Source organism: Arthrobacter psychrolactophilus, assembly GCF_003219795.1.
Lineage (GTDB): Bacteria > Actinomycetota > Actinomycetes > Actinomycetales > Micrococcaceae > Specibacter > Specibacter psychrolactophilus.
Map to the genome: position 1 here is coordinate 1 of NZ_QJVC01000026.1, position 47520 is coordinate 47520.

General features: G+C 56.0%; 44 protein-coding genes and 3 tRNA genes. 22 read left to right on the forward strand and 25 right to left on the reverse strand.

What is annotated here, in order from left to right; genetic code table 11:
• Nucleotides 1-339: 339 nt before the first annotated feature.
• Nucleotides 340-714: a phage holin family protein gene (locus CVS30_RS16420; protein WP_110486637.1), complete on the reverse strand. Its 375-nt coding sequence runs from the start codon at nucleotides 712-714 to the stop codon at nucleotides 340-342.
• 287 nt (nucleotides 715-1001) lie between these two features.
• A tRNA-Leu gene (locus CVS30_RS16425) sits at nucleotides 1002-1084 on the reverse strand.
• A 378-nt stretch (nucleotides 1085-1462) separates the two neighbouring features.
• On the opposite strand from CVS30_RS16425, the gene CVS30_RS16430 reads away from it, so the two are divergent.
• The 7 genes from CVS30_RS16430 (at nucleotide 1463) to pknB (ending at nucleotide 10973) form a co-directional block, all read left to right on the forward strand.
• Complete coding sequence (locus CVS30_RS16430; RefSeq protein ID WP_110486638.1) at nucleotides 1463-2257, forward strand: FHA domain-containing protein; 795 nt, start codon at nucleotides 1463-1465, stop codon at nucleotides 2255-2257.
• Nucleotides 2254-2739, forward strand: coding sequence for an FHA domain-containing protein FhaB/FipA (locus tag CVS30_RS16435; RefSeq protein ID WP_110486639.1), 486 nt, complete (start codon nucleotides 2254-2256; stop codon nucleotides 2737-2739). Before CVS30_RS16430 ends, CVS30_RS16435 begins: the two co-directional genes overlap by 4 nt.
• A gap of 2 nt (nucleotides 2740-2741) precedes the next feature.
• Nucleotides 2742-4373: a PP2C family protein-serine/threonine phosphatase gene (locus CVS30_RS16440; RefSeq protein ID WP_110486640.1), complete on the forward strand. Its 1632-nt coding sequence runs from the start codon at nucleotides 2742-2744 to the stop codon at nucleotides 4371-4373.
• Nucleotides 4370-5755, forward strand: coding sequence for an FtsW/RodA/SpoVE family cell cycle protein (locus CVS30_RS16445; protein WP_110486641.1), 1386 nt, complete (start codon nucleotides 4370-4372; stop codon nucleotides 5753-5755). The genes CVS30_RS16440 and CVS30_RS16445 overlap by 4 nt, the downstream gene beginning before the upstream one ends.
• Nucleotides 5752-7221, forward strand: a complete 1470-nt coding sequence (locus CVS30_RS16450; RefSeq protein ID WP_110486642.1) for a peptidoglycan D,D-transpeptidase FtsI family protein — start codon at nucleotides 5752-5754, stop codon at nucleotides 7219-7221. Before CVS30_RS16445 ends, CVS30_RS16450 begins: the two co-directional genes overlap by 4 nt.
• Nucleotides 7218-9005 (forward strand): protein kinase domain-containing protein, encoded by a 1788-nt coding sequence (locus tag CVS30_RS16455; protein WP_110486643.1) that lies wholly within the window; start codon nucleotides 7218-7220, stop codon nucleotides 9003-9005. Before CVS30_RS16450 ends, CVS30_RS16455 begins: the two co-directional genes overlap by 4 nt.
• Nucleotides 9006-9068: 63 nt before the next feature.
• Complete coding sequence (pknB, locus tag CVS30_RS16460; protein WP_110486644.1) at nucleotides 9069-10973, forward strand: Stk1 family PASTA domain-containing Ser/Thr kinase; 1905 nt, start codon at nucleotides 9069-9071, stop codon at nucleotides 10971-10973.
• A gap of 24 nt (nucleotides 10974-10997) precedes the next feature.
• On the opposite strand, the gene CVS30_RS16465 is transcribed toward pknB, so the two are convergent.
• A complete protein-coding gene (locus tag CVS30_RS16465) occupies nucleotides 10998-11636 on the reverse strand; it encodes an anthranilate synthase component II (protein ID WP_110486645.1) in 639 nt (212 codons plus the stop codon).
• Between the two features lie 168 nt (nucleotides 11637-11804).
• The gene (locus CVS30_RS16470; protein ID WP_110486646.1) at nucleotides 11805-12689 is read right to left on the reverse strand and encodes a class E sortase; all 885 of its coding nucleotides are present in this window, start codon (nucleotides 12687-12689) and stop codon (nucleotides 11805-11807) included.
• A gap of 156 nt (nucleotides 12690-12845) precedes the next feature.
• Between CVS30_RS16470 and CVS30_RS16475 the strand changes: the two genes are divergently transcribed.
• Nucleotides 12846-13100, forward strand: coding sequence for a cell division protein CrgA (locus CVS30_RS16475; protein WP_110486647.1), 255 nt, complete (start codon nucleotides 12846-12848; stop codon nucleotides 13098-13100).
• Between the two features lie 72 nt (nucleotides 13101-13172).
• Here the strand turns inward: CVS30_RS16475 and CVS30_RS16480 are convergent, their stop codons facing one another.
• Nucleotides 13173-15830: a LuxR C-terminal-related transcriptional regulator gene (locus tag CVS30_RS16480; RefSeq protein ID WP_110486648.1), complete on the reverse strand. Its 2658-nt coding sequence runs from the start codon at nucleotides 15828-15830 to the stop codon at nucleotides 13173-13175.
• Nucleotides 15831-16479: 649 nt separating this feature from the next.
• Between CVS30_RS16480 and CVS30_RS16485 the strand changes: the two genes are divergently transcribed.
• Nucleotides 16480-17031: a flavin reductase family protein gene (locus CVS30_RS16485; protein ID WP_110486649.1), complete on the forward strand. Its 552-nt coding sequence runs from the start codon at nucleotides 16480-16482 to the stop codon at nucleotides 17029-17031.
• A 9-nt stretch (nucleotides 17032-17040) separates the two neighbouring features.
• Here CVS30_RS16485 and CVS30_RS16490 read toward each other — a convergent pair whose 3' ends face one another.
• Both CVS30_RS16490 and CVS30_RS16495 read right to left on the reverse strand, forming a co-directional pair.
• Complete coding sequence (locus CVS30_RS16490; protein WP_306418795.1) at nucleotides 17041-17751, reverse strand: rhomboid family intramembrane serine protease; 711 nt, start codon at nucleotides 17749-17751, stop codon at nucleotides 17041-17043.
• Nucleotides 17752-18009: 258 nt separating this feature from the next.
• Nucleotides 18010-18552 carry a peptidylprolyl isomerase gene (locus CVS30_RS16495; RefSeq protein WP_110486651.1) on the reverse strand — a complete coding sequence of 181 codons (543 nt, stop codon included), beginning with the start codon at nucleotides 18550-18552 and terminating at the stop codon, nucleotides 18010-18012.
• Between the two features lie 110 nt (nucleotides 18553-18662).
• Between CVS30_RS16495 and CVS30_RS16500 the strand changes: the two genes are divergently transcribed.
• Entirely contained in the window at nucleotides 18663-19415 is a 753-nt protein-coding gene (locus CVS30_RS16500) for a hypothetical protein (protein ID WP_181419840.1), read from the forward strand.
• 62 nt (nucleotides 19416-19477) lie between these two features.
• On the opposite strand, the gene CVS30_RS16505 is transcribed toward CVS30_RS16500, so the two are convergent.
• The 12 genes from CVS30_RS16505 to dnaA form a co-directional block, all read right to left on the reverse strand.
• The gene (locus tag CVS30_RS16505; RefSeq protein ID WP_110486653.1) at nucleotides 19478-20359 is read right to left on the reverse strand and encodes a DMT family transporter; all 882 of its coding nucleotides are present in this window, start codon (nucleotides 20357-20359) and stop codon (nucleotides 19478-19480) included.
• A gap of 96 nt (nucleotides 20360-20455) precedes the next feature.
• A tRNA-Ala gene (locus CVS30_RS16510) sits at nucleotides 20456-20531 on the reverse strand.
• Nucleotides 20532-20570: 39 nt separating this feature from the next.
• The gene (locus CVS30_RS18435; protein WP_306418797.1) at nucleotides 20571-20708 is read right to left on the reverse strand and encodes a DLW-39 family protein; all 138 of its coding nucleotides are present in this window, start codon (nucleotides 20706-20708) and stop codon (nucleotides 20571-20573) included.
• Nucleotides 20709-20726: 18 nt separating this feature from the next.
• Nucleotides 20727-20800 (reverse strand) — tRNA-Ile (locus CVS30_RS16515).
• A gap of 143 nt (nucleotides 20801-20943) precedes the next feature.
• Nucleotides 20944-21492, reverse strand: coding sequence for a DUF3566 domain-containing protein (locus CVS30_RS16520; protein ID WP_110486654.1), 549 nt, complete (start codon nucleotides 21490-21492; stop codon nucleotides 20944-20946).
• A complete protein-coding gene (gyrA, locus tag CVS30_RS16525) occupies nucleotides 21489-24134 on the reverse strand; it encodes a DNA gyrase subunit A (protein WP_110486655.1) in 2646 nt (881 codons plus the stop codon). The genes CVS30_RS16520 and gyrA overlap by 4 nt, the downstream gene beginning before the upstream one ends.
• Nucleotides 24135-24204: 70 nt before the next feature.
• On the reverse strand, nucleotides 24205-26301 hold the full coding sequence (gene gyrB, locus CVS30_RS16530; RefSeq protein WP_110486656.1) for a DNA topoisomerase (ATP-hydrolyzing) subunit B: 2097 nt from the start codon (nucleotides 26299-26301) through the stop codon (nucleotides 24205-24207).
• Between the two features lie 329 nt (nucleotides 26302-26630).
• Nucleotides 26631-27221 carry a DciA family protein gene (locus CVS30_RS16535; RefSeq protein ID WP_110486657.1) on the reverse strand — a complete coding sequence of 197 codons (591 nt, stop codon included), beginning with the start codon at nucleotides 27219-27221 and terminating at the stop codon, nucleotides 26631-26633.
• Nucleotides 27214-28461 carry a DNA replication/repair protein RecF gene (gene recF / locus CVS30_RS16540; RefSeq protein WP_110486658.1) on the reverse strand — a complete coding sequence of 416 codons (1248 nt, stop codon included), beginning with the start codon at nucleotides 28459-28461 and terminating at the stop codon, nucleotides 27214-27216. The genes CVS30_RS16535 and recF overlap by 8 nt, the downstream gene beginning before the upstream one ends.
• Before the next feature lie 22 nt (nucleotides 28462-28483).
• Nucleotides 28484-29371, reverse strand: coding sequence for a phosphogluconate dehydrogenase (NAD(+)-dependent, decarboxylating) (gnd, locus tag CVS30_RS16545; RefSeq protein WP_110486659.1), 888 nt, complete (start codon nucleotides 29369-29371; stop codon nucleotides 28484-28486).
• A gap of 62 nt (nucleotides 29372-29433) precedes the next feature.
• Nucleotides 29434-30558: a DNA polymerase III subunit beta gene (gene dnaN / locus CVS30_RS16550; RefSeq protein ID WP_110486660.1), complete on the reverse strand. Its 1125-nt coding sequence runs from the start codon at nucleotides 30556-30558 to the stop codon at nucleotides 29434-29436.
• A 463-nt stretch (nucleotides 30559-31021) separates the two neighbouring features.
• Nucleotides 31022-32476 carry a chromosomal replication initiator protein DnaA gene (gene dnaA, locus CVS30_RS16555; RefSeq protein ID WP_110486661.1) on the reverse strand — a complete coding sequence of 485 codons (1455 nt, stop codon included), beginning with the start codon at nucleotides 32474-32476 and terminating at the stop codon, nucleotides 31022-31024.
• Nucleotides 32477-33038: 562 nt separating this feature from the next.
• Here dnaA and rpmH point away from each other — a divergent pair.
• From rpmH to CVS30_RS16595, 8 genes are all read left to right on the forward strand, one after another.
• Complete coding sequence (gene rpmH / locus CVS30_RS16560) at nucleotides 33039-33176, forward strand: 50S ribosomal protein L34 (protein WP_044569795.1); 138 nt, start codon at nucleotides 33039-33041, stop codon at nucleotides 33174-33176.
• Between the two features lie 55 nt (nucleotides 33177-33231).
• Complete coding sequence (gene rnpA, locus CVS30_RS16565; RefSeq protein WP_110486662.1) at nucleotides 33232-33624, forward strand: ribonuclease P protein component; 393 nt, start codon at nucleotides 33232-33234, stop codon at nucleotides 33622-33624.
• Nucleotides 33625-33654: 30 nt separating this feature from the next.
• Nucleotides 33655-34050 (forward strand): membrane protein insertion efficiency factor YidD, encoded by a 396-nt coding sequence (yidD, locus tag CVS30_RS16570; protein ID WP_370801189.1) that lies wholly within the window; start codon nucleotides 33655-33657, stop codon nucleotides 34048-34050.
• A gap of 18 nt (nucleotides 34051-34068) precedes the next feature.
• The gene (gene yidC / locus CVS30_RS16575) at nucleotides 34069-35031 is read left to right on the forward strand and encodes a membrane protein insertase YidC (protein ID WP_110486663.1); all 963 of its coding nucleotides are present in this window, start codon (nucleotides 34069-34071) and stop codon (nucleotides 35029-35031) included.
• Nucleotides 35031-35558, forward strand: a complete 528-nt coding sequence (locus CVS30_RS16580; protein ID WP_110486664.1) for a Jag family protein — start codon at nucleotides 35031-35033, stop codon at nucleotides 35556-35558. The genes yidC and CVS30_RS16580 overlap by 1 nt, the downstream gene beginning before the upstream one ends.
• Nucleotides 35559-35641: 83 nt before the next feature.
• Entirely contained in the window at nucleotides 35642-36280 is a 639-nt protein-coding gene (gene rsmG, locus CVS30_RS16585; RefSeq protein WP_110486665.1) for a 16S rRNA (guanine(527)-N(7))-methyltransferase RsmG, read from the forward strand.
• A gap of 116 nt (nucleotides 36281-36396) precedes the next feature.
• Nucleotides 36397-37410 carry a ParA family protein gene (locus tag CVS30_RS16590; protein ID WP_110486675.1) on the forward strand — a complete coding sequence of 338 codons (1014 nt, stop codon included), beginning with the start codon at nucleotides 36397-36399 and terminating at the stop codon, nucleotides 37408-37410.
• Between the two features lie 85 nt (nucleotides 37411-37495).
• The gene (locus CVS30_RS16595) at nucleotides 37496-38527 is read left to right on the forward strand and encodes a ParB/RepB/Spo0J family partition protein (RefSeq protein WP_110486666.1); all 1032 of its coding nucleotides are present in this window, start codon (nucleotides 37496-37498) and stop codon (nucleotides 38525-38527) included.
• Between the two features lie 1103 nt (nucleotides 38528-39630).
• Here the strand turns inward: CVS30_RS16595 and CVS30_RS18040 are convergent.
• A complete protein-coding gene (locus tag CVS30_RS18040) occupies nucleotides 39631-39798 on the reverse strand; it encodes a hypothetical protein (RefSeq protein WP_181419841.1) in 168 nt (55 codons plus the stop codon).
• A 698-nt stretch (nucleotides 39799-40496) separates the two neighbouring features.
• Here CVS30_RS18040 and CVS30_RS17860 point away from each other — a divergent pair.
• The 4 genes from CVS30_RS17860 (at nucleotide 40497) to CVS30_RS16615 (ending at nucleotide 42839) form a co-directional block, all read left to right on the forward strand.
• Nucleotides 40497-40718 carry a hypothetical protein gene (locus tag CVS30_RS17860; protein WP_146233431.1) on the forward strand — a complete coding sequence of 74 codons (222 nt, stop codon included), beginning with the start codon at nucleotides 40497-40499 and terminating at the stop codon, nucleotides 40716-40718.
• A gap of 38 nt (nucleotides 40719-40756) precedes the next feature.
• Nucleotides 40757-41002 carry an ATP-binding protein gene (locus CVS30_RS16600; RefSeq protein WP_146233432.1) on the forward strand — a complete coding sequence of 82 codons (246 nt, stop codon included), beginning with the start codon at nucleotides 40757-40759 and terminating at the stop codon, nucleotides 41000-41002.
• A gap of 207 nt (nucleotides 41003-41209) precedes the next feature.
• Nucleotides 41210-41581: a hypothetical protein gene (locus CVS30_RS16605; protein ID WP_146233433.1), complete on the forward strand. Its 372-nt coding sequence runs from the start codon at nucleotides 41210-41212 to the stop codon at nucleotides 41579-41581.
• Nucleotides 41582-42380: 799 nt separating this feature from the next.
• Nucleotides 42381-42839: a hypothetical protein gene (locus tag CVS30_RS16615; protein WP_146233434.1), complete on the forward strand. Its 459-nt coding sequence runs from the start codon at nucleotides 42381-42383 to the stop codon at nucleotides 42837-42839.
• Between the two features lie 1645 nt (nucleotides 42840-44484).
• Here the strand turns inward: CVS30_RS16615 and CVS30_RS18355 are convergent.
• The 5 genes from CVS30_RS18355 to CVS30_RS16630 all read right to left on the reverse strand — a co-directional run bounded on the left by CVS30_RS18355 (nucleotide 44485) and on the right by CVS30_RS16630 (nucleotide 46362).
• Complete coding sequence (locus CVS30_RS18355; RefSeq protein WP_281268090.1) at nucleotides 44485-44772, reverse strand: ATP-binding protein; 288 nt, start codon at nucleotides 44770-44772, stop codon at nucleotides 44485-44487.
• On the reverse strand, nucleotides 44696-44908 hold the full coding sequence (locus CVS30_RS18440; RefSeq protein ID WP_306418796.1) for an ATP-binding protein: 213 nt from the start codon (nucleotides 44906-44908) through the stop codon (nucleotides 44696-44698). The genes CVS30_RS18355 and CVS30_RS18440 overlap by 77 nt, the downstream gene beginning before the upstream one ends.
• Before the next feature lie 292 nt (nucleotides 44909-45200).
• On the reverse strand, nucleotides 45201-45614 hold the full coding sequence (locus tag CVS30_RS18045; RefSeq protein ID WP_181419842.1) for a Mu transposase domain-containing protein: 414 nt from the start codon (nucleotides 45612-45614) through the stop codon (nucleotides 45201-45203).
• Nucleotides 45615-45705: 91 nt separating this feature from the next.
• A complete protein-coding gene (locus CVS30_RS16625) occupies nucleotides 45706-45936 on the reverse strand; it encodes a hypothetical protein (RefSeq protein WP_110486671.1) in 231 nt (76 codons plus the stop codon).
• A 147-nt stretch (nucleotides 45937-46083) separates the two neighbouring features.
• Complete coding sequence (locus tag CVS30_RS16630; protein ID WP_110486672.1) at nucleotides 46084-46362, reverse strand: winged helix-turn-helix domain-containing protein; 279 nt, start codon at nucleotides 46360-46362, stop codon at nucleotides 46084-46086.
• Nucleotides 46363-47520: the final 1158 nt, after the last annotated feature.

The window sequence follows — 47520 nt, forward strand, 5'->3', positions numbered from 1 at the left end:
CAACAACCACACCCAGCCATACACCAAGAAACAAACCTTGACGATCAGTGCCGGGGCAACTTTACAAGCTTACCCGATCTACTTTATAAAAGCAAATCCATAAACCCTTCATCATTCATTCCCAAAAGAAACAAACAACCACCCCAGAACATGCAAAACGACCGGAACAAACCGGCCACACAAACCAAGGATTTTCACACCCGCATCAAGCGGGGCAACTCGAAAAACAATACACGGTTTTACGCGCCTCCGCAAATCCTCAGTGGCCCCTAACCCCAGTCAGCTCTAGGGTGTCGGCACCTTGGAAGGGCTGTGCCACCCAGCAGTATTCGTCAGCAATTACTTATCGGAGCCCTTCAACAAGTACTTGGGGACCACGACCGCACAGAGACCAGTAATGACCCAGACGATGAGAGCCGCAAATACCCAGGTAAGAAACCCATGGATCCTGATACCGCCGAACGGCAGATTAGCAATGATCAAGGCAAGCAATGTCGAAACCAATGACGATAGGCCAGAAAGCGCTGGCACATGGGTAGTCGCCAACCTCGCTACGAAACCATTCAGAAGCGACTGGACCACAGTGAAAATGATGACCGCAGTTAGAAAACCACTTAGACCAAGATGGAATCGCGGCAGGAGTAAAGCGGCGGCGATTATTGCCACCGCTGAGCTGCCAAGCTGGACGCCGATGCCAATCATTAGTTTCTTCATGGCTTGATCCTATGCTGCTGTACCCCAGAGGGCCCAGATAGGGTCTACCCGGAATCCACGGGCCTGTAGTCGCGCAAGGAGTCGGTGGGCTTCGAGAGATCACCGCATTGCCCATAGCTGGAAGGCTGGCAAGGCAACCAGAGTGTCATCCCTATATATAGGACTAAATTCAACGATGAGGTCCCGACAACAGCCAGGGGCTCGCGATGTGAGAGTCAGGGATGGGCTGATCCTTAAACGAAAGATCCCCGGCAAACCATTGGTTTACCGGGGATCTTTCAAAAACGTGCGCGAGGGGGGATTTGAACCCCCACGCCCTTTCGGACACTGGCACCTGAAGCCAGCGCGTCTGCCGTTCCGCCACTCGCGCGTTTTTTGCAATCCACTTCGTAGTTGAGTTGTTTTCAACTTTCAGTGGAACAGCGAGATCAAGCATATAGGACATTGTGCCAATTAACCAAAACGAGGTGGTCAAGGTCGTGAATCTCGGTTCAAATGGGCTCAGAAACCGCTAGATTTCGCGGTTTCCCTCTTACACAAGTCGACGATCACAATCCCCACCCGTGGTAGGAAATGTGCCACATCCACGCCAGCTGATAGGTATATTCAAAGGCACCGGCAGTAGTATCGACCTTGAACAGGGTTGCCCGCTGCGCGGACAACCAACATCTCGCGCCCCGGAACTGGGCCGTTGAGAACCGTTACTCACGGAACTTGACCGTTGAGTTACTGAAGGAGAGGAGAGCACATGGGTTTGTTTGACAACGTTGAGAAAAGCATTGAGAAGGCAGTCCGTGGAGCCTTCTCGCTGGGTTCCAAGACTCTGCAGCCTGTAGAAATGGCCAGTGCCCTCCGGCGAGAGCTCGATGACAAGGCCATGACCCTAGATGCCGGTCGCACTCTTGCCCCAAATGTTTTCAACATTGAATTAGGCGATGCTGATTTTCAACGAGCACGTTCCTGGGGCGTCACTCTTGCTGAAGAACTTTGTGACGTTGTCATAAACCACGCCCGCAGCCAGGTCTATGTTTTGCAGGGACCCGTTCGCGTTACTTTCAATCACCATCCGGATCTCCGTCCCGGACAATTCGAGGTCAACTCCACCACCGAGCGTGAAGATGGAGCGTCAGCACCGGTGCAGCACGCACAGGCTCCGGCATCACCACCCGCTCGACCGAGCCAAAGCCCGAGCGCCAACCAAGCTCCTGCGCCTGTCTACAAGCGTCCCGCTCAAGTAAAAGGGCAAGCGGTGCTTGATATCGACGGGCAGCGATACTCACTCAACGCATCGTCCATCGTGTTGGGCCGCTCCACAGAGGCGGATATTCTCATCGACGACACTGGCGTTTCACGTAAACATTTAGAAATTCGCACTGCCGACGGAACAAGTACTGCCGTTGACCTTGGTTCTACTAACGGCAGTTACGTCGATGGACACCGCGTTCAAGGAACTGCAGTTCTACGCGACGGCTCGACGATCACGATGGGACGCACGCAGATCACTTTCCGCGTCGTGCCGGCACGCAATGGAGGCTCCCGATGAACGATCTCAGCCTTGTTGTCACAATTTTGCGTTTCGGATTCCTGGTCCTCATGTGGATCATGGTGTTCAGTGTCGTCGCTGCCATGCGACGAGACCTTGTCATCGGTCGCAAAGCCAAGGTGGGGCAGCCAACCGCCCGACAGGCTCGGAAGCACCCAGAGTTGATCGAAGAAGCTCCTCCTGCAAAGGTCCAAGCCCGGCAGTTGGTGGTCACCGAGGGTCCACTAGCCGGCACCACACTGGAACTGTCCGGGACCCCCATTTTGCTGGGCCGGGCACAAGACGCCACCTTGGTGCTCGAGGATGACTATGCTTCAGGTCGGCATGCTCGGCTATTCCCTCAAGGAACTCGCTGGTTCGTTGAGGATCTGGGCTCCACGAATGGAACTTTCCTTGGTGGGAGTGCATTGACGCGCGCCTTGCCTGTGGAACTCGGGGTCCCTGTGCGGATCGGTAAAACGGTCATCGAATTGAGGCCGTAACCATGGCCGAATACCCGCTTGTTCTGCGCTACGCTGCCCGGTCCCACGTCGGCCTGGTCAGGGCTAAGAACGACGATTCAGCCTATGCCGGTCGGTATTTAGCCGTTGTTGCTGACGGTATGGGCGGTCACGCGGGCGGTGATGTTGCCAGCGCTTCGACAGTTCTAGATCTCATCCATCTCGATCACAACCATCATGACGACGAAGCCGGAACTCATCTTGCCGATGAGATTCAGAGTGCGAACTCGCTGTTGTCGGAACTTGTTCACGTCAATCCCAAGCTGGCTGGCATGGGGACGACTGTTACTGCCCTGTTGCTCTCCGATGAACGGCTTGCTTACGCCCATATCGGTGATTCCCGTGCGTATCGGCTCCGTGATGGTGTCTTTGAGCAGTTGAGTACGGACCACACATTTGTCCAGCGCATGATCGACGAGGGTCGCATGACCGAAGCCGAGGCCGAGGTTCATCCCCATAAGAACGTCCTCATGCGAGTTCTTGGCGACGTCGACGCCTCGCCTGAGCTTGATCTGAAGTACTTTGACGCCATCCCCGGTGATCGTTGGTTGCTCTGCTCGGATGGCTTGAACTTTGTTCGCCACGAAATGGTCGAAGAAGTTATCCGCAATACCAAGTCTCTGGCCAGCACGGCTGAAACTCTCATCGATCTGACTTTGGCTGCTGGCTCGCCTGACAACGTCACGGTAGTGGTCTTTGATATTGCCGAAGACGTTCCTGATCAGACCGCAACACTTGAAACGGTATCAAGCGCTGACTTGGCTGTTCTGGGCGAGTCGGTTGACGCTTCGAATGAAGCGGACGACGCCGGAAGCTCGTCTGAGTCGACCCCGGAGACTACCGATACTCCCGACTCGGGAGACGATACGGTCGCTGTTGTCGAGCCAGAAGCTGAATCCTTGGATTCCTATGTCCGGGCCGACGCGGTCCGCCTGGAGCTTGCCGCTCGCGAACATGAACTAGTGGGCGCAGCGGTGACGGCAAATGCCGAGGGGAAGATTCCTCACCTAGCACGTCAACCGGCGATCCCCAGGGCAGTCACCGTCCTGACACACAAGCCGAAGAATGAATCCGACACGATCGTGGAGGACACCGAGGTTTCCTTACCGCGTCTGCGCCGTCGTCCATGGCTCATGGTGGTCATCGGAGTGCTCACGGCACTCGTTCTCGTTGCAGGATCTTGGGCTGCATATGCCTGGACACAGACACAGTATTTTGTGGGCGCGGCCAACGGAAATGTGGCGATCTATCAAGGCGTCTCGCAATCCCTGGGCCCGATTTCTCTGTCTCACCTGCACAGTGAGACAACTGTCAGAATTGAATCCTTGCCAACATACTCGCAACAGCTCGTAGCTAATACAGTGCCCGCCTCCACCTTGGGTGATGCTGAGCAAATCATTAGTGACCTGCAGCTGGGCACCGGCACTAGCCTCCCGCCGTGTAACTTGCTCGAGACGCCGAAAGCCACTGCACCGGCCACCACCGGGTCCGCCACGGCCAGCCCTTCAGCATCAGCCAAGCCGACCGCAACGACCACCGGAACAGCGGCTCCTTCAGCGAGTAGCACCGCATCCCCAACAGCGCATGCTAGTTGCATACCCGGAGATGGAAAATGAGCCAACTACTGACGGTGGCCAAGCCCCGCCGAAACACAGAGCTACTGCTGATCATTGTGGCTCTAGGTATGTCTGCCATGGCCAATGCTTTGGTGAATCTAAATCTTGGCCGTAACTTTGACAACGATTTTTATACGCAAATCGCCATATTGGGCGGTCTCGCCCTTGTCTTTCATATTGTGCTGCGCCTCAAGGCAAAATATGCCGATCCGGTAATATTACCGTTGGTTATCGCCTTGAACGGGGTTGGTCTTGCGGTGATCCACCGGCTCGACATCACCTCGGGGGATTCCGCGGCTACGCGTCAATGGATGTGGACGAGCTTGGCGGTTGTTGCCGCAATTACCGTGATTTGGTTCCTTCGAGATCACCGGATTTTGCGTCGCTATACCTACATATCGCTGCTTATCTCCGTCGTTTTGCTGATTCTGCCCCTCGTTCCGGGGCTCTCTGCAGGTAGCGTCAACGGCGCCACGGTATGGATCTCTATTGGCCCCTTTACCTTCCAACCCGGAGAAATCGCCAAAATCACTTTGGCAGTATTCTTCGCAGGGTATCTTTCTTCTAATCGCGATCTCATCCTGCTGGCGGGAAAGAAAATCGGCCCCTTGCAGCTTCCGCGCACCCGAGATCTCGCCCCCATGATCGTGGCTTGGCTTGCCAGTGTTGGCGTCCTGGTCTTCCAGCGCGATCTAGGTTCATCCATCCTGTTCTTCGGCTTGTTCATGGTCATGATTTATGTGGCGACAAGTCGAGTGAGCTGGATTCTGATCGGTGTTGGTCTGATCGTCGTTGGCGGGACCGCCGCCTACCAAATCTTCCCTCACGTGGCCCGTCGTATCGATGTGTGGGTCAACGCCTTCGACCCTGAGTACATTGGTGCGGCCTTCGGCAGCTTCCAGGTGGTCGAGGGCTTGTTCGGCCTTGCCAATGGTGGACTATTTGGCACGGGCCTTGGCCAAGGAACCTCTGATAAATTGCCGGTTGCCAACAGCGACATGATCATCGCTGTCATCGGCGAGGAACTTGGCTTGATCGGCCTCTTCGCCATCTTGTGCCTGTACGCGCTCTTGGTGGCCAGAGGATTCCGGGCAGCATTGGGTACACGCGATGCTTTCGGCAAGCTTCTGGCGGTTGGTTTGTCGTTTGCCGTTGCCCTCCAGTGCTTCATCATCATTGGTGGTGTCACGCGCCTCATACCGTTGACAGGACTCACCACCCCGTTCCTTGCAGCCGGCGGTTCCTCTTTGCTGGCCAACTGGATAATTGTTGCCCTGATCCTCAAGATTTCCGATGCGGCACGCCGTCCGATCGATGTGTCGACCGCCGATAATTCCAAGCCCACTAATGACCAGCCATTGAAGGAGGTGCCCTCACCATGAACCAAGCAATCAGAAATTCTTGGATAGTGGCCGTTGCCTTGTTTGCGCTGCTCTTCGGGGCCGTTTCCTATGTGCAGTTCTTTGCTGTCGATTCCCTGAACACCAACCCGCAGAATAATCGACAGCTGTTGGCGAACTTCTGCAGCAACCGAGGCCCGATCTTGGTGGATGGCAAGGCCATCGCGGAGTCTGTCGCCAGCGGCACAGACTGCAAGTTCCAGCGCAGCTACAACGAACCAGAGCTGTACGCCGGACTGACTGGCTTCTTTAGTAAATTCTCCGGACAGTACGGACTCGAAGCAGCCATGCGAGACGAGCTGACCGGAAATACAGACGCTGCCCTCTTTGACCGCATCTCGCAGGTCTTCACGGGGGCTCAGCAACAGGGTCGTTCCGTGGAACTAACGATTGACTCCACGATCCAAAAGATGGCTTACGACATGATTCCCGACAATGTCGGCGGTTCCATCGTGGTCATGAACCCCAAGACCGGTGCCATCATTGCCATGGTCTCAAAGCCTTCCTACGATACGAACCTCTTCGCTACCCATGATGCGGCGGCTTTTAACGCCTCGATGAAGGAATTGGTTGATAGGGACGAAATCAGCTTGGCTGGCTCGTCGGCCTACACGGGCCTCTATGCCCCCGGCTCCGTTTTTAAGATCATAGACACGGCTGCCGCCCTCGAATCCGGGAAATATAACAAAGACAGCATACTTCCCAACCCTGCCGAGCTGACGTTCTCTGGCATGAGCTATGCCTTGCCGAACTACGCGAATGGGCAGTGTTATACGAAGGACAAGGCTACGTTTGCCTTCGCTCTAGAGAATTCCTGCAACACCCCGTTCGCCAGCATTGCCTTGGACCTGGGACAAGATGCCATGACCGCCGAAGCTGAAAAGTTCGGTTTCAATGACACCTCTCTGAAGTTCCCAGACAGGGTTGCCACAAGCCGTTTCCCAGGAAGTGAAGGCACTCTTGATGACGCGGCACTAGCCCAGAGTGCTATCGGACAGCGAGATGTGCTCGCAACCCCGTTGCAGATAGCCATGATGACGGCCGCAATTGCCAATGGGGGACAGCAAATGGCCCCAAATCTGGTGCAAACAATCCGCACCCCGGATCTAAAGACAGTTTCAAGTCTCACTCCCGAGGTCCTACGCCAATCGACATCACCTGAGGTGGCGGCTCAGATCACCGATTGGATGGTCAGCGTGGTTGACAATGGCATTGCCTCGGCTGCCGCTGTTCCTGGAGTTAAGGTGGCCGGCAAAACTGGCACAGCCGAACTCGGCCTAGACGAAAGCGGCGTAATGCTGAATAACGCATGGTTCACCGGTTTCGCACCGGCAGACGACCCTCAAGTAGTAGTCTCGATCGTCATGCCCAAGGTTGACGTGGCTACCGGAGCACAATTAACAAGTCCCAACGCAAGTAATCTCATCAAGGCGGTGTTGAACAAGTGAGGCCTATTTCTGGTATCACCTTAGGCGGCAGGTTCCAACTCACATCACGCATTGCCATTGGCGGCATGGGTGAGGTGTGGCGAGCTCAGGATCTAGTTCTAGGTCGCATAGTGGCCGTGAAAATCCTCAAGGATGAATACACGGGAGACCCCGGTTTCCGGGCACGATTCCGCGCTGAAGCGAAGCACACTGCTTTGCTGAGTCACGAAGGAATCGCCAACGTCTTCGACTACGGTGAAGAGGACGGTTCGGCATACCTCGTCATGGAATTGGTTCCTGGCGAGCCGCTTTCCACCTTGATCGAACGGGAACGTGTTCTCTCGGCAGACTGGACGTTGTCCATGATCGCCCAGACCGCCCGTGCTCTCGCGGCGGCTCACGCCCAAGGACTCGTGCACCGGGACGTAAAGCCCGGGAATTTGCTGATCATGCCCAATAACAAGGTCAAGATCACTGACTTCGGTATCGCACGGTTGGCCGATCAGGTTCCGCTGACTCAAACCGGACAGGTCATGGGCACCGCCCAGTACCTGGCGCCCGAGCAGGCCACCGGACAGGTAGCCACGGGTTCCAGCGACATCTATTCCCTTGGGGTTATCGGTTACGAATGCATCACCGGTCACCGCCCGTTCTCGGGCGAATCGCAGATCGCCATTGCCCTGGCCCAGGTCAATGACGCCCCGCCGCCACTGCCTGACACCTTGCCGACGCCCGTCCGCGCACTCTTGATGTCCATGTTGTCGAAGGAACCGGTCAACCGTCCGGAGAACGCTTTGAAGCTGGCGGAGGCCGCCGAGGCCATCCGTGAGGGCGATATCAAGGCAGCTCATGCTGCGGTTCCTGGCATGTTGCTTTTTGAGTCCACAACCGGTCCCATCACGGCACCTGTGGATGTCAATGCAACGGCTCCGACATCAGTTGTTAGCAACATTGCCGAACCCACGACCACGGCCCTGCCGACCGTCGTCAGCGATGTCCAGCCGGCCAGTCCTACTCGCTCAGAGATTCTCGGCGCAGAGCGGGCCTGGCAAGCTGAGCAGGAACAGCCTTACAGCCCGGAAGAAGAAGACGAGCCCGCTCCAGTTCCGGCTAAGAAGGGTCGCAGCCCCTGGACCTGGCCATTCATTGGGCTCCTGATTCTCTTGGTCTTCGCCGTTGGTGCGCTCGTGCTGCAAGGGACGGGACTTCTAGGAAACAACGACGCACCGGTGCCGACCACGACATCCTCAACGAAGGCCAGCGTACGCCCGTCAACGGCCCCGCCGACGACCACCGAGGCGCCGACTCCTACCGAAACCGTTGAACCCACAACTGAGGCGCCCAAGCAGTTCGAAGTCATCAGCAATATGCTCGTTGGCAAGTCCTTTGAAGAAGTCGACGGCGTTCTCACTGGTGCGGAACTTGTCGTCAATCGGGTCGACGATTTCAGTGAATCCGTCGCTGCCGGGTTCGTTATCTCTGTATCCCCGACCGGGCTGCAGACAGTTGGCACCACCATCGACGTGACCGTCTCCAAGGGCCCCGCGACAGCAGCCGTTCCTTCCTCTGTCGGCCAAGAGGGCAATAGCTATGATCAGGCTCTTGTGGCTGCGGGATTCATTCCCAATCGCGTCGAAGAAGCCTCTTCAACGGTGGCAGTGGGGCTCGTCATTCGCACGAACCCAACAGCTGGGACCCAAATCCCGACTGGTTCGACGGTGGCGTACTACGTCTCCACCGGCGCCACGGAAGAGCCTTCCCCCACTGAGGCGGCACCAAAAGAAACCGCTCCGGGAGACAAATAATTTCATCGCCTTCACGCAGCAGCTCCCCATTCACTCCACACCGAAAGGACAAGCAGGTACCTCATGAATATTCCGCGCGTCCTCAATAATCGGTATGAGATCGGGGAGCTGCTGGGTCGAGGCGGCATGGCAGACGTCTACAAGGCTCAGGACCTCCGCCTGGGTCGGACAGTCGCCATCAAGCTCCTGCGGGCTGATGTCGCCAGAGACTCACAGCTCCAGGCCCGCTTCCGCCGTGAAGCCCAGGCTGTAGCCGGACTGAATCACCCCTCGATTGTCGCCGTATACGACACCGGGGAGCACATCATGGATGAACAAGTCCGTGACAGTGCCCATTTGCCATACATCGTCATGGAATGTGTCCACGGTAAGACCCTGCGAGAGCTGATCCGAAATAAAGACATCACCACGGATCAGGCCATCGACTACACCTCCGGCATCCTTTCGGCCCTTGATTACAGTCACCGCGCCGGCATTGTGCACCGTGATATCAAGCCCGCCAATGTCATGATCACCCAAGACGAACATGGTCTTCTGGGTCAGGTAAAGGTCATGGACTTTGGCATCGCCAGAACCATTTCTGATGCGGCAGCCACCATGACTCAGACGCAGACCGTCATGGGAACGGCCCAGTATTTGTCGCCCGAGCAGGCCCTCGGTGAGAGCGTTGATGCGCGTAGCGATCTGTACTCGGCTGCCTGCCTGCTCTTTGAGATGTTGGCTGGACGGCCACCATTCACCGGCGACTCTCCGGTTTCTGTGGCCTACCAGCACGTTCGTGAACAGCCGCCGGTGCCGAGCAATTTCAACCACGAGATTTCGCCCGCCCTCGACGCGCTCTTGATGCAGGCTCTCGAAAAGGACCGCGGACGTCGTTTCCAAAACGCCTCGTCCTTCCGGAACGCGCTTCGTGCTGCCCGGACAGGCATTGTGCCAATCCCCGTGTCACCGGCAGCTACGCAGCTGGCCGCGGCAGTTCCACTCATGGCCCTGCCCGATGCCGCCACGCCTTCTCCTGCTGAGACGGACGACGGCGGCCCCTCCACTCGCGCGATGGCGAAGGTTTTGGCTGGGGGACCCCTCACAACGGACGAGGCTGAACCTGAGAACTTAGGTGAAGTTGCCCCCTCCCAGAAGCGGCGCCGGACGGCATGGATGGTCTCCATGTTTGTTGTCTTGGCACTTGTTTTGGGCGCAGGAGGCTTCTTTGGCTACAACTGGATCAATAACAAGCCGCCTGCCGTGCAGCAGGTCTCAGTTCCGACGCTCACCGGGGTGGCACTCGATACCGCCATGTTGCAATTGGAAGATCTTGGCATGGTCCCGAAGAGCACAGAAGAATTCTCTACTGAGCCCGCAGGCGTGGTCATCCGGACATTCCCTCAGGCCAATGCCCGGGTAAATCTAGGTGCCGACATTGAGGTATTTGTGTCCAAGGGCCCCTCGGAAGTGATGATCCCCAAGGAAATTGCCGGTCGAACGGAACCCGAAATTCGAGCCAATCTGATCGCCTTAGGCCTCACGGTCAAGGACAACGATATGGTTCAGAGCGGCGAAATTGCTGCTGCTTTGGTCGTGACAAGTGATCCAGCACCTGGAGAGACCGTTCCTGTCGGTACAGCCGTCACTCTCAAGATCTCCACGGGTCAGATCGCTATGCCCTCATTGTTTGACTTGAGCGATGACCCTGCAGGCGTCGCTGCTGCCGTGACAGCCGCCCTACACAAAGTCTCACCGTTCTTATCGGTGACATTTGACGAAGCCGAAAATTCGGTTGTCACCCCCGGCCTCGTCACAGGTCAATCCATTCCCGCAGGAACGGTCGTGGCGCAAAACAGCACCGTCGTGGTCACTCTAGCCAAAGCTCCGGCGACACCCGAGCCCCCGCCCACCACAGAAGCCGTAGAAACACCCACGGCAAAGCCGCGCACGCCAGACAAGCCCACCCAACCTCCGGGACAAGAATAAAGCCAGGCAGCGCGGCCCGACGGGTCAGCTATGAATCAGGGGGCTCAGCGTCGCTGCCTTGGCGACAGCTCCTGTCAAGCCCAGAGATTCAAGCCAGTTCCCCAACATGGTGTAACCGCCCTCGGTGAGGACAGATTCTGGATGGAACTGGACACCGCACAGAGGTGCGCTCCTGTGCGCCAAACCCATGATCACGCCGTCGACCGTTTCTGCCGTCACCTCCAGCACCTCAGGGATACTTGCCGGAACAGCGGACAGTGAGTGGTAGCGGGTGGCTGTGACGGGGCTAGGCAGGCCCGCAAACACGCTTGCACCGTGATGATGGACCTCGCTAGTCTTTCCGTGCATGAGCTGCTCAGCGTGTGTCACCACGCCGCCATAGGCCTCTGCCAGAGCCTGATGACCGAGGCACACACCCAACATGGGCTTGGCGTTCTCTCCGCACCATTTGATGAGCTCGATACACACGCCAGCCTCGGCGGGAGTGCCGGGACCGGGGGAGACGAGTACGCCGTCGCGCGCGTTGGCCAGTTCGATAGCCTCCGCAAGGGTGACATCGTCGTTGCGGACAACCGTCGTCTCAGCACCTAGCTGCTGCAGGTAGCCCACCAAGGTGTAAACAAAGCTGTCGTAGTTATCAATGACCAGAATCCGAACTGACATGTCAGACTCCACCGCCAATCGTCGAATCGGTAAGGGGGTTGAATTGGCTCAACCACGGGAAAACAAATTGCATAAGTGCCAGCACCGCGACTGCCACGAAGACGATGGCGGTGATGATGCGCAACCACAAGGGCCCTGGCAGATGTCTAAAAATCCAGCCGTACATGATCAGCCTCTCGAATTCGCTGCGACTTGTTCTGCAATGGCGGCAGGAGGGCCGGCGCTGGCGGGTTGCCACGACTCCATGAGCGAGTACGCAATGAGCCGTTCCTCGGCGCCAAAACGGGGGTTACAGCTTGTCATGGTCATGAAACGCTCAGTGGGTGTCGCGTCGGCTTGCGTGGGGACCGGCAAGAGGACGTCGCCTCGGTTTGGCATCACAATCTGATTGTTGCGGAACACGTAGGTGTAGTAGCCGTCTTTGGTCTGAACATAAATCTTGTCGCCCGGAACCAGGGTATGGATGGCATCCAAGACTGCTCCGTGCGTCTGGCGATGACCGGCAACAGCAAAGTTTCCGATACCGCCGGGCATGGTGGAGCTGTCATAGCGACCCAACCCCAAAGTATCGAGCTGCGCCTGCTGTACACCTTCAACAAGAGGGCGACTGTAGCTGGCACCGAAGCGTGGGATGTAGACAACACCAAAAACCGTGCTGGGATCCGTGGGCTCGGCCATGACGATGGGCTGACCGTAATCCGAAGGTGTGTCCGCGGCCGGAGGTGTCACGGGTCCCTGAAAGTCTTTCGCGAATTGCGATACGGCTGCCTGCTGTGCGGTGTTGGCTTCGATGTTGGTCCACCACAGTTCCCACACGACAAAAAGTAAGAGGATGACACCGCAGGTGATGAGGAGCTCACCAAAGACCTGAACCAGTGTGCGAAAGAACCCTTGTTTAGGCCGCTGTGCGCTTGTTTTCCGCCTAGAGCTCCTGCGGCGGGCCCGAACTCGCTCATTTCCCGCAATCAGTTCATCGACACCCACGGCTTTTTCGACATGGCCGGGCGAATGAACCACGCGGGTCTCCTGACTGCCGATGGGCGGTAAAGTCATGCAAACTGAGGCTGCGCTAAATACAGCTAGAATTACGTCAACAATACCGGCAGTTCAACGGCATGGAACAATTCTTGCAATAAAGCCACGGCTGATGAACCGCCTGCCAACCCACTGAGTGGATCGTTGTGACGGTCCCAATGTCAAGGAGCTCCTGTGCCCGAGTCAAAACCGCGTCGCCGTCCCGCAAAGGCCCCGGTTCAAACCCCGTCCTCTAAAACACAGCAGCCCAACGCCGTTTGGTTCCTTCCCCTCATGGTCACCCTCATGCTGCTGGGCCTGGTTTGGATTATTACTTACTACATTTCGGATGGAAAGTTCCCCATTCCCGATATCCACAACTGGAACATCGGCATCGGTTTCGCCATTGCACTGGCTGGTTTCATGATGACGACTCGCTGGCGCAGCTAGTCCCAGCAGGGAAACGAGTGAAGGGCCTCGCCTCATGGCGGGGCCCTTCTGTCTTGCTAGCTGTAGCGGTTGTCATGACTGGCTAACCCTGAGCTTGCCGTCCTCATTGTCTTGGTTCAGCAGCGCCGTCAACTGCTCACGAGACTGAATATCCAGCTTGATAAACGTCCTGTATAGATGCCCTTCGATGGTCCGCAATGAGACATTCAATCTGGCAGCAATGGCATTATTTGATTCTCCTTGAGCAACGAGAAGGGCAATCTGATGCTCACGCCGGGTCATCTTCGGTTGATCCATGGTGTGAAATACGGGAGAGACCAGCCCAGGCATCTGCTCCCGCATCGCGACAACTTTACTGGCGGTCTTCCTGCTCTTGTGGACTTTTCCGCTGTCGTGGAACTTATTCAAGGCATGGGTTGCCAGTTCTACGGCTAGCAGTTCAAAGCCAAAGTCCATTGCGGTGGCACTGGCCCGATCAAGAGTGGCAGGGTCCTGAGAGCGCATCGCTTGTGACCAATTCACAAAGAACTCTTTGCTGCCCGACTCCAACAAATTGGCCACGTCAGTCAATCGAGGAATCGCACCCGAGTCTCCCACTCGCACCATGAGGGAAAGCACCGTCAGCTCGATACCAAGAAGTCCCAGACGCTGGCATTCTGTGCGCAGGCCACGTAGGCGAGATAAGCCAAGGTCTTTCTGCCCGGTCATAACCTGAGCTGCGGCTGCGTAAGCCGAACTCTCAAGGGCATAGAACTTCCCACTGCGCCGCTCGAGACTCGCCAGCTCCACGAGGCATTCTTGCGAGCCCAAGAGGTCCCCACGCATAACACGGCAGTATGCCATCAAGGCCAGAGCCGTCGACAGCACAGACCAAGGGTCATAGTCCTTGAGAGCGCCAGCAGCCGTTTCCAAGGACATGAGGGCTTCTTCAATATAGCCACGGCGGCATTGCATCACGGCCGTGGCCAAATCCCGCAGACCGCCGGAGTACAGCATCATGTCCGGGTTAGTGAATGTCGCGGGGTCGAGAGCAACGCGCACGTGGTCCCATGCGCCGTCGTAAACGAAAGAAGCAACGGCGCGGGTATATGCCAAAATGGCAATATCTGGGCGTGGGAACCCTTCCGCCCGTTCGAGGCCCCCAATAACTTCCATCGCGACAGACACGGCCGTACTCATACGACCCACGGCACAATAGATCTCGCATTGCAACGATTTCAACAAAACCTGATCACTGATGTTCGTTGTCAAGGAGTGTTGCAGCAATCCGTCGATAAGCTCTGCGGCAGGGGAGACGTTACCCAAGGAAACATCCTTGATGGCCCGAATAATCAGGACATCGATCTCCGCACGCGTGGCATCTTCGTTGAGCCGAACCGCACCGAATCGCTGTTCATAGAGGGTGTAGGCGTCGTCAAACTGAGCCTGATAATCGAGGGTAGAACTATGGCTGAGATTCACCGCTCGGAGCGCCCTAGCTGCCGCTTCAGGTGAAGTCGCCATCTCGAGTGCCTGCCGGGCGAGAATCCGCGCTTCCGCAGGGCTCTTTTGATTCAAAAATGCAATCGCGCGTTCAGCCAATAAAGCAGCGGAATGTTCCGTACCGACTCGACCACCGCTAAATTGCAAGGCTTCCGTTGGACGCATGAGCTGATTGGCCCAGATCGCAGCGTCGAGGAGGCGGCGATCTTCAACAGGTAGACCACAATCAAGGGACCACCTCGTGAAGTTGATCAGCACCTCGGGGGTTGATTCGTCGGTTACCGAAATGAATCTCGAGACTTCAGCAAAGTACCTCCGACTACGCGCCACGGGGATCATTCCCCTGATCGCGGGAGCTGTGGCCTGACGGGTCAACCTCATTGTCAGCAGGGAGCCCGGGATAATCTCAACAAGTTCCCGTTGTTGCATCTCATCTACGTCTTCAGCGCTGGCCAATTCAAGTAGGACGTTGAGCGGCAAGGGTCCAGTTAACGCCAAAATTTCGAGAATGCGTCGACTTTCCTCAGAGAGTCGATCCAGATCCATCTGTAGAAATTCCCAGGTCTCCACCCCCAAACGATCTCCCGGATGGTCAAGGATCCAAACGTTGTTAACTTTCCGAAGTGATCCTTCTTCCTGGGCGCCAGCAACTAAGCCGTGCAGGACCAAAAGGTTTCCCGCGGAACGGCTGGCTAGATAATTTGCGGTGCCCTCGGCAACTTTTCCGTCTAGGAGACCCTCAAGGAACACTTGCACGTCAATGGACTGCAAGGGTGCCAATTCAAAACGCGTCAGGTGCCCGTCTCGCCAGAGTTCTCGAAGATGGCTGCCTTGGCTGCCTGGCTGATCTACGAGGATCAATTTTGCATCGGAAGACATTACGACCTGCAGAATGATGGCCGCACTTTGATTGTCCAGATCTTGGGCGTTATCCACCATGAGAATTACTCGCTGGGCGCTTTGGGCTGCCGAGGCTATCTGTTCCAACAGGCCGTTAAGTACCTCGTAGTAGTCGCTGCTTCGGATCAGTTTTGATCCGACTCTGGCGTTGACGGCCCCAAAAGGAATGGCCGCAAGAGCTTTGCTGGCGCTCAGCCTGATCGTTGCCGCTTCAGATCCTAGCGCCGCAATAATCTGACTCAACATCCATGTTTTGCCCGCTCCTCGTGAGCCGACAATAAGCACACCTTTAGAGGTGCTGGACGTCAGCTGATCAACAATGTCCCCAACATTGGCGCGACGGGCCACTCATCCTCATTTCATGTCACGAAACTGGGCTATCTAGCCCGTCACTCTTCACGATCCCACCAAGGAAGGTGTGCACATTTGAAATAACAGAAGCTACCTTCAGTGTAAAGATACAGCACCGCTTCTGTCCGAGAATAGACCTCCTCCAAGGCAGTATCGCCCTACTTTTCATCCTCTAGCCATTGCTCGGTGCCCACGACTTCACAGAGGGACGAGTTCTGGATGACAGAGAACTACTTGCGAACCCTCAAACGGCCTCTTGACACGCAATATTAATCACTATCCCCAAGGTTCTCCACAGTGTGGATAACTTTTTCCCACAACCCACAGCCTTATCCACCGCAGTTGATAACTTGTTCGAACTATCCACAAGCAGTCTTCGAAGCTCTGGTTATCCCTAGTTGTTCACAAAGTTATCCACAGGTGTGGGTAACTTTGGAGCAAGAACCGTATAAACTCCGCAAAATTGCCGCCAGAAAGTAATCCACAGCTGTGGAATTACATGTGTGTAACTTATACCCAGTGTGCATAAGCTTGGGGATAAGTACGTGTTCGACGAATCTAAAACTACTAGAACTACATCCCTGTAAGTTATGCCCACGTGTGGATAGCTCTGTGGATAAGTGTGGAAACGTGCGAACATGGACTCATGGAACTTGCTGGCAACCTTGATATCCACAGAGTTTTCCCACAGCAAACAACACAGGAGCAAATTGACGAATACCGTCGTCTCAGTGCAGAACAGGCCAGTGGCGTTGCCATCGTGAGCACCCGGCTTCGTGACCGCGACTACGCAGCCACCGTGAGCTCCTACTTGTCAGTGTCCTATGACCCACCGACATTGCTCGTTAGTCTCTACGCCGAATCCCGGATCGCCCAGGCCGTTGTGGACTCCGGTTCATGGGCGTTGTCCCTGCTCACCGCAGAGCAAAAGGGTCAGGCCAATTGGCTGGCAAGCCCAGGAAATCCTGTGGAGGGTCTCCTCAATCAGATTGATTTTAGGCGCGGCCCTGCCACCGACAATGCTGTGATTGCTGGGGCGCTGGCATATTTTGAGGTGGAGACGACGGCCGTCCATGAGGCGGCAACGCATTTCCTCGTGGTGGGGAATGTTGTCTCCATGGGGGAAGACGCCCCATGGAGCAAGGATCAGTCACCGCTGCTGCACTATGCCGGGGACTACCGTCGAGTGAAGCCGTAAAAGATCTGGCTAGCCAATCAGGAAGGTGGGGAACGTCGAGACCTTGTAAATGCTCAGGGCTAGGAGCACGACGACGACGGCAGCCACCGATCCCCACTGAATCACATTGCGATTCTTGGCTGGGGCATAGGCTATGGCCCAGGTGCATAGAGCCCCTGCAATCAGGCCACCAAGATGGGCCTGCCAAGCAATATTGGGGATAATGAACCCAATCGCCGCATTGATGGCTAGAAGCACTAGGATCTGGCGCAGATCGCCTCCACGCTTCTTTTGAACCACGAATAGAGCACCGAAGAGGCCAAAGACAGCTCCCGAAGCGCCCACCACGACGGTATCAACCGGCGATAGCATGAGGACTCCAACGGATCCGGCCAGCGCGCTGACGAGGTATACGGCCAAGAATCGAATTCGCCCAAAGGCAGGCTCCAGGGCGTTACCTAGTATCCACAGCGCATACATGTTGAAGGCAATATGCATGATGCTGGAGGAATGCAAGAAGGCCGAGGTGAGCATACGCCACGGTTCAGATTCCGTCAGGAACGGTGCATACGCAAAATTTTGAAAGATAAAGCCGTTGGGAATTGCTAGGTCCAGAGCATAAGCGGCAACACAGATGGCCATCATGATGATCGTGATCAACGGGCGACCTGCCCGGGGGACACCGCCGAAGATGGTGCGTCGCCCAGGGATCGATTTAGCAGCTTGTTGAACACAATCCACACACTGAATTCCCACAGCCGCACTGCGCTGACAGTCCGGGCATGTTGGCCGGCCGCACCGCTGGCAACTCACATAGGAGACGCGATCAGGGTGGCGGGGGCAAACAGGGGCGCTGGCAGCTGGCCCCGGAGCCGGATAGGCAGAACTCATGAAGTGGGTCCTCAGTTAAGAAATTTTGTCAGAAGAAAACAAGGATGGCTTTGGCCGTCGAGCTCATAAGAACTCGACGGCCAAAGCCATGGAAACGAGGAACAGTGATTAGAGCTGTTCGACAGTTACGGAGTTGATGACAACATCTTCACGCGGCTTGTCGCCGGCGCCGGTTGCAACACCTTCGATGGCGTCGACAACGGCGCGGGAAGCCTCATCGGTGACATCACCGAAGATGGTGTGCTTGCCCTGCAGCCAGCTCGTGTTCACCGTGGTGATGAAGAACTGTGAACCGTTGGTTCCGCGGCCACCCTGAATGCCGGCGTTAGCCATTGCAAACTTGTAGGGGTCGTTGAAGTTCAGGTCGGGGTTGATCTCATCGTCGAACTGGTAGCCGGGGCCACCGATTCCACGGCCCAAGGGATCTCCACCCTGGATCATGAAGTCCTTGATGATGCGGTGGAAGATGGTTCCGTTGTACAACGGAGCCGTGGTCTTTTCGCCGGTTGCCGGGTGGGTCCACTCGGTCGTGCCGGTTGCCAGGCCTACGAAGTTGGCAACAGTCTTGGGTGCGTGGTTACCAAAAAGGTTCACCACGATATCGCCGAGGCTGGTGCTGATAGTTGCTTTTGCGGTTGGGATAGCAGTCATGGCGATATTCTGTCATGCCAAGATGAGAAAATCCTGCCTGTGTTCTTCATTCCGCGCCCGGCGAACTGGCAAGAGATAGAAACGGTGAGGATCTCGACGTAGGCTGAAAGATGAAACTGCCAACATCTGGAGGAAACGTGAAGAAGGTTGACCGCTTTACCCAAGGCTTGGAAGACTCCCTCAGCTCGGGCGTACACAATGCCACCGAATGGGCAACTCCCCATGTAGAACATGCACGGGAATGGACCACACCGCGCGTAGAAGCTGCTCTTGGATGGGCCGTACCCCGGATTGAACGTGGGATTGAGCAGGCTTCTCCCATTGTTCAAGACAGCTTGCGGAAGGCTGCCCAGTACACGGCCGACGGCGTGGCCGCCGTGACTCCCATGCTTCAAGATGGCCTCGAGAAGCTCGCCCCGCGTATTTCCGATGCCGTTGATGAGGCCACACCGCATATTCAGGGTGCTTTGGACAAGGCGAGTCCCGCGCTGGCCTCGGCCAAGGAACGTGTGGTTCATGATTTCATCCCGCTCGTCTCGGACAAGCTGGGCGACGCCGCACACGCCGTCGAAACTGCCTTGGAAAAGACGCAGCTTTCCCACCAGGTGGAAGTTGTCGCGGAATCTGTCAAGAAAAAGAAAGGCTCTGGCAAGGGCTGGATCGTGGTCGGCATCATTGCTGCCGCATCAGCTGCTGCAGTAGCAGCCTGGAAGGCTTCCAAGCCGGTTGCCGACCCTTGGAAGACGCCCGCCACTGTTGTCCCAGCCCAGGCTGTTGTGCCTGCCCCGGTGCCAGCGGACGACGGCGCCCTCGAGGATGCTGCAAAGGTTGCGGACACCGAAGTCGAGGAAGAAACTAAATAGTTCTTCAGATCTTCCAAAGATGGTCGGGTTCAACATGAACCCGACCATCTTGTCTTTAAGACCTATTTGATTCTTTTGGACTTTCTCAAGCCGCTGCGTCCCTGATAAAGAATCACGATGGCCAAGCCCACCAGGATGAGCGCTAATCCGGCATAGGTTCCGGCCGGCAAGGCCTGATGCAGGAAGAACCCTGCCAAGAGTGCCGCCCCCGGGATTTCCAACAAGATCATCATGGAAACCACAAGTGGCGACATAGTGGCCAAAAGGTGGTTGAAGATGGTGTGCCCAAAAATCTGAGCAGCAATCGTGACGCCGATAATTCCCCACCAAGCTTCCGCAGGGATGTTGACGAACGGCTGCTGGAAGGCCAAACAAAGAACAAGCAAGATGATGGAGCAAAATCCATAGCAAAGGCTTGTGTAGACACCGGTCGACATTGTTTTGCGGGCTTTTGAGCCAGCCAAGGTATAAACCGCGGCCAAGGCGCCGCCCACGACCGCCAGCAGGTCTCCGAGGAGCGCTTCCTTGGAAACACTCATATCGAAGCCGGTGATGACGACAACGCCTATCAGGGCCGTTCCCAGGCCCAGCAGGATGGGTCTGGCGGGCTTGGATCCCCGGATCCACTGAAATAGGGCAATCCACGCGGCTTGCAGACACACAAGTGCAGTTGCAGCTGCCACGCTGGTCAATTTGACCGAGGTGACGAAACAAGCGAAATGGAAGGCGAGTGCTGTTGCTGCAATGAGGATGTATTTCAGCTCAAGCCGAGTCAAGGAGCTGAAACGGCGCGGTTCCTTGATCAGAGTGGGGGTACCAAGGACGACCGCCCCAAAAACATTGCGCCAAAGTGCAATAGTCAAAGCAGGAGCCGCGGTTGCCGCCATGATCGGGCCAGATGCGGAAACGCCCAGAATACCCACGAGGGCCAAGAAGAGAATCACTGTACAACCCGTAGATTATTTTCCAATGCCCAGCAGCTGCCAGGACTTTCACTAAAAACAAAACAACCCCGGTCCGAAGACCAGGGTTGTTTTTTATGGTGGAGGCACGGGGACTCGAACCCCGAACCCCCTGCTTGCAAAGCAGGTGCGCTACCAATTGCGCCATGCCCCCATAATGCTCATTCAGTATATATGAAACTAATCAATAAATTCAAATTACAGAATCTGTTGCTTTGTTCCAAGTTGTCTTCACAACTTTGGATTCCTGCCACTTCTTATTTAGGAAAACCGCAGCACCTAAAGTCACGATCAAGATCAATAACTTCTTCACTACACATCTTCCTTCCACAAGAACCAATAGGTTCCGTGGGCGTACCTGGACTTGAACCAGGGACCTCTTCGTTATCAGCGAAGCGCTCTAACCGCCTGAGCTATACGCCCTCAGTGACCCTCACCGGGCCGAGACAAAACTTTACCCCAAACAATCCCAAAGTTCAAAATCGGCGGGTCCCGGAAGATCCGAGACCCGCCAATTCAAGGATTTTTTAGTGTTTTCACACCGTTAATCCGCGGATTTTGAACTTTTAGTCATCAGTCAGGGTGACACCAATTCCACCAACAAGGGTGGCGGAAATGTTGTACAACCATGCAGAAAGCACCGAAAGTGTGGTCAACAACACAACATTGACCACAGCGACAATAGTCGCGAAGGAAGCAACCTGCCCCAAGGAGACAATACTGAGCAGATCGAAAGGCGTTCCGCCTTCCTTGCCCTGAATGTCGTTGATGAAGGAATTAACCGTGTCGAACAAGCCGATCGTGTCCAAAACCGTCCACAGCACGATGGAGGCAACGACGGTGATAATGCCGAGCGCAACAGATAGCAGGAATGCCATCTTCAATACCGACCACGGGTCAACCTTGCTGACCAGAAGACGGGCGCGGCGCGCCTTGGCCTTCGGGGCAGGCTTGACCAAAGTGGGCGGGGTTTTGGGGGCCGGCCTCTTGACTACGGGCTTCGCCGCAGCTGCTTTAGTTGTTGTCGGGCTCTGCGCAGGACGCTGGGCAGGGCGGGCCGGAGTACCTCCCCTTGGTGCGGAGCCAGGCCGCGGGATGGGGTTATTGGTGCTCAATCGGTACCTCCAGTTATTCCGTCATTATCATTCAACGGTACTTCATCTACCTGAGGGTTTCCCTCGACTACACCGGATTGCGGTGTCTGGGGGGCCTCGGGGTCCGTTGAATCTTCGTCTTCTTCAAGGCCTCGCTCCGTATTTCGGGCGATGCCGATGATCCGATCGTTCTTGTCGGGCTTGGCGAAGATGACGCCCATCGTGTCGCGGCCCTTTGCCGGAACCTCGGACACGTCGGAGCGAACAACCTTGCCGCCACTCATGACCACGAGCACCTCATCGTCTTCCTGAACGATCAGGGCGCCGATCAAATCACCACGGTCTTCAACGAGCTTAGCTACCTTGATACCCAAGCCGCCTCGTCCCTGCAAACGGTATTCCTCGACAGCCGTCCGCTTGGCGTAGCCGCCCTCGGTGACGATGAAGACGAATGAATCATCCGTCACTACCGCTGCTGACAAGAGTTCGTCGTAGTCACGGAATTTCATGCCGGTCACACCAGAGGTGGCTCGGCCCATGGGGCGCAATGCGTCATTGGTGGCCGTGAACCTGATCGACTGTCCCTTACGTGAGACGAGGAGCAGATCATCCGTGTCCGAGACGAGCTGAGCCGAAACCAGTTCGTCACCGTCTCGCAGATTGATGGCGATGACGCCGGCGGAACGGTTGGTGTCGTAGTCCTCGAGTGAGGTCTTCTTGACCAAGCCATTCTTGGTTGCCAGAACCAAATAAGGCGACTGCTGGTAGTCCTTGAGCTCCATGACCTGGGCGATCTTCTCGTCCGGCTGGAAGGCCAAGAGGTTCGCTACGTGCTGTCCCTTGGCGTCGCGGCCAGCTTCGGCAAGCTCGTAGGCCTTAGCTCGGTAGACGCGGCCAAGATTTGTAAAGAATAACAACCAGTGGTGGGTCGTGGTCACAAAGAAGTGCTCGACGACGTCATCGCCACGCAGCTGCGCGCCCTTGACGCCCTTGCCGCCACGGTGCTGGGTGCGGTAGTTGTCGCTTCGAGTGCGCTTGACGTATCCGCCGCGCGTAATGGTGACGACCATTTCCTCTTCCGGAATGAGGTCTTCCATACTCATGTTGGGGTCGTAACCCATCATGATCTCGGTGCGACGGTCATCGCCGTATCGAGCCGCGATATCTGCCAATTCGTCGCTGACGATGCCGCGCTGAATTTCCGGGTCAGCCAGGATTCGGTTGAATTCGGTGATCATGGTTTCCAACACATTGTGCCGGTCCGTGATCTTCTGGTGCTCCAAGGCAGCCAAACGACGCAGCTGCATATCCAAAATGGCCTTGGCCTGGATCTCGTCGATGTCTAGCAGCTGGATCAAACCATCGCGGGCTTCCTCGGTAGTCGAGGAACGTCGAATGAGTGCGATGACCTCATCGAGGGCATCGAGAGCCTTCAAGAGACCGCGCAAGATATGAGCTTCTTCTTCTGCCTTGCGAAGGCGGAAGCGCGTACGGCGGACGATGACGTCCATCTGGTGCGTGACCCAGTGACGGATGAAGGCATCCAGGGGCAGGGTGCGGGGAACACCGTCAACAATGGCCAGCATGTTGGCGCTGAAGTTTTCCTGCAGCTGGGTGTGCTTGTACAGGTTGTTCAAAACAACCTTCGCAACTGCGTCACGCTTGAGGACGATGACCAAACGCTGGCCAGTACGACCCGAGGTCTCATCGCGCATATCGGCGATGCCAGAAATCTTGCCGTCCTTGACCAGATCGGCAATCTTGATGGCGAGGTTGTCCGGGTTGGCCTGGAACGGCAGCTCGGTCACGACCAAGCAGGTACGACCCTGAATTTCCTCAACGTTGACAACCGCACGCATGGTGATGGAGCCGCGTCCCGTGCGGTAGGCATCTTCGATGCCCTTGCGGCCCAAAATCTGAGCACCGGTCGGGAAATCGGGTCCCTTGATGCGTTCAATGAGCGCCTCAAGAAGTTCCTCACGGCTTACCGTCGGGTTTGCCAGGTACCACTGGACACCGTCGGCAACTTCGCGCAGGTTGTGGGGAGGAATATTGGTAGCCATACCCACGGCAATACCTGAGGAACCATTGACCAGAAGGTTTGGGAACCTCGAGGGCAAAATGGTGGGCTCTTGGTTCTTACCGTCGTAGTTGTCCTGGAAATCGACGGTTTCTTCGTCGATGTCTCGAACCATTTCCATCGCCAACGGCGCCATTTTGGTTTCCGTGTAACGAGGCGCAGCAGCACCATCGTTACCCGGGGAACCGAAGTTTCCCTGTCCAAGAGCCAAGGGGTAACGCATGGTCCAGTCCTGAATCAGGCGCACCAAGGCATCGTAAATCGAACTGTCGCCATGGGGGTGGTACTGACCCATGACTTCGCCGACTACGCGGGCACACTTGTTAAAAGAGCGCTCCGGGCGGTATCCGCCGTCGAACATGGCGTAGAGCACGCGGCGGTGCACAGGCTTGAGTCCGTCACGGACATCCGGCAGTGCACGGCCAACAATCACGGCCATGGCGTAGTCAAGGTAGGAACGCTTCATCTCCGTCTGGAGATCGATTTGCTCAACCTTGTCGTGCATTAGATTTCCTTCGAGAACGTCGATTTCCGTGGGCTCCACGGACGGTTCTGAGGGATTCTGAGGTGTTTCGTCGCTCATAATCTTTTATATTCCATTCCCAATATATGTCTAAGTTTCTCTATAGCTAGTGGGGCATATCTAACCCGTGCTAGATGTCGAGGAACCTGACATCCTTGGCGTTTTGCTGAATAAAGTTACGTCGTGATTCAACGTCTTCGCCCATAAGAGTCGAGAAAACCTGATCAACCTCGGCTGCGTCATCCATCGTGACCTGAAGCAGGGTGCGGTGTTCGGGATCCATGGTGGTATCCCAGAGTTCGGTGTAGTCCATCTCGCCGAGACCCTTGTAACGCTGGATTCCATTGTCCTTGGGGATGCGGCGCCCTGAAGCGGCTCCAGCAGCCAAGGCGGCATCGCGTTCCTTATCGCTGAACACATAATCGTGCGGCGCGTTGGACCACTTGATGCGGTACAGCGGCGGCTGGGCCAGGTATACATAGCCGTTTTCAATCAACGGGCGCATGTAACGGAACAGCAAGGTGAGCAGCAGTGTGGTGATGTGCTGACCATCAACATCGGCATCGGCCATCAAAACGATCTTGTGGTAACGAGCCTTGTTGACGTCAAAATCCTCGCCAATGCCGGCACCGAAGGCCGTGATCATGGCCTGGACTTCGGCATTGCCCAGTGCGCGGTCAAGTCGAGCGCGTTCCACGTTGAGGATTTTTCCTCGCAGCGGCAGGATTGCCTGCGTGGTTGGGTTCCTTCCGCGGACGGCGGAACCGCCTGCAGAGTCACCCTCCACGATGTAAATTTCCGACAGAGCTGGATCCTTAGACTGGCAATCCTTGAGCTTGCCCGGCATGCCACCCGATTCCAGCAGGCCCTTGCGTCGGGTGCTTTCGCGAGCCTTGCGAGCTGCCAAGCGAGCCATGGATGCCTGGATGGACTTACGGATAACGTCTTTTGCGGGACCGGGGTTACGCTCGAGCCAATCGCCCAAACCGTCGGTCACGACGCGCTGGACAAAGCCCTTGACCTCGGAGTTACCCAATTTGGTCTTGGTCTGTCCTTCAAACTGCGGTTCAGAGAGCTTGACGGAGATGACGGCTGTGAGGCCTTCACGAATGTCATCGCCTGTCAGGTTGTCATCCTTTTCCCGGATGATGTTCTTCTCACGGGCGTAGCGGTTGATCAACGAGGTCATGGCCGCACGGAAACCCTCTTCATGCGTTCCACCCTCATGCGTGTTAATGGTGTTGGCGTACGTATGGACGCTTTCCGAGAAGGAAGTAGTCCACTGCATAGCGATTTCCACAGCCATGCTGCGAGAAGAATCCTCGGTTTCAAAGGCGATAACGTCCTCGTGGACGGGCTCGTACTTCTTTGAGGTATTCAGGTGCTTGACGTAGTCAAGGAGACCATCTTTGTACTGGTAAACGACAACGCGCTTACCGGTGACAACGTCTTTACCTTCTGGAATAGCGTCAAGATCCGGGTCTTCATCCGGTGCTTCCAGCACGGTGCGCTCATCGGTGAGCGAGATTTTCAGGCCCTTGTTCAAGAAGGCCATCTGCTGGAAGCGCGCACGCAGAGTCTCGAATTCGAACTCGATGCTCTCGAAGATCTCAGGATCCGGGTAGAACGTCTGAGTTGTACCGGTTTCGGTGGTGGTCTCGCCCTGGACCAAGGTGCCCTGGGGCTTACCGCCATCGGCGAAACTCATACGCCAGACGTGGCCCTGGCGGCGAATCTCGGTGTTGACCTTGCGTGAGAGCGCGTTAACGACGGAGATACCAACACCGTGCAGACCACCGGAAACGGCGTAGCCGCCGCCACCGAACTTTCCACCAGCGTGCAAAATGGTCATGACCACTTCAACGGTGGGTTTACCTTCTGTGGGGTGGATATCCACCGGAATTCCGCGACCGTTGTCGATCACGCGTACTCCACCATCGGCGGTCAGCGTGATATCAATGTGGTCGCAGTAGCCGGCAAGGGCCTCATCGACAGAGTTATCCACCACTTCATAGACCAAGTGATGCAGACCGCGAAGACCAGTGGAACCAATGTACATACCTGGACGTTTCCGAACGGCCTCGAGGCCCTCCAAAACGGTAATATCACTGGCGTCATAGTGACTGATATCAGCAGCGGCGGCGGGTGTTTCGGCGCTTGGTTCCGCGATTTCTGGCGTATCTTCCGGCTCTGGATTCACGGCACTATCCGAATTGTTCGTCGTCACAGGCGCGTTCGACCCCTCTTGTTGTTCAGCTCGATTGCCAACAGAGGAATGGGCGCACGGCGATGACTAGCCTGCACGCCGATTCCTTTTGGAAGGCAGATAAATACCGCTCTCAACGTAACCGGGGAAACCTGCCACAGCGCCGCGGAGAGACGGTTATCCACTAATTCTACCTTGCAACTACCACAGATGGGGTCCCAACGTGCCCTGGAACGGCAAAAAAGCGGCATACAACGCAATTGCCGAGCCTTCTTTAAGGAGATGTACGCGTATTGGGGTTTGGATGCCCCTACAGCGCGTTGCTCACTTTTCCTCGGCAAGCAAAAAGGCTACCCATAAGTGTCTCGCGGACCGCGGCCCTTGACGTTGCGAAAGCCCTTGCGCCAGCTCGGAGCTGCTGGCCCAAGCACCATGATTTTGGTGACGACCCCGCGACCTAGATCCTCATCAAACTTTGCAAGGAGCGAAGACGACAACAAACGCAGCTGTGTTGCCCAGCTCGTCGAATCGCAACGAACGTGAAGCGTCGTCGCCTCAAAACTCTCGGGTTGGCAATGTGCGGCAATATCTGCGCCGACAAGGGTGTCCCACTGTGCCATCACGGAACCTACGGCAAGAGGGGAACTCCACCCACGATCAGAAACTAGCCGGCTGACAACATTTCCCAGGCCCTGGGGGTCTCGTCCACCACCATATTTGGCGTCAAGGAACGGCTTTCGCTTGGCTTTTGGTGCAGATTTTTCACCCAAACGACTTCTAGGGATCCGCAACTCGCCGCGGCTCTTGGCGATTCGCCGCATTCTGTTCAGGGCCGCCTGAGCAGCATCAATTTCGGTGGTGTGATCCGCAGCAGCAGCCTGCTTCCGACGCTTTTGACTGGTCGGATCATCATTTGAGGAGCCAAACGGCTGCTCATTCATCGCAGACAACTCCACCGGGAATCACCTGGACGGTTGATCCAGAAAGTTCCTCAGGAATATCTTCACCAACAGCGGCAGTCACCAAAACTTGCTCAGCGGAAGCAACCATGACGGCCAGTTTGCGGCGACGCTGAGCATCAAGCTCAGCAAACACATCATCCAAGATGAGGATCGGCTGATTACCCTCGACATGCTTGTCTTCATCAAGAACATGGAAGGATGCCAAACGCAGGGCCAACGCAATCGACCAAGATTCTCCATGCGAGGCGTATCCACGAGCGGGAGCAAGACCTAACAGTAGATCCAACTCATCTCGGTGGGGGCCCACCAAAGACATGCCGCGTTCCAATTCCTTGGTTCTAGAACGAACCAGTTCGACGCGGTATTTTTCTGTCAGTTCCTCAACACTCAAGAGCGAAAGGTCCGGGAAGTCAGTTTCAACTCCAGCAACCCCACTCTGAGGTTCGCCAAGAGTGTCGGGGGATGCGCCGTCGGACGTGACGGGGCGATCACCGTCAGCTAGCTCATCAAGACTGCTGCGATAAATGGCTCGCAAAAGCTTGGATCCGTCGGTCAACTGGGCATACGCCTCGGCCATGTGCGGGCGCAAACGATTGAGCAAATCTAAGCGTGCGGACAAGAGATTCGCGGCCGCAATGGCGAGGTGCTCGTCCCAAACATCCAGTGTTGAAAGATGCGATTCAGAGACGCCGGACCGAGAAAAATGCTGCGACCGTGCGGATTTCAAGAGGGCATTGCGCTGCTTAAGGACGCGGTCGTAATCACTACGGGTGCCGGCATGCATGGGGGACAGGACGACCAATAGGTCATCCAAAAAACGACGGCGATTGCCAGGATCGCCCTTGACCAGAGCCAAATCCTCAGGCGCGAAAAGCACTGTCCGGCACAGGCCCAAGATGTCACGCGAACGAACGGGGTTTGCTCGGTTTATTCTGGCCCGATTCGCACGAGTGGCGTTGATTTCCAGCTCAACCATGACTTTTTGCTCGGCACGGACCAACTGAGCGCGGATCAGCGCCCGATCCGTGCCGAACCTCAAAAGTGGCCCATCCTGGCTGACTCGATGAGAAGAAAGAGTCGCCAGGTAGCCAATCGATTCCACCAGATTGGTTTTACCCAAACCATTTGATCCGACAAGAACCGTGACACCCGGGGTGAGCGTTAGATCGACCTGGGTGTAACTGCGGAAATCGGTCAAGGAAAGGTGTTCAAGATACATGGAGCTGGAATCTATTCACTAACTAGGAACCTGCGGGTTTTGTGGCATGCCCACCAAATTGGTGACGCAGTGCCGAAACCATTTTCATGGCGGGTGAGCTGTCTTCACGGGAGGAAAAACGAGCAAAGAGCGCCGCGGTAATCGCCGGGGCCGGGACAGCGTTGGCGATTGCTTCCTCAACTGTCCAACGGCCTTCACCGGAATCTTCCACGTAATCGTCGATGGATTCCAAGCCCGGATCCTCATCCAGCGCCTTGACCATGAGGTCCAAAAGCCAGGAACGGACTACCGTTCCCTTTTGCCAGGCGCGGAACGTGCCGGGCAAATCCTCAATGATGTCCTTCTTGGCCAAGAGCTCATAGCCCTCGGCATAAGCCTGCATCAACCCATATTCGATGCCGTTGTGAACCATCTTCGCGTAGTGCCCCGCACCCACGTCACCGACATGAACGAGGCTATCTGCCCGTTCGCCTTCGGGACGAAGGGTATCCAATACCGGGAGGACGCGCTCAAAGTTTTCAGCTGAACCGCCGGCCATGAGGCCATAACCGTTCTCCAAGCCCCAAACTCCACCTGAAACACCAACATCCATGAAGCCGATGTTCTTAGTTGCCAGCATGGCGCCGTGCTTTTGGTCTTCGGTGAAGCGGGAATTTCCGCCATCAACGAGCAAATCTCCGGGTTCAAGGAGCTCGGAAAGCTCGGTGATGACGGAATTGGTGATGTCTCCCGACGGCACCATGACCCAAATGAGCCTTGGTGCCGGAACTGCCTTGACCAAGTCAGCAAGCGATGCCGCGTCACTCACCTCAGGGTTGCGATCGAAGCCGGTGACCTCGATGTTTCCTGCACGTAAGCGAGCTCGCATATTGAAGCCCATTTTTCCAAGTCCAACAAGTCCAATATGCACGTGCGTTTCTCTTTTCCGTGGGTTGGTTATCAAGCGAGGAATTTACTGACAAGTTCAGGCAGTTACTGGTTTGGCAACCTGACCGGCATTACCAGGTAGCGGTACTCGTCGCGGCGTTCACCATCGATGGTGTCCTGAGCGCTGAGCATGGCAGGTTTGGGAGCTGATGTGAAGGAGAAGCGAACGTACTTGCTATCAAAAGCGCTCAAACCTTCGCTGAGGTAGTGCGGGTTAAAAGCAACCGTGATCTCGTCGCCGAACAGCGAGGCCTCAAGGTTTTCGGATGCCTGAGCATCTTCACCGGTTCCGGCGTCAAGGGTCAACTGGCCATCGGTGAAAATCAAGCGAACCGGGGTATTGCGTTCTGCAACCAGGGAAACTCGACGAACCGCTTCAGCCAAGGCATGGGTCTCGACGGTGGCGTGAATCGGGGTGGTATCCGGGAAGAGCGAGCGAATCTTCGGGTAATCGCCATCAACCAGCAGGGACGTTGTTCGACGCCCGCCGCTTTCAAAACCGATCAATTCACTATTGTCGGACAGCGCAATGTTGATGTTTCCTGAACTGCCCAAGGTCTTGGCGACTTCGCTCAAGGTTTTGGCCTTGACAAGTGCGGAAGCCGAAATGTTCGGGGAGGTTGGATTCCAGTGAATCTCACGCAAAGACAGACGGTACCTGTCGGTTGCGAGCAAAGTGATCAGATCACCTTCAATTTCCATCTTCACACCGGTGAGAACGGGAAGAGTGTCGTCCTTACTGGAAGCAATGATGACCTGGGAAACAGCCTGAGCAAATGCATCACCGTCAACGGTTCCACTGATTTCCGGCAAAGCGGGAAGCTCAGGGTAGTCACCAACCGGCATTGTAGCCAAGTGGAAACGGCTGCTGCGGCAGGTCAACGTGACCTTGTTGCCGTCGGTTTCAACCTCGACAGGTGCGGCCGGAAGGCTGCGGCAAATATCGGCCAACAATCGGCCTGAAACCAAGATGGTTCCTTCTTCTGAAATGTCAGCAGGAATTTGCAGACGTGCAGAGATCTCGTAATCAAAGCTGGAAAGGCTAAGGGTTCCGGCTTCGGCTTTAAGTAGCAGGCCAGAAAGGACCGGTACTGGAGGCCGAGGTGACAAGGATCGTGCGGCCCAGCTGACTGCTTCGGTCAGAACATCCCGTTCGACTCGGAACTTCACGGAAGGGTGCCGCCTTTCATGGTGCGAAAAAAATTTCAATAGGTCTTTGACAAGGGACCTGGGTAAGAGGTTCCTCGTCAGTTTTGAATTACATGCTTGCTCACAGCTTAGCCCCTTGAAGTGACCGTTTGGTCATCGAACAAGGCTTCTGGGAGCTGGGTGGATCAGGAATGGTGAATGTTCTTTGAAACGAAGAATTCTTGTAGTTCGTAGTGTTAATAAGTCCTGTGGATACTGTGGATAAGTGCTTCTCACCGCGTGGTTTCACCGAAGTTGCCTGTGCACAGCCTGTGAGGCTTTACCGCTTGGCGTTGTGAGGACCGGTGGAGAACTTTTAAAGCGATTTTAATGATCCACAGCTAACCCCAGAGTTATCCGCAGGCTGTGGGTACTTGTGCCCCTGTTATCCACAGGTGTATCCACAGCTGTTAATTTCTTAGATTTTTTTAATCCGCTGCGCGGATTAGCCTTCACGCTGCTGTTGCTTGATCTTGTTAGTTAGCTCGGTCACCTGGTTGTAAATGGCGCGACGCTCAGCCATCAGCTCTCGGATTTTCCGATCTGCATGGATGACAGTGGTGTGGTCTCGTCCGCCGAATTCCTGTCCGATCTTCGGTAATGACATGTCCGTTAGTTCGCGGCACAGGTACATGGCGATCTGACGGGCCGTGACCAGAGTCCGGGTTCGGGACTTACTGCACAGCTCTTCCAGCGAAATATTGAAGTAGGCGGCTGTCTGACCGAGGATGGCCGTTGAGGTAATCTCCTGGGCGCCGTCGTCGGTAATGAGGTCTTTAAGGACCAACTCCGCGAGGCCAACGTCGACCGGCTGGCGGTTCAGGCTTGCAAATGCAGTCACTCGAATCAATGCGCCCTCGAGCTCACGAATATTGGTCGAGATCTTGGAAGCGATGTACTCCAAAGCATCGTCCGGAGCCGAAAGCCCCTCACCGATCGCCTTCTTTCGCAAAATCGCGATACGTGTTTCTAGTTCAGGCGGCTGAACATCCGTCAGCAAGCCCCACTCGAAGCGTGAACGCATCCGCTCCTCAAAGCCCTGAAGCCTCTTGGGAGGAAGGTCAGAGGTAATGACAACCTGCTTGTTGTGGTTGTGCAGGGCATTGAAGGTATGGAAGAACTCTTCCTGGGTGGCGTCCTTGTTGGCCAGGAACTGAATATCGTCGATCAACAAGATGTCTACATTGCGGTAGAGCTGCTTGAAGCTGGCACCCTCATCGTCACGAATGGAGTTAATGAAGTCGTTGGTGAACTCTTCAGAATTCACGTAGCGAACTCGAATGCCGGTGTAGAGACGTCGAGCGTAATGACCGATGGCGTGTAGCAAGTGAGTCTTGCCCAGTCCGGAGTCGCCATAGATAAACAATGGGTTGTACGCCTTGGCCGGGGCCTCAGCAACAGCGACGGCTGCCGCGTGAGCAAAACGGTTAGACGAGCCAATCACGAAGGAGTCAAAGACATACTTTGGATTCAACCGGCCGAATTCCTGAGAAGTACTGGGAAGCGTCGGCGCCGGCTTGGACACATGTTCGGTGGGTTCGCTGTGTTCGGAAAGGCTTGAGAGCTCAGAACGCTCGCTCCGTGTGGCGGCAGGGACCTGAACCGGCTCTTCTTCCATCACTGGAGGAACGAGATCCGCATTGACGCTAAAGGCGCAACTGATTTCTTCGGAAAATACCTGTGACAAGGCGTCGTTCAAGGCCGTATTGAGCTGGTTTTGAAGGACTTCCCGGGTGAGTTCGTTAGGAACAGCCACAAGAAGGGTGTTCCCAATCAGACCCTGGGGCTGCGTCAGTACTACGAAGCCGCGCTGTCGAGGGGAGACACGTTCGTCCCGTTCAAGGATCCGGATGACCCGCCGCCAGGAACTTCCAACGTCATTGATGTCTTCAGTGCTCATCGTGAGTTCCGTCCTTACTGCCGGTTGGTTGACCGGAATACTTGTTTAGCGTACTTACTGCATGTGACTTCGGTTACACATCGTTAACCTGTCAGCCGGATGGGCTGACAACCGTCGATTCGCAGTAATCCACAGAGTTATGCACATACGTGGATAACTTGCTACGGGCTTAGCCTAGAGGATGAAAAGGCTATAAGATAGCTAGAGAAACGGGTTGTGGATAAATCTCACAAAGGTGCGCGGATTCGAGCGCCATCCACAGGTATTGTCCACTAGGTTGTGCACAGCTGTGGATTACGCCGTGAGACCCAGATTTGATCGAAGAAGGACCATTTTGGCGCCAAACACGGGCCGTAAGTGCCCTGCTTCACAACCGACAGTTTGACTGGGCGGCCTCGAGTGACCTAACGTAGTGAAGTCCCATGTGTCTGCTTTGCGCTCATTGCGTGCGCTTCTTTCTAAAGAGAAGCGAGAAGCGGGCATCCATATACTTAGCGTCGACCCCTTTCTTACCTGTTAGCTACGGGCAAGGCGCATCTTTTATTGTCTTGGAGTAACTACCGTGAGCAAGCGGACTTTTCAGCCGAACAACCGCCGTCGTGCCAAGAAGCACGGCTTCCGCCTTCGCATGCGCACTCGTGCCGGCCGCGCCATTTTGGCAGCCCGCCGCACCAAGGGTCGCGTAGAGTTGTCGGCCTAAACAATAACTGCTTGACGATTCGTCGAGCCTTACTGAAGTAACGGTAGGACGCACGGTGCTAGCCACCAAGAATAGAATGCGGACTTCCGCCAACTTCTCACATACTGTACGTTCCGGTGCCCGAAATGGGCGCCGGAACGTAGTGTTATATATGGTGTCTTCTTCTCCTGACGAACCCAGTCAAATCGGGTTCATCGTGGCGAAAACTGTTGGGAACGCTGTGACCCGTAATCTCGTTAAGAGAAGACTGAGGGAAATAGTTGTCGAGACAATTAGGCAGTATCCCTATGGAGTCAAGGTAGTTGTACGGGCTTTGCCTGTCTCTGCCGAGGCCTCCTTTGGGGATCTTGTCGTGGACTATCGCAAGGCATTTTCCTCCGTTTCCTCCCGCCTTGCGGGGAGAAACGGTGATGTCGCGCGTCCGACACCGGCACTCTCAGTAGAATAAGGTTCATGCATCAAAAGGAGACGAGTCTTTGTGAATTCCTCACAAACGCAAGGTAGTGCGCCCAAGCGGCTCACCGCCGTCATGAACTTCTTTTGGCATGTTCCTCGCAACATCCTTATTATCGTTTTGAAACTATACCGGCGCGTCGTCTCACCCATGTATGGGCAGGTGTGCCGGTTTTTTCCGTCATGTTCTGCTTATGCGTTGGAAGCAGTGACCGTTCACGGTGCAGTTAAAGGCAGCTGGTTTGCGATGCGACGCATCGTCCGCTGCCATCCCTGGAATTCCGGCGGCATCGATCATGTTCCCGCTCCGGTGCACGTCAATTGGGATGATCCTTCTACGGTTCCCCTCATTGTCCAGCTAAACCACCCGCATGTTTTTCTGGCCAAGCAACAGGAAACACAAAGCCGCAATTCGGCTTGAGGAGATTAGAAAAGAAATATGGGCTTCTTCGATACAATTCTGTTCCCCTTCAAATGGCTTGTGTCATGGATCATGGTGCAGTTCCATGATGGACTGACCTTCCTTGGACTGGACGCAGCCTCTGGTGTGACCTGGACACTGGCCATTATTGGCCTAGTTTTGGTGATTCGTGCCGCTTTGATTCCTGTGTTTGTTAAGCAGATCAAGGCTCAGCGCGGTATGCAGGCGCTTCAGCCGGACATGAAGAAGCTGCAGGCTAAATACAAGGGCAAGACTGACCAGCTGTCACGTCAGGCCATGGGCCAGGAACAGATGGCCCTGTACAAGGAACACGGTACGAACCCGTTCTCCGCATGCTTGCCCATGCTGATCCAGATGCCGTTCTTCTTCTCCCTCTTCCAGGTGCTTTCTGGTGTAGCTAAGGCCAACGCCGACAACGTGGGCATCGGCGCTATGACACACGACCAGGTAGTTCAGTTTGATGAGGCCACCATTTTTGGTGCTCGTCTCTCGGATGCACTCTTGCCGTCGCTCCAGGGCGGAAACCTTACGGTGGCTATCGCCTTCCTCTCGATCATCATGATCCTGGCGATGATCGCTTCACAGTTCATTACTCAGAAGCAGATCATGTCCAAGAACATGTCTGAAGAAGCTATGCAGGGCCCCTTCATGAAGCAGCAGAAGATGATGCTTTATGTACTGCCGCTCGTCTTCGGTATTGGTGGCGTGAACTTCCCCATCGGTGTATTGATCTACTGGACGACCACTAACCTCTGGACCATGGGCCAGCAGTTCTTCGTAATTCGTCGTATGCCGACTCCAGGATCACCTGCGTACCGGGAATACCAGAAGCGCCGCGAAGCCAAGGGCTTGCCGCTTCTCGGAGCTTCCAAGAAGAAGACTGAGGAAGAGCCTGAGGTAATTCCAGAGGTCAAAGGCCAGCGCAGCCAGCCACAACGCAAGAACAGGAAGAAGAAATAATGCCTGAAGAAATGCAACTTGTCCCTGAAGAAGCCACAGATGCAGCTAGCACCGGCGCTAGCCGTCTGGAAGAGGAAGGCGACATCGCAGCCGACTACCTCGAAGAACTTTTGGATATTGCCGATATTGATGGAGACATTGATATTGAGGTTCGCAACGGTCGAACATACATCTCCATCGTGGCAGAAGAAGGTTCCGACACTCTCGCAAACTTGGTTGGCGAGGGCGGAGAGGTACTCGATGCTCTGCAGGAGTTAACTCGTCTTAGCGTGCTCTCATCGACCGAAAGTCGTTCACGCCTCGTTCTGGACATTTCCGGTTACCGAGATCGCCGGAGTGCTGAGTTGGCAAAGATTGCCAGTGATGCTGCTGAAGCGATCAAGGCCGGTCAGGAATCTGTTGCTCTGGAACCCATGGGTGCATATGAGCGCAAGATCGTACACGACACCATCGCTGATCTGGGGCTCGAATCGGAGTCCGAGGGCGAAGGCGTCAACCGCCACATTGTGGTGACAGCTGCGCAATAAGGCGCAACTGTAGGAAAGTTTCCAATTGGTCCCGGCCACTGCCTGAGGGGAGTGGCCGGGACTTGAAGTTAAGAGGACAAACAGTGGTGGAACTTACGGCTCAAGAAGCTGAGGCAGCTCAGCGTATCTTTGGCGATCAGCTCGATTTGGCCAAGCGTTATGTAGAACATTTGGCTACGTCGGGTATTGAACGAGGCTTGATTGGACCACGTGAGGTTCCGCGCCTGTGGAGCCGTCACGTGCTGAACTGTGCCGTTGTGGCAGAACTGATCGACGAGGGTGCAAAGGTTGCTGACGTAGGCAGCGGCGCAGGCCTGCCTGGGCTTTGTTTGGCCATCGCTCGTCCGGATCTCTACCTGACTCTTATTGAGCCGCTAGAGCGCCGCGTGACCTGGCTTGAGGAAGTCGTGATGGATCTGGGACTCTCCAATGTGGAGATCATCCGATCACGCGCCGAAGCCGCGATTGGCAAAGTTGAATGCTCGGTTGTAACCGCGCGCGCTGTTTCCGCTCTGAAAACTTTGGCACCGTTGACGATTCCGCTTTTGGGTGGCCAAGGTGAGCTACTCGCAATCAAGGGACGTAGCGCGGAAGAGGAAATCGCCACCGCAGGCAAGACTCTGAGGAATTTGGGCGGCTACGAAACCTCGGTCGTCATCGCCGGCCAGGATGTCTTAGAAGAACCCACTACGGTGGTTCGTGTGAAGGTAAAGCGGCGCTGATTCCCACGCCAGTGGGTAGGAACCGATAGGCTAGAGGTTGGCAACCGTAGCCACAGGAAAGTGAGAGTGTCAGCGTGACCAGTAGCGAAGCAGCTTCGCAACGGATCCCTCCGTTCATGACATTGGGGTCGGCACGTTCTAACGCCTCATATCAACCGAAAATGGTTGATCATGGTCAAAACAAGTCGAATGCGCTTGTTTCACGTGAAACAAGCGCGAGTGCAATAAGTCCCATGGATAACGATTTTGATGACAGTAGCCCCATTGCGAGCCAGCTTGTCAGTGAAACGAAGCGCCGCGAACGACTCTTGGGACGCCGACTTCCGAGACCTGGGCGTACTCGAATCCTTACGGTAGCCAACCAAAAGGGTGGTGTGGGAAAGACCACAACCACCGTTAATGTTGCGGCTGCCCTTGCATCAGCAGGCCTTCAGGTCATGGTTATTGACATCGACCCACAGGGAAATGCTTCCACGGCCCTAGGTGTTCCTCACCATGCTGAGATCGACAGTATCTATGACGTTCTCATCAATGATTTCGCCCTGGCTGACGTTGTGGCGCAGTGCCCGGACATCGATAACTTGTACTGTGCGCCCGCTACGATTCACTTGGCTGGTGCAGAAATCGAGCTCGTGTCTCTCGTAGCGAGAGAGCAAAGACTTCGCCGTGCTATCGATGAATATGTAAGGTTCCGCGAGAACAACGGCCAGGAGCGTCTGGACTTCATCTTCATTGATTGCCCGCCGAGCCTCGGCTTGCTGACTGTCAACGCATTCTGTGCAGCAAATGAAGTCATGATTCCAATTCAGTGTGAGTACTATGCGCTAGAAGGACTGAGCCAGCTCCTGAAGAACATTGGGATGATTCAGAAGCACCTCAACTCGGATCTCGTCATGTCCACGATATTGCTGACCATGTATGACGGTCGAACGAACCTGGCAGCTCATGTGGCGGCGGATGTACGGGAGCACTTCCCAGAACAGGTACTGCAGGCGATGATTCCAAGATCTGTAAGGATCTCAGAAGCGCCCAGCTATCAGCAGACTGTCATGACATACGATCCGTCTTCGACTGGCGCACTGTCATATTTGGAAGCCGCTGCCGAGCTAGCTGAACGGTCTGTGCCCTAGGTGTTTGCGTGGTCAAGTACTTTGCAACTTACAATGAAGCTCAACAGACCCCTTGGCAGGGGTTCATTCAACGGAGGACGTCTCAATGACTGACAAGCGCAGAGGTCTTGGTCGCGGATTAGGTGCCTTGATCCCCAGTTCGTCTGGCGATGAGACGGGCAATGCTCTACCGACGCGGCCAGTAGACCTCTTTTTCCCGGAACCAAAGGGTCGCAAGCCGGTGGAGACTCCGGTAAAGGCTCCGAAGGTAGCTAAGCGCCCTTCGGCGGCTGCTAGCGCCGTTCAGCCCTCATTGTTGGACGTACCAGGTGCCACGTTCATGGAATTGCCTGTTGGCAAGATCCATCCGAACCGGAAACAGCCCCGTACCGTCTTCGACGAAGACGATATGGCGGAATTGGTTCACTCCGTCCGTGAAATCGGCGTTCTGCAGCCCATCGTGGTCCGCCGATCGACCGAAAAGGGTGACCAACCCTATGAATTGGTCATGGGTGAACGACGCTGGCGCGCCACGCAAGCCGCGGGGCTGGCGACTATCCCCGTCATTGTTCGCGAAACTACGGATGACAACCTTCTTCGTGATGCTCTGCTCGAAAACCTGCACCGGAGTCAACTTAATCCCTTGGAGGAAGCTGCTGCATACCAGCAACTTCTCGAGGACTTTGGCACAACGCATGAACAATTAGCCGACAGGATTGGGCGGTCCCGTCCTCAGGTTTCCAATACGCTAAGGCTCCTGAAGCTGCCTACTGCTGTACAGCGCAGGGTAGCGGCAGGTGTACTGTCGGCGGGGCATGCTCGAGCCCTGCTAGCCCTACCTGAATCTGCCGCAATGGAAGAGTTTGCTCAGAAAATTGTTTCTGAGGGAATGTCCGTCAGGGCCACGGAAGAGGCCGTGCAGCTTTACCAGGCGCCTCTCGATGGAAAGAAGCCGGCAACAAAGACGCCGAGCCCTCGGCACGAGCGGCTGGATTTCTTGGCCAGTTCCTTGTCGGATCGTTTAGATACAAATGTCAAGATCTCGCTTGGTTCCAAAAAAGGCAAGGTCAGTATCGAGTTCGCTTCGGTTGAGGATCTCAACCGCATCATGGAAGTTTTGAGTCCGGGCAGCAACTAGTTCGACTAAGAGATGATCGGCAGTGTTTCACGTGAAACACTGCCGATTGTCATTTAAGTGAGCTCTCCAGGATTGATCCTAAGGAATGAAAGTTGGATCAGTCTGTCGCTTGCAAGGCGGCATTGAGTTCACATTTGGCGCGTCCGGTGCGCTGGAAGTACGAAAGCGACAGTTTCGCCGGAATATCCAAAAGTGAAGTTTCACGTGAAACATCTTTGACCGCTCGTCCGAAACTCGTGCGGCATTTTCGAATGAGGTCTAAGCAGTTAACTAAGACAATGTTGTAAGAGTGGAACTAAGCCGACGACTTGCCTCAATAGGGCGCTGTGTACAACCGGCATAGGGGCGGATGAATTGTCGTTTCACGTGAAACAGTTATCGCGACATGCTGTGCTCACATTGATGTGAGTGGCAGTTAAGGAAAGCTAGAAAAAATTGGCAAGAGATACCGGCCACTGACCTTGAGTGAGTAGCTTCCCTATAAGCGGTAGCCATTGCCGAGCGGAGTGGTTGTTTAGCGTGTACAACAAGTTCTTCTATTATTGACGACATAGAGAAGTCGCCAGTAAGGACGTCGATAGTCACTGATATGCGAACGAAGGGGGAGTGAAGTACGTAAAAATGCGAATTCACTTGGGTAAGGATCGGCGAGCCTGGTCCGCCAGTCCGACCCTTCCAGTAATGCCTGGGCCCCGTTAATCTTGACTAGCAAGTTGACTATCACTGGTTCGATGAATGTATTCGGCGGAGCAACGGTTGTCTCTGTCATGGTTGGCAGAATCGTATATCTATTCGGTACTATCAGCCTTTCCCTTCAGAATTGGTGGCGTAGTTTCGGGCTGAATCGTCCGGATTCGATCAGATCCCGACGACATAATTGCTGAGGTTTCGGAAGTTGAGGGCGGATCCTCGGAGGCGCTCCAAGCGTCCGATGATTACATATGGTGGATGGTGGATGGTGGATGGTGTCGGGTGGTACCGGAGTCCCTTTGTTTGTTCCCCTGATGAGACGACTGCGTATTCAGTGCTAATCGCTTCAGACGCGGCAGGCATGCGATGGTGGGCGGCAAGGCAATTATGGCTTTAGCATTCAAGATTCATGGTTACGAGGAAGTCGTGGAATCGGCGGCGATTGTGCCACTAACAAACGCGCTATCGAGCATCTTGCCGAGGGCGTAAGGACCGCCATCAAGGAGCACAATGCTGCGAGCATGGAACGGATGGTGGAGCTCACCGAGCCAATGCACTGAGCCGCCGGCACCACCAGACACGAGCTGTCCCTGGTTCAGGGAGCCGAGATGCTCCAGTCGTTACCGGAGTAGCGCTTCGATACAGTGGCTCGGAAACAATTCAAGGTAGGCCGGAACCGTCACTTGACCGTGGAGTGTCAGTGATGGTCGGCGCCTGCACTGTTGCGGGGCAGATCCTGCGGATTCACCCGACCGGGGTCACAGTCACCATTCTTGATGGTGGGACCACGGTCTGTCACCATCCGCTCGAGGCCGGGCGAAGGAGCAGTACTCCAGAGATGTAGACCATGGGCCGGAGTGGTGCCAAGATATCGACGGGCTCTTGCCACGGCAGTGGTTCGTTCATCGGGCACGGAGTTTCGGGCCGGCGACCATGACGAATATTGAATCCATCTTGGATCTTCATGTCATTGCAGTTCAAGGTATATGGATTGAATGAACATCCTGAAGGTCCTGGATAAGAGTAAAAGCGAAGCTGGAATCAGCCTGCCAATGGCTCATCAACACCAATCGCCATCCGACATAAGACAGGCTCAAACACATTACCGGAGGCAAGCAACGTTCCCGGCCACTGCTCGCGGCAGCCTCGAATGCTAAGAGTACTTCCGCGGTGGCGAATCCGCCAGGTGTCATGGTTCGTGGTGCCAGCGACAACCGGGAAGGTGGGTGATTAGGGCCGTGTTTTCAGTTTTCCTCACAGTTGATTCAAGGCACTACGCATGACTTATGTTGTGACCCGCTTTGAAGGAAATATGAAAGAAGACACCAATGACGACGAGACCCCGGAGGGACTATTCCTGCCCGGCGGTGACGACGCGCTGGAAAGGCGTCGCGCGAACAGGACTCAAAAACTCATCCGGGAGGCGAGTTTCCCGCTCCTGGAAGTATCGTCACGGAGATCATCTCCCCGCACGAAGACACCATCAACCCTGCGAGGATGAGACGCTACGCTAACCATGAATGCCACACCCGACACGGCATGCGTTCTACACGCATGGATAATTTGGCTCGCTGTCTGGACTTGGCCAGTGTCGACGGGATGGGGCACCAGAACTTGCTCAATAAACGCAGCGACGTTGACCTGCTCATCGTCGATGATTTCCTCAGCGTGGGCATCGGCCCCAACCTCGCCAGCGACCTGTTCTCCACCCTAGCTAGCAGGGGCCGCCGACCCCGCTGTTCCGGTCAGTATTGGAATTCCGAAATGGTAGTGCCAACTAGGTGACCTTTCATAGCCGGAGATATAAGCAATACACTTTCCCTCGTATTCGGGCCATGATAACCACCTTTAACCCTGCCCACCACCTCCTGCCCTACCGTGACCGAGTTCTGCCGTACCTTACAGATCTCCTGATTCATGATGGGCAGGCAGCCGGCAAGGCGATATGAGCCTGACATCATCAGCGAGCTGCAAGCAGATCAAAATCGATGGGTGGGGCTATCGTCCCCTGACGGCCTATTTGAGGATACGATCCGGGAGGGCTACCGAACTCTCTACCTTCTCGTTGTCCGGCCCGCAGCGATGGTGATGCGGCAGCTGGACATGTTCCTGTTCGATAGCGCTCTGGCCTTCAACCAGCTGTGCCAGGGCGCCGTCGAATCTGTAGATATCTTCCCAGCCTCTCGCGGCACGATGCCGATCAGTGGCCTACCGGGCAAGCCTCCCGCTCAATGGAAAAATGAACGGTCCCGCCAGGCACTGATCTGGTTTCTCGACGCGACCCGGCCTGCCGCTCTTGAGCAGCTGCGCAAGCGGATCACTCGCTTCCGGAGCATGCGCCGGCAACGCAAGCTATTCCACTAGTCGTCCTCGAGAGACAGGCGGGACAGTTTCGACGGGTCTACTATCAGGATCAACACCGATGATGATTCCCCCTGGCCTCCTATGCAATCCAATGCACCAAGATATCTAACCCGTCCAAAAACTGGGAATGAGAACTCGCATTATTCCAGGAATACTATGCACAACGGCAAGAGCAACTGCCAATGGTTATCGATGACAGATGTGTGCAAACCTATGAGCCCTGAGGTTATCAGCAAAACATGGACGGTTGCTCAGGTGGCTTTGCCGTCTGAAATTGGTCGACCTTGTGTTCGTAGTTGACAGAGCCTTGGTAGTCGAGTGCGGAGGGGAGTCGTTGCCTGTTATTGAACTTTATCTTGAGTATTGACCAGATTGACTCCTGACTGTCAGAATCCCGACAGACCCCGGTGCCACCCACCGTCTGGCTCACCTCGATCTGCTTACACACAGCATGCTTCTGGGGTGAGGCAGACGGGGTTCCGCGATCCGCGTGGAACACAAACTTAGACGGGATATCCTCACGCAGGACCATCGCCATGGGCAAGGCCTAGACGTGACTCATTTAGGGTACTCGCGGAATCTCTGGTGCGTGGTTGGGTGCCTTGGTGTGCTGGTGTGCTGTATGGGGTAACGAAAGTCTGCGTGCAGGGAAACCATAGGTAAGGAAGATGGTGTGTATGTGACGGCGTTGTAGGAGGCTAAGGGAGGGATCCTGGAACGGTTGGTGGCCGAGGTGGGCTGGTCCGGGGCGAATGCTCGCCTCCAGTGTGGCGGGCCATCAAGCTGCGGGGACTCCCGTGTGGTGGCACGCAAGCCGAGACCGCCGACGTACGGCTGTGACGCGGTGAAGGTGCTGCAGCAGGTCTGGGTTGTGGCGGGGCAGCCGTGCGGGAAGTACCTTGCCGCGGTCATGGGCACCACGCTGGTCAGCATGGAAGCCCACACCGGCTCCGACACCTTCAACAAGGCTTGGGCCCGCTTCAGCTCTGGGGTGCGTGCCAAGTTGCTGGCGATGAACCCGTTCACGATCGACCGGCTGCTGACACCGTTCAAACTCTCGGCGCCCCCGCCGGGAAGTTCACTACCCGTCCGGTCCCGGCGGAACCAGTACATGGAGGCGGTTCCGATCATGTCCCGGATCCCCGATATTTACTGGCCGCCGGCCCTGGTTGCCATAGATACGGTGGCACACTGCGGCAACAATGACAAGGGTCAGTATGCGTTCATACTGACCGCCGCCAATGTCTTCACCGGATAGACGGTGAATCGGGCGACCAAGAACAAAGCCTCCAAGCGGGTGGTTGAGGCGATGAATGAAATCGAGAACGAGCCCCATGCCCCGATCGACTACATCCATAGCGACAACGATTCTGGCTTCCTCAACGAACCAATGACTACTTGGTACGATACCCATAAAATTCGCATAACCCGGTCCAGACCCCACCATTGGCAACGACAACCCATTTGAGGAACAGACAAGCGGTGTCTTCGTGCACTGCTTGGCGTTCAACTATCGCTACGACACCGACACTGAACTTGGGCTGCTGAACGAGCTCTGGCCGTTGGTGAACCTGCGCAAGAACCTGTTCCCACTGACCGGATCAACGACACCGGGATCACGTTCCAACCCCGACCCCGGCACATGGACAAATTCTATGAAACGCTCGATCTGGTTGGGCAAACAAACAGGAGCAACAAGAACCAGCAGTGACTTATCCGTCTGGCCGCAGCCAAGACCTGCTCCCAAACACTCCACGCAGCCTAAGACCTTGACGAGTATCTTTATATGAGGCACCACGGGCATGGGTGACCAGAGTAGTGTCCTGAACTGAAGCCACCGATCAGCCGAGCACCCGCCGGGAAGATCTGTCACGGACCGCACAGAGATGCGCTCGTCCCGGCTACGTCCGTAAATAGAAGATGTCTGAAATCCAGATAGCATCCAGCCCTCCAGTGCCCCATCGCCGTTCCACCAGGTCCGGGATCGAGTGCGGACGAACCCGTCCCAACCGCGCAGCAGGCTGGAACTTTCGCGGAGAAGTGCCTTCCAAGCGCTGCCGGCGCATAGAGCTTGCGACCGTTGTCATTTCTGCTCCAACGCGATGCTGGCCAGTGCTGCGTGGCTTCTTGGCGCGCGAGAGCTCTCATACGATTCGCCATGGATCCGCAACACGTACCGATCCAACACGCACCGGCGCAAGGCCGCTGCCGACGGAGATGCTGCCTGCATCTGTTGCTCCTAGGCATAGAACCTCGAACGAGAGACTCCCAGCAGCTGCACCGTCTGTGTCACCGGATAGATGACCTTCTCCACGCTCATCAGTTCGAAGCATTCCCATTCGGATGCTTGGATGTGAAGAAGGCTGCGGCTTCTCTTAGGCGCGCTATCCAAAGGGTTATCTCCGACCCATAGAGATAGCCGCTAAAGATCGCAGAGTCGCCGCACATCTTGACGCTATTTGAGCATCCCTCTGGTGAACTTGCTGGGGAACGACTCGATGGCATGGACAATGAATCTCTGCAGAATGCAGTGACTAGATATTCCTCAACCACAGCTCAATGCACGGCCGCTTTGTTGCGCGTTCTCAGTTCGTGGGCCTTCGTCAATGGGTGGGTAAAGAACGGGGTTGCCCTCGGTATTTCTCTCGCCCGGCGGAGTCCATCGACTTCAACGAAAGGATTGGCACCGGGCGAGGTTGCAGCTTTGAAGGACGCCGGTGACTTTGACGGTGTCACTGCTCGACGCGAAACGACCAAGATCATCATGCTGACTCCGGAGAGCGCGGGGTCTTTGTCCGTTCCTTGCTTCTCTTCGCGGTAGGCGCTCATATCGACTTCGTATCAACGCCAACCGAAAATAGGGCCACTTTCGCCATCTGAAGACAAGGCTACGATGTGTTGTTTTATTGTTCCATTATTTGTGGCTTGGTCTGGCCTTGGCGGCAGCTGTTGTCGGAGAGACCGATGACTTCGGCGTGATGAATGATCCGGTCGATCACGGCCGAGAGGATCGCGGCTTCACCGAAGGCGTCGGCCCAGCGGTTGAAGGCCAGGTTCGGAGAATCTTGATCGAACGGGATGTAGCCTACTTCGTCAACGACCAGGAGCTTGTAGCTATGGGGTTTGGCTAGTTCCCCCGCGAGTTGACCCCGGCTGTTGACCCCGACTGTGGGCCTCGGCGAGGCGGGCAACCCAGCCGGTTGCAGAATCGAAGAGGACCCGGTGCCCGGCGTAAGCAACACGGGTAGCGATGCCGACAGCAAAGTGGGTTTTGCCGGTGCCGGGAGGACCGAGCAGGACCACGTTCTTGGCTTCTTCCAAGAACACCCCAGTGCCCGGATAAACGATGAGGGAGTGGACGGAGGGGGCTGGTGATCGAAGGCGAACTCCTCCAGGGTCTTGTACCTGAGGAACCTCGCGCCCTGGATCCGCAACGCGGCGCCGGAGGCTTCACGCTCGGCGACTTCCCGGGAGAGAACCGCAACAAGGTATTCCTCATGGGACCACCCGGTGGAGCGGGCGGTGTCGGCCAGGCGCCGTTAGTCGTCCCGGATCCGTGGTGCCCGCAGCGCCCGGGCGTAGTGCTCAACATCCATGCCCGCGTTCGCGGCGACGGCGATCAGTGCGCGGCTCCAGTCAACTCGAAAGTGTCGTTGGAGGTGGAGATTCCGAAGGCTTGGTCGGAGATGGAGAGGTCCCGCTCCTGCATGGCTGTCTGACCTGGCGGTTTCCGTGCCGTGGTGGTCCGGTAGTCCCGAGGCAGCTCGGCGGCGCGGCTGACATGGGCCGGGTCGGTGAAGATCTGGTGCCGGGCCCATCGGTGTTTATGCCGCGCCAACACCGTAGCGCCAGCGGTGACGGTATCTAAATCTGCTATGACCTGCACCAGCTGGCCGATAGCGGACGGATCCACGGAGTAGTCATTCGAATGAACCCGCACGTAGTAATCCCTGGGCAGACGGATCTCTTTGCGGAACACGGCTCCCGGGGCGATGGGACCCAACGGACGCATTGCCGCCCGGTCTTCGATCACGATGTCTGCCGGGGTGCCGCCGCGGGTGCGTGTGTAGAGGGCGTTGGCGCGTGGCAGCTAGGCGTAGAGCTGGTCGTTGAAGTCATGCGGTTCAATGAAGTCCCGGCCCGGCATGAACCCTCGGCGGAAGAACCCGTTCATTCACTCCATCCACCATGCCCTTGGAGTCAGGATCCCTCAGTGGCAAGTGCTTGATCTCGGTGCCCAACACCCCGGCGAACGCGCTGGCGGCCTCGGTGAGTTTCCCGCGCCCGATCCCGGTCTCGTTGTTCCACAGTAGGCGAGCCGGGACAGCTTCGGCTTCCTGGATCAGCTCCCGCATACCCCCGAGCAGATCCTCGTCTCGTGCGGGAGGGAATCATGCGGGCGCCTGCACGAAGCTGGAACAGGCGCTGGTCATCACCAATACTGGCGGGTTGCGCTCCTGCCGAGTCCCAACGGCGGAGGCTGATGCGGGAACCATAGAACGCTACTGCACCGTTTTGCCTGGTCCAAAGACCAGCCGGTCTGCCGGATCCGCCGGCGCGTACTCCGGCCCGATCGCAGCAACCTTGACCCGGAACAACGAGGTAGACACCCAGTCCAGCCCACACGCTCGGCCAACACTGTTGCCGGCATCCGCGGCCAACGCCCGATCCATAGTGCCACGAGAGACACCCAGCTGCTTCGCCAACTCCTGATTCGAGATCTTCTCGTTCGCAGAGCGGTGGCGGATAGTTGCCCGATCATCCTCATTGATCACCTCCAATGATGTCAGGTGGCCTCATTTTCAATTGGCAAAAAGTGGCCCTATTTTCGCTTGGCGCTGACACAGAATCTGACTAGCTTTCGGTTCACAGATACGAGCCCATGGACTGCTCAGAGTGGGAGCAGCCGCTTGCTCGAGGACCAGCACACAGGCAGCGGGAAGTAGATGTTTTACTCACCGTCGAACATGCTGAATATCGTGATCTCCGTGGCAGTGGTGAGCAACTGGTGTTCACCGATGAGATGAGTAGACACCTTGAAGATACAGCCGCGGTGGTAGACCTGCAGGTGGTACGGGTGATCTGGACCAGGCCCTCCGGCTGATCGCATAGCCGTCCGGTCTGGGCTGGCAGAGCCTCTTAGGTCCGCTGCTGCACGGACATGGTTTTCCCTCGGGCAGTTGTAGTGGTCCCTGAAGCGGATCAGGAGTTTGGAGAGTTCCTCAAGGTTTTTCGGGGAGTGGGATTCGAGGAATCGGTGGCCCGACTTGGCAGCCTCGGGCCCGGCCGAATGAGAGGCCGTTGTCAGACAGTGGTTCTTGTGGGCTCCATGATCTTCGTACCTTGCATGCAGGGTGGTTATCGCGTCGTCACTTTTCCTGCCAGGCAAAGCAGCGGGTCTCGACGCCGAAATGCGTCACGCATCCAGGACCTGGTTGATCGTGGCCTTGGTGATGCCTGTTTCGAGCGATCAGAAGTAGACAGAATCCTGAATGCTCGCCGGGCCAGATAGCTCTTGACGCAACGTCGGCTCACCTTGCAGCTCTTCCTCTCGACGCGGTGTTTCCCGACGACGAGAGGAGAGGATTCACTCCGGCGAGGCAGGTGAAGGTACCCTCGGCACGGGGGATACCCAGAGCCAGATCGTCGTCGCGTTCACGTCACCGGGAGCTCTTCTTGATCTGGACCGGGGTGAGCTTCTTGCAAGTATCGACCGGGTGCGTCCGATCCTTGGGCATGGATTCCTCGACGGTCACCAGAATCTACAGGCCTTGGTGGGTCACTTCATGCAGAAGCGGCGACGCAGTTTCTTCACTGACAATGCCACACAGCCACACAGCCACACAGCCGTCCGGTGGGATTCTGTCAACTGCAACTTTAAACTGACCGGTGGCTGCAGTTTGTTTTGACCGGTGGCAGCAATGGGTTGACCGGTGGCG

Excerpts from the sequence above, each read along its gene's own strand:
- CVS30_RS16420 (WP_110486637.1), bottom strand. The coding sequence starts at position 714 with ATGAAGAAACTAATGATTGGCATCGGCGTCCAGCTTGGCAGCTCAGCG.
- CVS30_RS16430 (WP_110486638.1), top strand. The coding sequence starts at position 1,463 with ATGGGTTTGTTTGACAACGTTGAGAAAAGCATTGAGAAGGCAGTCCGT.
- CVS30_RS16435 (WP_110486639.1), top strand. The coding sequence starts at position 2,254 with ATGAACGATCTCAGCCTTGTTGTCACAATTTTGCGTTTCGGATTCCTG.
- CVS30_RS16440 (WP_110486640.1), top strand. The coding sequence starts at position 2,742 with ATGGCCGAATACCCGCTTGTTCTGCGCTACGCTGCCCGGTCCCACGTC.
- CVS30_RS16445 (WP_110486641.1), top strand. The coding sequence starts at position 4,370 with ATGAGCCAACTACTGACGGTGGCCAAGCCCCGCCGAAACACAGAGCTA.
- CVS30_RS16450 (WP_110486642.1), top strand. The coding sequence starts at position 5,752 with ATGAACCAAGCAATCAGAAATTCTTGGATAGTGGCCGTTGCCTTGTTT.
- pknB (WP_110486644.1), top strand. The coding sequence starts at position 9,069 with ATGAATATTCCGCGCGTCCTCAATAATCGGTATGAGATCGGGGAGCTG.
- CVS30_RS16465 (WP_110486645.1), bottom strand. The coding sequence starts at position 11,636 with ATGTCAGTTCGGATTCTGGTCATTGATAACTACGACAGCTTTGTTTAC.
- CVS30_RS16470 (WP_110486646.1), bottom strand. The coding sequence starts at position 12,689 with ATGACTTTACCGCCCATCGGCAGTCAGGAGACCCGCGTGGTTCATTCG.
- CVS30_RS16485 (WP_110486649.1), top strand. The coding sequence starts at position 16,480 with ATGGAACTTGCTGGCAACCTTGATATCCACAGAGTTTTCCCACAGCAA.
- CVS30_RS16495 (WP_110486651.1), bottom strand. The coding sequence starts at position 18,552 with ATGACTGCTATCCCAACCGCAAAAGCAACTATCAGCACCAGCCTCGGC.
- CVS30_RS16500 (WP_181419840.1), top strand. The coding sequence starts at position 18,663 with ATGAAACTGCCAACATCTGGAGGAAACGTGAAGAAGGTTGACCGCTTT.
- gyrA (WP_110486655.1), bottom strand. The coding sequence starts at position 24,134 with ATGAGCGACGAAACACCTCAGAATCCCTCAGAACCGTCCGTGGAGCCC.
- CVS30_RS16535 (WP_110486657.1), bottom strand. The coding sequence starts at position 27,221 with ATGAATGAGCAGCCGTTTGGCTCCTCAAATGATGATCCGACCAGTCAA.
- recF (WP_110486658.1), bottom strand. The coding sequence starts at position 28,461 with ATGTATCTTGAACACCTTTCCTTGACCGATTTCCGCAGTTACACCCAG.
- dnaA (WP_110486661.1), bottom strand. The coding sequence starts at position 32,476 with ATGAGCACTGAAGACATCAATGACGTTGGAAGTTCCTGGCGGCGGGTC.
- yidC (WP_110486663.1), top strand. The coding sequence starts at position 34,069 with ATGGGCTTCTTCGATACAATTCTGTTCCCCTTCAAATGGCTTGTGTCA.
- CVS30_RS16580 (WP_110486664.1), top strand. The coding sequence starts at position 35,031 with ATGCCTGAAGAAATGCAACTTGTCCCTGAAGAAGCCACAGATGCAGCT.
- CVS30_RS16590 (WP_110486675.1), top strand. The coding sequence starts at position 36,397 with ATGACATTGGGGTCGGCACGTTCTAACGCCTCATATCAACCGAAAATG.
- CVS30_RS16595 (WP_110486666.1), top strand. The coding sequence starts at position 37,496 with ATGACTGACAAGCGCAGAGGTCTTGGTCGCGGATTAGGTGCCTTGATC.
- CVS30_RS17860 (WP_146233431.1), top strand. The coding sequence starts at position 40,497 with ATGACTTATGTTGTGACCCGCTTTGAAGGAAATATGAAAGAAGACACC.
- CVS30_RS16600 (WP_146233432.1), top strand. The coding sequence starts at position 40,757 with ATGCGTTCTACACGCATGGATAATTTGGCTCGCTGTCTGGACTTGGCC.
- CVS30_RS16625 (WP_110486671.1), bottom strand. The coding sequence starts at position 45,936 with ATGCGGGAGCTGATCCAGGAAGCCGAAGCTGTCCCGGCTCGCCTACTG.